The following is a 56,646-nucleotide window of genomic DNA, read 5'->3' as shown; positions in this document are numbered from 1 at the left end:
TCCAGCTCCCCCTGCCGGAGCAGATCGACACCGACGCGATCCTCGAGCGGATCGATCCTGCCAAGGACGCCGACGGTCTGCATCCCATGAACCTCGGCCGCCTGGTGCTGAACGCCTACACCCCGATCCACACCCCGCTGCCCTGCACCCCGCGGGCCGTCATCGAGCTCGTCGAGCACTACGGCATCGATCTGCGCGGCAAGGACGTGGTCGTCGTCGGCCGCGGCGTCACCGTCGGCCGCTCGATCGGCGCGCTGCTGACCCGCCGCCAGTACAACGCGACCGTGACCCTGTGCCACACCGGCACCCAGGATCTCTCCGCTCACCTGCGGCGGGCCGACGTGATCGTCGCCGCCGCCGGTTCCGCCCATCTCGTCGGCCCCGAGGACATCAAGCACGATGCCGTGGTGCTCGACGTCGGCGTCTCGAGGCGCGAGGACCCGGCAGGTGGGAAGGCGAAGCTGGTCGGCGACGTCGACCCGGCCGCGGCCGAGGTCGCCGGCTGGCTCAGCCCCAATCCCGGCGGCGTCGGCCCCATGACCCGTGCGCTGCTGCTGAAGAACGTCGTCGAGGCGGCTGAGCGAGCCGCCGGGATCGAGGAGACCGCATGAGCCTGACCATCGCCACCGTCAACGTCAACGGTCTGCGCGCCGCGGCGCGCAAGGGCATGACGGACTGGCTGGCCGCCACCACGGCCGACGTCATCACCCTGCAGGAGGTGCGCGCTCCCGGCGAGCTGCTGGCAGGCCTGGTGGGGGAGGACTGGAGCGTGATCGGGGAGGCCTCGGAGCTCAAGGGCCGCGCCGGCGTCGCCATCGCAGCTCGCACCTCGTTGTCGACGATCGATCTCGAGGCCGTCCGTCCGGGCCTGCCCGGGCTCACCGAGCCGACGCACACGGGGCGCTGGCTCGAGGCCGACCTCGAGGACCCCCTGGGCGACGGCAAGGACCTCACGGTCATCTCCTGCTACATGCACTCGGGCAACGTCGAGAAGCCGCAGACGATGGCCGACAAGTACGCCTTCCTCGACGTGATGATGGAGCGCCTGGCCGCGCTGCGGGCCGACGGCCGCCACGTCGTGCTCACCGGGGACATCAACATCGCCCACACCGAGTGGGACATCAAGAACTGGAAGGGCAATCTCAAGTCCGCCGGGTTCCTGCCCGAGGAGCGCGCCTACCTCGACCGGCTCACCACGGAGCTGGACTGGGTCGATGTGCACCGCCGGGTCCACGGCGATGGCCCGGGGCCGTACACCTGGTGGTCGCAGCGCGGGAAGGCGTTCGACAACGACGCCGGCTGGAGGATCGACTACCAGCTGGCCACGCCCGACCTCGCCGCGCGCGCCACCTCCGCGCAGGTCGACCGCGCTCCGAGCTACGACACCCGCTGGAGCGACCACGCGCCCTTGGTGATCTCCTACTCCTGAGTCCGCCCCTGACGGCCGAAAAGCGCCCCACCGGGAGATCTCCCCCGGGTGGGGCGCTTCGGCGTGGCGCGGCGAGGTCGCCGCGGAGGCGACCGGGAGCCGACGGCTCAGACGCGGCCGCGGATCACGGCCTGCTTCACCTCGGCGATCGCCTTGGTCACCTGGATGCCGCGCGGGCACGCCTCCGAGCAGTTGAAGGTGGTGCGGCAGCGCCACACGCCCTCCTTGGAGTTGAGGATCTCCAGGCGCTGCTCGCCGGCGTCGTCGCGGGAGTCGAAGATGAACCGGTGGGCGTTGACGATCGCGGCCGGGCCGAAGTACTGCCCGTCCGTCCAGAACACCGGGCACGAGGACGTGCACGCCGCGCACAGGATGCACTTGGTGGTGTCGTCGAAGCGCTCCCGCTGCTCGGCGGACTGCAGCCGCTCGCGGCTGGGCTCCTGGCCACCGGCGACCAGGAACGGCATGACCTCCTTGTAGGAGTCGAAGAACGGCTCCATGTCCACGATGAGGTCCTTCTCCACCGGCAGCCCCTTGATGGGCTCGACGGTGACGGGCTTGTTCAGATCGAGGTCCTTCAGCAGCGTCTTGCACGCCAGGCGGTTGCGGCCGTTGATCCGCATCGCGTCGGACCCGCACACACCATGCGCGCAGGAACGGCGGAAGCTCAGGGAGCCGTCCACATGCCACTTGATCTCGTGCAGGGCGTCCAGGACGCGGTCCGTGCCCTGCATGGTGACGGTGAAGTTCTCCCAGTGCTCGCCCTTGTCGTCCTCCGGGGTGTAGCGCGCGATGCGCAGGGTCACCTCGAACGTCGGGATCTCCTCGGCCTGAGGCTTCTCGGCGACAGCAGTCATCAGAACGTGCGCTCCTTCGGCTCGTAACGGGTGATCACGACGGGTTTGGTGCCCAGGCGCACCGTGCTGCCCTCGGACCCCTCCTCACCCGGCAGGGTGCGGTAGGCCATCGTGTGCTCGAGGAAGTTGACGTCGTCGCGGGTGTCGTGGTCCTCGCGGAAGTGGCCCCCGCGGGACTCCTTGCGGTGCAGGGCGCCCAGGGCCACGACCTCCGCGAGATCCAGCAGGTACCCCAGCTCGACGGCTTCCATGAGGTCCAGGTTGTAGCGCTTGCCCTTGTCCTGGATGGCCACGGTCTCGTAGCGCTTCTTCAGGGCGGCGATGTCCGCGAGCGCCTTCCGGCAGGTCTCGTCGGTGCGGAAGACCTGGACATTGGCGTCCATGGTCTCCTGCAGCTCCCGGCGGATGTCGGCGACGCGGTCCTCCGTGGCCGGCCGGTCGCGCAGGCGCTGGATCAGCTCGAGGGTGGGCTCCTCGGCGTCCGGGGCCAGCTCCGGGAGATCCACCGTGCCGGCGTGCTCCGCGGCGGCGATCCCGGCACGGCGGCCGAAGACGATGATGTCCAGCAGCGAGTTGGTGCCCAGGCGGTTGCCGCCGTGGACAGAGACGCAGGCCGTCTCGCCCGCGGCGTACAGGCCGGGGACCACGTCGGTCGCGTTGCGCAGCACCTCGCCGCGGATGTTCGTGGGGATCCCGCCCATCCCGTAGTGCGCGGTGGGGAAGACCGGCACCGGATCCGTGTACGGCTCCACACCCAGGTAGGTGCGGGCGAACTCGGTGATGTCGGGGAGCTTCGCGTCGATGTGCGAGGGCTCGAGGTGGGTGAGGTCGAGGTAGACGTAGTCCTTGTTGGGACCGGCGCCGCGGCCCTCGCGCACCTCGTTGGCCATCGCCCGTGCCACCACGTCGCGCGGGGCGAGGTCCTTCAGAGTCGGGGCGTAGCGCTCCATGAAGCGCTCCATCTCGCTGTTGCGCAGGATGCCGCCCTCGCCGCGGGCGGCCTCGGAGAGCAGGATGCCCAGGCCCGCCAGACCCGTCGGGTGGAACTGGAAGAACTCCATGTCCTCCAGCGGGATGCCGCGGCGCAGGGCCATCGCGGGCCCGTCGCCGGTGAGCGTGTGGGCGTTCGAGGTCGTCTTGAAGACCTTGCCGAAGCCGCCGGAGGCGAACACGACCGACTTGGCGCGGAAGACGTGGACCTCGCCGGTGGCCAGCTCGTAGGTGACCACGCCGGAGGCGCGCACGCCCTCGTCGGTGCGGGGGTCGCCCGTCATCAGCACGTCCAGGACGTAGTACTCGTTGAAGAACTCCACCTGCTGCTTCACGCAGTTCTGGTAGAGGGTCTGGAGGATCATGTGGCCGGTGCGGTCCGCGGCGTAGCAGGAGCGGCGCACCGGGGCCTCGCCGTGCTCGCGGGTGTGGCCGCCGAAGCGGCGCTGGTCGATCTTCCCCTCGGGGGTGCGGTTGAACGGCAGCCCCATCTTCTCCAGGTCCAGCACCGCGTCGATGGCCTCCTTGGCCATGACCTCGGCGGCGTCCTGGTCGACGAGGTAGTCCCCACCCTTGACGGTGTCGTAGGTGTGCCACTCCCAGTTGTCCTCCTCGACGTTGGCGAGGGCGGCGCACATGCCGCCCTGGGCCGCGCCGGTGTGGGAACGCGTGGGGTAGAGCTTGGTGACGACGGCGGTGCGGGCGCTCTTGGAGGCTTCCAGGGCGGCGCGCATGCCGGCGCCGCCGGCACCGACGATCACCACGTCGTAGTTATGGGTCTGCATGTCGGGTGACTGCTCCGTTTCGGGGTCGACCGGGTGGGACGTTCTGTGACGGGGGCGGCGAAGGAGAAGGGTGGCGCGGCCGGGGGCCGGTCAGCTGCCGGCGGGCGCGGGCTCAGCCCTCGCAGATGGCGGGCAGCAGGCTCGGCTCAGCACCGGCGGGGCACGGATCGAAGGTGAAGATCACCAGCGTGCCCAGGATCAGCGTGACGACGACCGCGAAGTACAGCAGCCCCTTCAGGGTCAGCCGCAGCGTCGAGCTGCGCGCGTAGTCGCTGATGATGGTGCGCACGCCGTTGCCGCCGTGGAGCAGGCCCAGCCACAGCATCAGCAGGTCCCAGACCTGCCAGAACGGGTTGGTCCACTTGCCGGCGACGAACGCGAAGTCGATGCCCTTGACGCCGAGACCGAGCCAGAGGTTCACGAACAGGTGGCCGAAGATGAGGATGACCAGCAGCACGCCGGAGACGCGCATGAACAGCCACCACATCATCTCGGAGTTGATGCCGCGCTGACCGGTGCGCTGGTAGCGGGTGCTGGGATCCGGGATGGCGGTCGCGGAGGACGCGGGAGGAGTGGTCATGATCAGCCTCCGAACATGTGCATGAGGTGACGGGGGACGAAGCCGGCCATGAGCACGACCCAGAGGACCACGACGGCCCAGAACATGCCGCGCTGGTGAGCGGTGCCCTTCGCCCAGAAGTCCACGAGGATGATCCGCAGACCGTTGAGCGCGTGGAAGACGATCGCGCCGACCAGCCCCACCTCGCCGAGGCCGAACACGACGGTCTTGTAGTGACCGATCACCTCGTTGTACGCCTCGGGGGACACCCTGACCAGGGCGGTGTCCAGGACGTGCACGAGCAGGAACAGGAAGATGAGCATTCCCGAGATGCGGTGTGCGACCCAGGACCACATGCCCTCGCGACCGCGATAGAGCGTCCCGGATTGGGCGGATGCCACGGAGATCCTCCAGAAGCGTCGGACGGCGCCGGGAGGCGGGATGCATGGCCGCGGAGGTGCGGCGCGTGGGCGGCGGGGAACGGATCCCGGGCCGCCTGCGCGGAGTTCGGTGCGCCCGCGAGGGCGACCGTTTCACGACACGGCGACATCATCATCGCCCCCGACAGGGGCGTGGCCAGCCTAGCACTATGACGTGCACTTTCTGTGCACCGCAGGGGTGCCCGACGGCGTCGCGGGCCGCTCGCCCGGGCGCGATGCGGACCGCTATACGCTGGCCGTATGCGCCAGGCTCCCTTCGTTCCCGTGGTCCCGGCCGGCGGAGCCGGAACGCGACTGTGGCCGCTCTCACGTCACGCGCGCCCCAAGTTCCTGCTCGACCTGACCGGCAGCGGCGACTCGCTGCTGCAGCAGACCCTGCGGCGGCTCGCGCCGCTGGCCGATCGCGCCCCGATCGTCGTGACCGGGGCGGACCACGCGACCGAGGTGGCGCGCCAGATCGAGCAGCTCGGGCGGAGCGCGCCGGCCGCGGGCGGCGCGCGCGTGGTCGCCGAACCCGATCCGCGGAACTCCATGCCCGCGATCGCTCTGGCGGCGGCGCTCGTGGAGCGGGAGCAGCCCGATGCCGTGCTCGGCTCCTTCGCCGCGGATCACCTCATCACCGACCAGGACGCCTTCGCCCGCACGGTCGCCGCCGCGCGCCGCGCCGCCGAGCTCGGATACCTGGTCACCCTCGGCATCGAGCCCACCCGCCCGGCGACCGGGTTCGGGTACATCGAGCAGGGGCCGGCGACCGACCCCGCCCTGCAGGCGGCCGGAGCACACCCGGTCTCCCGCTTCGTGGAGAAGCCCGACGGGGCCCGGGCCGAGCAGTTCCTGGCCGCCGGCGGCTTCTTCTGGAACGCCGGCATGTTCGTCGTGCGTGCCCGGGTGCTGCTGGACGAGCTGGCCGCGCAGATCCCCGGTCTCGCCCGCGGTGCCCGGGAGATCGCCGCCGCCGACGGGACGGGGGAGTTCGACAAGGTCCTCGCCGACGTGTGGCCCCGCATGACCAGCATCGCGATCGACCACGCCCTGGCCGAGCCGCTCGCCGCCGCCGGGAAGGTCGCCGTGGTCCCGGCACCGTTCGACTGGGACGACGTCGGCGACTTCGCGGCCCTGGCCCGGCAGCTGCGTCACGACGGGCCCGGGGAGGGCCCGGCCGGGGAGGGAGACCCGGCCGGCGACGCCTCCGATGTCCGGGTGCTGGGAGCAGCGAGCGTGGACGCGATCTCCTCCACGGCGACCGTGTACGGTTCGACAGATCGCCACATCGCCTTGGTCGGGCTCAAGGGCGTCAGCATCGTCGACACCGAGGATGCCCTGCTGGTACTCGCGGACGAGCAGGCCCAGTCCGTCGCGCAGCTCGTGGGCCGGCTCGGCGAGAACGGCTTCGGGCACCTGCGGTGAGGCCGCGCTGACAGAACAGGGGAGTACAGGTGGAGCAGTCTGAACAGGCGGCGGGCACGGCCCGGCAGCCCTCGGTGCTGGGCCCGGACGGACTCATCGCCCGGACGATCCAGGAGCACGCCGACGACCTGCGCGACGTGCGCCGGCATCTCCACCGCCACCCCGAGCTGTCCCACCAGGAGTACGGGACCACCGATGTCGTCGTCCGGCGGCTGTCGGACCTGGGGCTGAGCCCGCAGCGCATGCGCGGCACCGGCGCGATCTGCGACATCCCCGGCAGCGATCCCGATCTCCCGCTCGTCGCGCTGCGCGCGGACATGGACGCCCTCGGCATCCCGGAGCTGTCCACCGTCTCCTACCGCTCCACCGTCGAGGGCGTCTCCCACGCCTGCGGCCACGACGTCCACGTCAGCGCCGTCCTCGGCGCCGCCACCGCCCTGGTGCGGGTCGCCGAGGCGGGCGCTCTGCGCCGCGGGGTGCGGCTGATCTTCCAGCCCTCGGAGGAGCGCCATCCCTGCGGAGCGCTCGAGCTGATCGGTCAGGGCGTCCTGGAGGGGGTCGACTCGATCTTCGCGCTGCACTGCGACCCCGGGGTCGACGTCGGCCACATCGGCCTGAAGCCCGGCCCGATCACCTCGGCCACCGACCCGGTCACGATCCACGTGCGCGGCGCCGGCGGCCACACCTCCCGGCCGCACCTCACCCAGGATCTGGTCTACGCGCTCGGCTCGATCGCCACCCAGCTGCCGGCCGCTCTGACCCGCCGCATGGATCCCCGCTCGGGGGTGAACCTCACCTGGGGCAGCATCCACGCCGGCTCCGCCTTCAACGCGATCCCCAGCCACGGCACCCTCGAGGGGACGCTGCGCTGCCTGGACCACGACGCCTGGGACCGGGCCGAGGAGCTGCTGGAGACGGTGCTCGCCGACCTGGTGCGACCCTGGGGCGTCGAGGCGCGCGTGACCCATGACCGCGGCGTGCCGCCGGTCTCCAACTCCGCCTCCAGCGTGATGGTGCTCGGCGCGGCCGTGGCCGACGTGCTGGGCCGCGAGAACCTCGATCCCACCGCCCAGTCCCTGGGCGGGGAGGACTTCGCCTGGTACCTCGAGAAGGTCCCGGGGGCGCTCGCCCGGCTGGGCACGCGGACCCCCGGCGGGCGCACCTATGACCTCCACATGGGCGACCTGATGATCGACGAGCGCGCCATCGGCATCGGTGCCTCCGTGCTCGCCGGCGCGTGTGTGCGGCGGGACCTCGTCGGCGGGCCCTGACCCGCGGCCAGGCCGGAGAGTTTCCCGCCGATTCACCTCGAGGTCACACCGGCGTCATCCGCGTCGATTTCATAACGGTTGATGCACGGACCCCGCCCGGACCGCCCGCGCGGTCACGGCACGGCTAGGGTCCGAACCGGACCGCGACAGCGCTGTCGCCCGAGACCCGTGCCGGACCTGCCCGGCCCGACCCTGCATCCCCACCGGAGGAATCCATGAAGAGCATCACGCGTGCGCTCGCCCTGACCGGCGCCGGCGTCCTGACCCTCGCCGCGTGCGGCACCGCGCCCGAGGAGAGCGCCGGTGGCAGCGGCGGCAGCGACGGCGGAGGGGCCGCCAGCGACTACAAGGCCTGCATGGTCTCCGACTCCGGCGGCTGGGACGACAAGTCGTTCAACGAGTCCAGCTACAACGGCCTGCTGGCGGCCGAGGAGGACCTCGGCATCGAGAAGGCGACCGCGGAGTCGACCAGCGATGCGGACTTCGTGCCCAACATCAACAACATGGTCACCGAGGGCTGCGACCTCATCATCACGGTCGGGTTCCTGCTGGCCCCGGCCACCGGCGCCGCCGCCCAGGAGCACGAGGACATCAACTTCGCCACCGTCGACTCCACCGCCCAGGACGCCGACGGCAACCCGATCGAGCTGGAGAACGTCAAGCCGCTCGAGTTCAACACCGCCGAGGCCGCGTTCCTGGCCGGCTACCTCGCCGCCGGCACCACCGAGACCGGCAAGGTCGCCACCTACGGCGGCGTGGACCTGCCGACGGTCACCATCTTCATGGACGGCTTCGTCGACGGGGTCGCCCACTACAACGAGACCCACGACGCCGAGGTCGAGGCGCTGGGCTGGAACAAGGAGACCCAGGAGGGCTCCATCGTGGGCACCTTCGAGGACCAGTCCAAGGGCAAGGCCGTCTCCGACGAGTTCTACAGCGCCGGGGCGGACATCATCATGCCGGTCGCCGGGCCCGTGGGCGCCGGCACCCTCGCCTCCGCCAAGGAGGGTGAGGGCCGCAAGGTGATCTGGGTCGACAGCGACGGCTACGAGACCAACTCCTCCGATCCCGAGGCCCAGTCGCGCATCCTCACCTCCGTCATGAAGGAGATGACCACCGCGACCGAGGACGTCATCACCGGCGCCGCCGAGGGGAGCTTCGACTCCACCCCGTACGTGGGCACCCTGGAGAACGGCGGCGTGGGCCTGGCGCCGTACCACGACTTCGAGGACGAGGTCCCCGAGGAGCTGACCAGCGAGATCGAGGCCCTCACGCAGGACATCATCGACGGCACCGTGGTGGTCGAGTCCGCGGCGACGCCCGAGGGCGCCTGACCCGCTGATCCTCACGTGACCAGCCCGACGCAGGCGGTCCCCGCACCGGTGGGCGGGGACCGCCTGTGATGCCCCTTGATCTCCCGGCCGATCTCCACGGCCGGCGCCGACGGAAGCGAATGCTGTGAAGCTCGAACTGCGCGGGATCACGAAGACCTTCGGGTCGCTCGTGGCCAACGACGCCATCGACCTGGTCGTCGAACCGGGGGAGATCCACTCCCTGCTCGGCGAGAACGGGGCCGGCAAGTCGACCCTGATGAACGTGCTGTACGGGCTCTATCGCCCCGACGGCGGGCAGATCCTCGTGGACGGGTCCCCGGTGAGCTTCTCCGACCCCGGGGACGCCATGGCCGCGGGCATCGGGATGGTCCACCAGCACTTCATGCTGGTCCCCGTCTTCACCGTCGCCGAGAACGTCGTCCTCGGCCACGAACCCACCTCGGGCGGTCTGCTCGACCTCGCCGCCGCGCGGCAGCTGGTGCGCGAGATCTCCGCCCGCTTCGACTTCGACCTCGATCCCGACGCGCTGGTCGAGGACCTCCCCGTCGGAGCCCAGCAGCGCGTGGAGATCATCAAGGCCCTCAGCCGGCGCGCCGAGGTGCTCGTGCTGGACGAGCCCACCGCCGTGCTCACCCCGCAGGAGACCGACGAGCTGATGGGGATCATGCGCCAGCTGAGCGAGGAGGGCACCTCGATCGTCTTCATCACCCACAAACTGCGCGAGGTCAAAGCCGTCTCCGACCGCATCACGGTCATCCGCCGCGGCGCGGTCGTCGGCGAAGCCGACCCGTCGGCCGACCAGGCGCAGCTCGCCTCGCTGATGGTGGGCCGCCAGGTCTCCCTCGCCCAGGACAAGACCGAGGCCGCGGCCGGGGAGGTCGCCCTGGCGGTGAGGAACCTGCGAGTCAGCGACGCAGCCGGCAACCGGACCCTGGACGGGGTCTCCTTCGACGTCCGCCACGGCGAGGTGCTCGCGATCGCCGGCGTCCAGGGCAACGGGCAGACGGAGCTGACCGAGGCGCTGCTCGGCCTGCAGCAGAGCGTGCACGGATCCGCGCGGCTCGAGGGGCGGGAGCTCGTCGGCCGCAGCACCAAGCAGGTCCTCGACGCGGGCGTCGGCTTCGTCCCGGAGGACCGCACCCACGACGCCCTGGTGCCGGACTTCTCCGTCGCCGAGAACCTCGTGCTGGACCAGCACGACCGCGCCCCGTTCGGCTCGGCGCTGGCGATGTCCCCGAAGGCCGTGCGCGCGAACGCGGAGTCGCTGATCCCCGAGTTCGACGTGCGCACCGAATCGGCCGATTCCGCGGTCTCCACGCTCTCCGGCGGCAACCAGCAGAAGGTCGTGATGGCCCGCGCCCTCCACCGTGAGCTCGCGCTGCTGATCGCCTCCCAGCCCACCCGCGGGGTCGACGTCGGCTCCATCGAGTTCCTCCACCGTCGGATCCTCGACGAGCGCGACAAGGGCACGCCCGTGGTGATCGTCTCGACCGAGCTCGACGAGGTCGTCCAGCTCGCCGACCGCATCGCGGTCATGTACCGCGGCTCGATCCCCGGGATCGTCGCCGGCGACGAGGACCGCGACGTGCTCGGCCTGATGATGGCCGGCTACACCGTCGAGGCCGCCCGCGAAGCCGTCGCCGCCGGGGCCCGCACCACCGACTCGGAGCTCGCCGACGAAGGAGAGATCGTATGAGCACCCTCGCCCCCGAGGGCACCGCACCGGGCGTCGGCTCCGGCGGCGAGCCCACTCCTCCGCCGCCCGAGCAGGAGGCCGAGGCCCGCTGGACCAGGCTGGTCCAGTCCATCGCCCGCGGCGACACGCTCGTGGTGGTGATGAGCTTCGTCCTCGCCTTCCTCGTCGGTTCAGTGTTCATCGTCATCGCCGACCAGGAGGTGCGCGCCACCCTGGGGTACTTCGTCGACCGGCCCTCCGACGCCCTCATCGCCATCTGGCAGTCCGTCACCCAGGCCTACGGGGCGATGTTCCGCGGCGCCGTGTTCGACGGCCCCAGGTTCGCCGACGTCGCCTCGGACCTGCGCGAGGCCGGCGGCACCGGCACGTACGTCCTGTTCCCGGCGCTGGCCGCGGGTCTGCGTCCGCTGACGGAGACCCTGACCGTGGCGACCCCGCTCATCATCGCCGCCGCCGGCATGGCCGTCAGCTTCCGCGCGGGACTGTTCAACATCGGCGGCACCGGACAGCTCATCGTGGGCGCCATGGCCGCCGGCTACATCGGCTTCACGTGGGACCTGCCGATCGTGATCCACCTGCTGGTGGCGCTGCTGGCCGGCGTTCTCGCCGGAGCCCTGTGGGGCGGTATCGCCGGTTTCCTCAAGGCCCGCTTCGGCGCCAACGAGGTCATCAGCACCATCATGCTGAACTGGATCGCCACGTATCTGCTGGCCTACGCCATGAAGACGGCCGCGTTCACCGGAGCCAACCAGGCGCAGCCCACCTCGCCGTCGATCGCGGATTCGGCGCAGCTGCCGTCCCTGCTGGGTTCGGCGTTCCGTCTCCATGCCGGCCTGTTCCTGGCCGCCGGGGCGGCGGTCGCCCTGTGGTGGCTGATGAGCCGCTCGACCCTCGGGTTCCGGTTCCGCGCCGTGGGGTCGAACCCGCGCGCCGCCCAGGTCGCCGGCATCTCCCCGGCCCGCACCTCGTTCCTGGTGCTGGCTGTCGCCGGTGCTCTGGTCGGACTGGCCGGTGCCGTGCACGTGCTGGGCACCGAGAAGCGGCTGTCCGAGGGGGTCGCCGGCAACATCGGGTTCGATGCCATCACCGTGGCGCTGCTGGGTCGCTCGGGCCCGGTGGGGATCGTCCTGGCCGGGCTGCTGTTCGCCGGGCTGTCCACGGGGGGCCAGTTCATGGACAGCAACCAGAACGTGCCGCAGGAGCTCGTGCAGGTGATCCAGGTGCTCGTGGTGCTGTTCATCGCGGCGCCGCCGCTGGTGCGCACCCTGATCGGCCTGCGGGGCGTGGACGATCCTTCGGCGGGCTCCCGCCGGCGCCGGCGCGCTCGTACTGCCCCCACCGACCCGCCCGGCGCAGCGCCGGCGGCGGCATCGCCCGCGCCCCCGCCCGGGGCCGACCCGCCCCGCGAGCACGGACCCGGCCATCGAGACGACGCGCAGGGAGAGGAACGATGACCGCTGCACCCGCCGTCGTGCCCGACGGGACCGAGACCACCGCGGAGGCCGACGACCGTCGCCCCGACAACTGGTGGCACCTGCCGGCCGCCACCACCGTCCTGGGACTGATCGCCCTGGTCGTGTTCGGGCTGCGCGGGATCCCCGGTGCCGAGTCGACCTTCGCCCTCGCCCGTGAGGGCGACCTGAACCCGCTGGGCATCGTGCCCGAGCGCGTCACCGTTCCCTCTATGCCGGCCGCCATCGGGCTGTCCGTGGTCGCACTGCTCGCCTCGGCCGCCCTGTGGTCGCTGCACGCCCGCAGCGCCCGGCCGTCGGCCCGGGTGCGCGGCGGGCTGGTGGCCGTCTTCGCGCTCGCCTGGGTTCTCGCCTTCCTGACCTGGGTGATCTCGCAGCGGCTGCTGGATGTGACCTCCCTGCTGCAGGGCACCCTGATCCTGGCCGTGCCGCTCGCCTTCGGCGCCTTCTCCGGGGTGCTGTCCGAGCGTTCCGGCGTCATCAATATCGCGATCGAGGGACAGCTGCTCTTCGGCGCGTTCGGGGCCGTCCTGGTCGGCTCGCTCGCCGGGAACGTCTGGGTGGGCCTGGCAGCGGCCCCGATCATGGCGCTGCTGATGGGAGCCCTGCTGGCACTGTTCGCCGTCGGCTACCGGGTCCAGCAGATCATCGTCGGCGTGGTCCTGAACGTCCTGGCCATCGGCCTGACCTCGTTCTTCGCCGGCACCGTCATGGACCAGAACCCCGGCCGGTTCAACTCGCCGCTGAAGCTGCCCACGCTGCGGATCCCCTTGCTGGCGGACATCCCCGTCGTCGGCCGGGTCCTGTTCGAGCAGAACGTGCTGGTCTACCTGATGTGGATCATCGTGGCAGGTCTGACCGTGGCCCTGTTCCGCACCCGCTGGGGCCTGCGCGTGCGAGCGGTCGGCGAGCACCCGCGCGCCGCCGACACCGTCGGCATCCCCGTCAACCGCACCCGGTGGTCCAATGTGCTGCTCGGCTCCGCCGTCGCGGGTCTGGGCGGCGCCACACTGACGATCGGCACCGGTGTCGCCTTCGGCGAGGAGATGTCCGACGGGAAGGGGTACATCGCCCTAGCCGCGATGATCCTCGGCCGCTACCACCCCGTCGGCGCCCTGCTCGCGGCACTGACCTTCGCCTTCGCCGACTCCCTGCAGCTGCGGCTGGGCACCCTCGCGGCCGCGGAGGGCGGGGTCTCCATCCCCGGCGACTTCCTGCTCATGCTTCCGTACGTGGTCACCCTGTTCGCCGTCGCCGGCATCGTCGGCAGAGTGCGCGTGCCCGCCGCCAACGGCACCCCGTACGTCAAGCAATGAGACTGCCGGCGCTGTGACAGGCTGGGGCCCTGATCGGCACATCGGCAAGGAGGAACGATGACGGGGTCTGCTGTCCGGGTCGATGCACCCGGAGCGCCATTCACGCAGCTGCTCGAGGTGGCGCGGGACATAGCCTCACGCGCCTACGCGCCGTACTCGGGCTACCACGTGGGAGCCGCCGCGCTGGTCGACGACGGGCGCACGGTCTCCGGCTGCAACGTGGAGAACGCCGGGTACGGCGTCACCCTGTGCGCCGAATGCGGCCTGGTCGGTGACCTCATCGCCGGAGGGGGCGGCAAGCTGGTCGCCTTCACGTGCGTCAACGGCGCCGGCGAGGTGATCATGCCGTGCGGCCGCTGCCGCCAGCTGCTGTCCGAGCACGCCGCGGCGAGCATGGAGATCCTCACCCCGCAGGGCGTGCTCGGCATGGACGCCGTGCTGCCGCAGGCCTTCGGCCCCCACGACCTCGAGGAGACACGAGCACATGACTGATCGCGCCGACCGCGACGAGAAGACCGGCGTCGAGCCCTTCGACGTCGTCGACATCATCCGCACCAAACGCGACGGCGGGGTGCTGGAGGACGAGCGCATCGACTGGGTCATCGACGCCTACACCCGCGGCGTCGTCGCCGAGGAACAGATGTCGGCCCTGGCCATGGCGATCTTCGTGCGCGGGATGGAGCGGGGCGAGATCGCCCGGTGGACCCGCGCGATGATCGCCAGCGGTGAGCGGATGGACTTCCAGGCGCTGTCCAAGCCCACCACCGACAAGCACTCCACCGGCGGCGTGGGGGACAAGATCACGCTGCCCCTGGCCCCGCTGGTCGCGTCCTACGGGGTGGCGGTGCCGCAGCTGTCCGGTCGCGGGCTGGGCCACACCGGAGGCACGCTCGACAAGATCGAAGCCATCCCCGGATGGCGCGCGGACCTCACGGCTGGGGAGATGATGTCGCAGCTGGAGAGCGCCGGCGCCGTCATCTGCGCCGCCGGCTCCGGGCTGGCCCCGGCGGACAAGAAGCTCTACGCGCTCCGCGACGTCACCGGCACCGTCGAGTCGATCCCGCTGATCGCCAGCTCCATCATGTCCAAGAAGATCGCCGAGGGCACCGCTGCGCTCACGCTCGACGTCAAGACCGGGGCCGGCGCCTTCATGCGCGAGGAGTCCGACGCCCGCGAGCTCGCCCGCACCATGGTCGAGCTCGGCACCGACGCCGGCGTGCACACGGTCGCCCTGCTGACCGACATGTCCGCGCCGCTGGGCCGGACCGCGGGCAACGCTCTGGAGGTGCGTGAGTCCCTCGACGTTCTCGCCGGCGGGGGACCGGCCGACGTGGTCGAGCTGACCTGCGCCCTCGCCCGCGAGATGCTCGCCGCCGCCGGGGTCCACGACGCCGACGTCGAGGCCGCGCTCGCCGACGGACGCGCCATGGACTCGTGGCGAGCGATGATCTCCGCCCAGGGCGGCGACGTCGACGCACCGCTGCCGGAGGCGAAGCACGTCGAGGAGTTCCGGGCTCGCGAGGACGGCGTGGTGACGGGCCTGGACGCGATGGGCGTGGGCGTCGCGGCGTGGCGTCTGGGAGCGGGGCGCTCGCGTCCGGGGGAGGCCGTCCAGGCCGCCGCGGGAGTGGAGATCACCGCCCACATCGGGGACAGGGTGCAGGCCGGGGACGTCCTGGCGCGCCTGCACACCGACACCCCGGAACGTGTCGCCCGGGCCGTCGAGGCGATCGACGGGTCCTGGACGCTGGACCCCTCCGGGGAGGCGGTGCCGTCGCGCAGCATCGTCAAGGACCGCATCGCCTGAGCGAGCCGTACAACCACAACCACGCGGGTCAGCGCGCTCGAGGTGGGAGCTTTCGCAGCGCAGGCAGGATGTGATCGGTCATCAGCGGCGCCAGCCGAGTACCGGTTCCCGGCTCGTCGACCCCGAACCAGCGGTGCCCGTCGATCTCGGCGCGCACGGTCAGCGGCTCCGGCAGAGGCGTGCGGGCGACGAACACCGTCGAGTGCACGATGGTGTTCGGCTCGTTCGCGGCGACGGCCTCGAACTCGCCGAGCAGCTCGAGATCGGCCGGATCCAGGCGGACGTCGAGCTCCTCCTCGACCTCCCGCGCAGCTGCTTCGAGTGCCGATTCGCCCGGCTCCAGCTTGCCTCCGACCTGCATGTACGAACCGGTGCCGCGCTTGCGCACCGCCAGCACCTCGGTGCCGCGGGAGCCCTCGCGCAGGAAGCTCACGGCGGTGATGCGCAGGAGGTCGGTCGGCTGGCCGAGGCGTCGCTGGCTGATCTCCGCGGTGGCCATCTCCGTCAGCCGATGCAGGTGGCGCGTGCCTGCCCGCAGATCTTCCGGGCGCATGCCCGCGCGGATCCACCCCTGCACCTGGCCGGGCTGCTCGCGCGCCAGTGCCCAGCCCCGGCGCAGCAGCGTCGCGGGCGGCTTGCGGTTCTCCCGCAGATCCCGGACCAGTCGCAGCGTGAACACGAGCGGCACGGGGCGGTGCAGCACGATCGCATCGGCGAGCAGCCCGGCGGCGGCGAGCGGTGCGATCAGCTCGGCGGCGAAGATCCCTTCCGCGATGATCAGGGGTGCGTCACCCGCGTCGACCCGTCCGGTCCCCACCCGCCGAGACTCGGAGATCGAATAGACGGGCACCTCCGCGGTGCCGTCGTGGGCGAGCGCCGCGAGGGCATCGAGGGCCGCGCCGGCATCCCACGAGGCGGGGTCGTCCCAGTCCACGATCCCGAATCGATGCGGCAGACCGGGGGCGTCGGCCTCGCAGTAGAAGTCGTCCAGGCTCAGCACCGGCAACCCGGAGCGACGGGACATCTCGCCCTTCCCGCTGCCGGAGGGACCGGCGAGCAGCACGATGCGTCGCGGCGGGCGAGGGCGGGAGGCGGGTTCGGTCACGGGCGACGAGTCTAGGCGCTCGAGGGGCCGGATCCGGGGCCGACGGGCGGTTCGGGCGGTGGTGAGGCGAACCGCTCACGTGCGCTCGGCGAGGGGTCAGCTCAGTCCGCGATCCAGCAGCATGTTGTAGGCGGCCTTGGCGGAGCCGGACTCGGTCATCACCCCGAAAGTCTCCTCGCTCTCGTCCCGGGCGGAGCGGTCCCGCAGCTGGTAGAAGAAGACGTCGGTCAGTTCATCGCCGGCACCTCCGAGCACGTCGAGGAAGGTCGCGTAATGCTCCGCCTGCTCCTGCTGGGTGCTGCAGATGGAGCACGTGGGATCTCCGAGCTCACCGATGGCGACGGGTTTGCCGTATGTGCTGTGCAGCCTTGCGATCCGGTCGACGAGGCCGCCCAGAGTCTCGGCCCCGGTATCGGCCCAATCGATGTAGGCGTCCACGGTGAGCAGATCCAGGGTCGGAGCGAGGACGGTGAGCACCTGGTGCCATCGGTCCTCGATGTCGTCGCCCACCGGCCAGCCGTAGAGATTCGTGGTGATCTGCACGTCCCGGGAGTGGGCGCGGAAGATCCGGCCGGCCTCTGTGATGCGAGACGCCAGCTCCCTGAGGTACGCGGCGGGGGGACGGTCGCCCACCGCCTCGTAGCGCCGGTAATGCAGCGCGTCGGCCTCGTTGAAGACCTGGATCTGCTGGACCTGTGCTGCGAAGCGCACGGCCAAGCCTTCCCACCAGGCGGTGGTCTTCGACAGCCAGCGATCCTCGCCCGCGTCGGGGACGTCGTAGTGGTTGATCACCATGAGGCACACGCGGAGCCCGGCGTCCGCGGCGGCGGCCAGGATCCGGTGCATCTCGGCGACGGCGCTCTCGTTCCAGACGAGGTCGTCATCGGGGCCGTCGAAGGTCTCCAGGAGGGTCCCGCTCCCGGCGTTGAGCCGGACGCCGGATCCGCCCAGAGTCGCCACCTCCGCGACGTCCTCGAGCACCCGCTCCACCGACGACCCCTCGCCCTCGGGTCCGAGGGAGCCGATCGTGAAGCCGAAGCGACCCGCGGACGATGACGGCTCGCCGCCGGCGGTGATGGACGACGTCGCGGCGAGGGTACCGAGGGCCGCCACGCCGGTGACGCCGAGCGCTGCGGAGGTGAGGACGGTTCGACGACGGGGGACGCTCATGGTCGGAAGCTCTCGAGAGGCCAGTTCGGCGTCGTGCTGGGGCCGTCGCGACGAGTACCGGCTGCCGTTCGCAGGCCCACTGGGAATGTACACCGGCCTGGGTCACGCTGCGAGGGTGACGACGTTCTGGCACAACGCATCGACGCATTCCGACAAGCTGAACCCCTGCCCGCCGGTCCGCGCCGCGATCCGGCGCGGATCTGCAGAGCCTGGTGGCGGAGTGTCGTGACCGTCGTCCTTCCCGGCTTCGGCGGCCTCGCCGGCCCCATCGCCCTGGACGCCGGGCGATGGCCTGGTCCGGACTCTCTCGAGCATGGCGGGCCAGCGTGCCTGTACCGGTCGGTCTTCCGCGTCTACCACCGTGAAGCGCGAGAGGCCGGCAGCTGATGCCGGAAGCGGCTGGAGGCGGAGCCCGCCTTCGTGGACGATGACGTGGTGGCGCCGGCACAGCAGCGCGAGTCCTTCTATATCGGTGCGGCCGCCCTCGGACCAGGGCGTCACGTGGTGAGCGTCCAGATGCCTGCTCTGGTGGCAGCCGGGGAACACGCAGGTCTCGTCCCGCAGCCTCAGGGCACGACGTTGGGCGCGGGAGGCGAGTCGGCGCGACCGGCCCAGATGGAGGACCTCGCCGGTCGTGTCGGTGATGGCGACGGAGACCTTGCCGGTGCAGGCAAGACGCTCCGCGGTGCGGGTCTCGAGCGGACCGCCGCCGGTCGTGCTGCACCGCTGGGACGTTCCCGCGGGAACGTCACGGCTCAGGGCGTCGGCGCTGACCTGGACCACCACCACATGTCGGTCCTCCCCGGAGCGGTCGTCGGGCGCCGCGGCGAGATAACCCCGCGCCACGTCGAGCAGCGCAACGGCGCGGCGCTGTTCGAGAGTGGCCGTGGTGGTCACCTCCGCATCGGCACGGTCGATGCTGGTCGGCTCGCCGGAGGCCTGACCCGCAGCAGTCGGCGGGACATTCCGTGCGTCCGGCGTCACCGTCGTGGCGGCCGGCGCGTCGTCGTGCCCGTCCCGGGCCATGGCCAGCTCCAGGGCGGTGGTCACCTCGGCGCCGACCTCTGCCGGCAGCACGGCCCGCAGCTCGACCATGCCATCGTCCCGGGTCCGCCAGCGCGCCTCGCGGATCATCTCCTGGTCCAGTCGGCTCCCATCATCCGCTCGGAAGGAGGAGATGGCGCGGGCGAGCTGAGAGGCCGTGGAGTCGCGGGCGAGCTCGACCAAGGCGTCCTCGTCGATGCGCCCGGCGACGCGGGTCATCTCGCGCACCTTGGAGAACGAGAGCCGTCCGGCACGGAACTCCCCAAGAGTTCGCGGCATCGTGGGCAGAACCCGCGCGATCCGCACGTGCTCGCGGGCGGTCCCGGCCGACATCGAACATGCCCACGCCAACCAGTGCGCCGTCGACTTCAGGCCGACGAACCAGCTCAGCCCGCCGCGGGCGTCGAACTCACCGACCATGAGCAGCAGCTCGCAGGTGGCCTCGGCGATGCGGGCCGCCTGGTCCTGGATACGGGACCCGAGACGTTCGGCATCGGTGCGGGACAGCGGGTCGTCCGGTACGGAGGGCGGGCCCGGTGCTGCGTGCTCGGCGGATGGCGCGGCCGCCCTCTCTGCGCTGAGGCGGTCCGGCGGGGTGGACGGCGGGGCGAGGGACATCGTGACCTCCCGGTCGGGGAACGGGTGTTCGACCAGCCGACCAGGATCCGGTGCCGCGCACCAGGCGCCGCGGCGACATGTGGACACCAGCGCGTTGTGGAGGAATGGGTGCGGGTGCCCGTGGATGCGCGGGGACCGGCCGGTCTGCCAAGATCAGCGCATGACGAATCTCGACCGCGACCAGCTCGCCGCACTCATCGATCACACCCTGCTGAAGCCCGAGGCCACGCCGGCCGATGTCACCGCACTGCTGCGCGAGGCCGAGGACCTCGGCACGTACTCGGTGTGCATCTCGCCGTCGATGCTGCCGGTGCGGACCACCGTGAAGGTGGCGACCGTGTGCGGGTTCCCCTCCGGTCAGCATGCCCCCTCGATCAAGGCGGCCGAAGCGGCCGACTCCGTCGAGAAGGGAGCCGACGAGGTCGACATGGTCCTCAACGTCGGACTCGCCCGTGCCGGGGAGTTCGCCGCCGTCGAGGACGAGATCCGCCAGGTCCGCGCCGCCGCGCCGCAGCCCGTCGTGCTGAAGGTGATCATCGAATCGGCAGCGCTCACCGACGAGCAGATCGTCGCGGTGTGCGAGGCCGCCGAGCGGGCCGGCGCCGATTTCGTGAAGACCTCGACCGGGTTCCACCCCGCCGGTGGGGCCAGCGAGGAAGCCGTCGCCCTGATGCGGCGCACCGTCGGCGACCGGCTCGGAGTCAAGGCCTCCGGCGGGATCCGCACCCGCGAGGCCGCCGAGGCGATGGTCGCCGCGGGCGCGAGCCGGCTGGGACTGTCCTCGTCACGCGCAGTGCTCGAGGGCGGCACCGGCACCGGCTACTGAGCCGGGGCGCGAGGTGACGACCGGCTGGGCTCAGGCCTGGCCCAGAGCCTCCCTCAGCTCGTCCTGCAGGGCCCCGAGCCGATCGGCGGCGCGACTCCGGATCGCGCCCAGCTGGTCCGGGGACGTTCCCGCGGGAACGCTTTCTGCGACCTCGAGGTAGCACTTCAGCTTCGGCTCGGTGCCCGAGGGACGCACGACCACCCGGGTGTCGTCCTCGCTGAGAAGCAGCATGCCCTCCGTCGGCGGCAGGCCGGTCGTCTCGACGGATCCCGCGGAGAGATCCTGGGTCTCGACCACGGACGACCCGAGCAGCTGAGCCGGCGGCGCGGTGCGCAGCTGCTGCATCATCACGGAGATCTCGGTGAGGTCCTCGACGCGGATCGAGAGCTGCGCGGTGGAGTACAGGCCGTGCCGCTGCGCGAGCTCATCGAGCCGGCCCACCAGCGTGGTGCCCTCCGCGCGGGCCAGCGCCGCCATCTCCGCGACCATCAGCGCCGTGGAGAGCCCGTCCTTGTCGCGCACCACGTCCGGCAGCACGCAGTACCCGATGGCCTCCTCGTAGCCGAAGACGATGCCCGGCGCGCGGGAGATCCACTTGAAACCGGTCAGCGTGGTGGCCGGCTCGAGCACGGAATCTGCGTCCTGCCCATCGCGGCCCGCCGCGGCGGCCGCCTGCACCACGCGATCCAGCCAGCGGCTCGAGACGATCGATCTGGCGAAGACGCCGCGGTACTCGTGCCGGCGGATCAGGTGGTCACCGAGCAGCACGCCCAGCTCGTCGCCGGTGAGCATCCGCCAGGCGTCCAGATGCGGATCGAGCACCGCGGCGGCGCAGCGGTCCGCATCGGGGTCATTGGCGATCACCACGTCGGCCTCGACGGATCGGGCCAGCTCCAGGGCCAGATCGATCGCGCCGGGCTCCTCGGGATTGGGGAAGGCCACGGTGGGGAAGTCCGGATCGGGATCGGCCTGCTCGGCGACGGTGTGGACCTCCGCGAACCCGCTGCGGTGCAGGGCGGCGAGCGCGGTCTCCGTACCCACGCCGTGCATCGCGGTGTGCACGATGCGCACCTCTCGTGGTCCCTCCAGATCGGGCAGGGTGCAGATCGCCGCGAGGTAGTCCTCACGCAGCTGCTCACCCAGCAGCTCCCAGCCGGACCCGGCGACGGGGACCTCACGGACGGGGCCGACGGCAGCGATGCGGGCGGCGATCTGCTCGTCCGACGGCGGCACGATCTGGACGCCCCGACCGCCTGCCGCCGCGGCGCGGCCGCCGAGGTAGACCTTGTAGCCGTTGTCCGCAGGCGGATTGTGGGAGGCGGTGACGACGATGCCGGCGTCGGCCTCCAGGTGGCGGACGGCGAAGGCGACCAGCGGGGTGGGGCCGAAGCGGTCCAGCAGCTGGACGCGGGCGCCGGCAGCGGTGAGGATCGCCGCCGAGCGGTGGGCGAAGTCCTGGGAGTTGTAGCGCGCGTCATAGCCGATCACCACCAGCGGCCGGTCGAGACCGAGGTCGCCGATGAGGTGGTCGGCCAGGCCGCGGGCGGCCCGCGAGACGACGGCGAGGTTCATGCGGTTCGGGCCGGGGCCCATGCGGCCGCGCAGGCCGGCGGTGCCGAACTGGAGATCCCCGGCGAAGGCGTCGGTCAGCTCGTCGAGGACCGAGCCCGCGGCGGCCTCGTCGCCGGCCACCGCCTCGTCATCACCCGACACCTGCTCGAGCAGGGAGGTGAGGGCGGCTCGGGTGGCCGGGTCCGGGTCGTCCGCGATCCAGTCCTCGATGCGCGAGCGCAGCGCGGGGTCGAGGCGGGGAGTCATCGCGCCGTCGCCCCGTCGTCGCCCCCGGCTGATGCACCGGTGAGGCGGCGGACGGTCTCGGCCAGCAGCCGGGAGATCCGGGGACCCGCGTCACGGCCGGCCTCGAGGACCTCCTCGTGGCTGAGCGCCTCCGGACTGATCCCGGCAGCGAGGTTGGTGACCAGGGAGATGCCGAGCACATCCATCCCGGCCTCGCGGGCGGCGATGGCCTCGAGGGCGGTGGACATGCCGACCAGGCTCGCGCCGATGACCTTGGCCATCTGCACTTCGGCCGGGGTCTCGTACGTCGGTCCCGGGAACTGCATGTAGACGCCCTCGTCGAGAGTGGGGTCGACCTCCCGGGCGATCTCGCGCAGGGCGGGCGTGTACAGGTCGGTGAGGTCGAGGAAGTTGGCGCCCTCAAGCGGCGTGGTGCCGGTGAAGTTGATCTGATCCGAGATCAGCACCGGGGTGCCGGGGGACCAGTCCGGATTGATGCCGCCGCAGCCGTTGGTCAGGACCATGGTGCGGGCACCGGTGGCGGCGGCGGTGCGCACGCCGTGGACGACCGCGTCCACGCCGGCGCCCTCGTAGAAGTGGGTGCGGGCGCCGAGCACGAGGGCACGAGCGCCGCTGCCCTCGACCCTGATCGAGCGCAGGGTGCCGATGTGGCCGGCCACAGCGGGGGGCCGGAAGCCGGGAACGGTGGTGGCGTCGGCCTGCCACACCGTCTCGCCGAGCAGGTCCGCGGCGCCGGCCCACCCGGAGCCCAGCACCAGGGCGAGGTCGTGGGAGGGGACACCGCTGGCCTCGGCGATCGCAGCAGCGGCGTCGCGGGCGAGCAGATACGGGTCAGGGGCGGATTCCGTCATGGATCGAAGGTAACGCAGGCGCTCGCTCATCCGCGCCCGATCGTGCCCCGCAGAAGGCGTCGTGCCCCACAATGGAGAGGTGAGCGATCCCAGCACCGCCCTCCCGTCGGACCCCCACCGTCTGCCCAGCGCCGGGGACCGCCCGCGCGTGGTGATCATCGGCGGCGGCCCCGGCGGGTACGAGGCGGCCCTGGCGGCCGCTCGGCGCGGCGTGGAGACGGTGCTCATCGAGGAGCGCGGCCTCGGCGGCGCCGCCGTCCTGACCGACGTGGTGCCCTCCAAGACCCTCATCGCCACGGCCGACGTGCTGGACGTGGTCGCCGGCTCACACGGCCTCGGGATCCGCGACGCCGACACCGGCTCCGCCCCCACCGCACAGACCCTCAACGTCGACCTCGCCGCCGTCAACGCCCGGGTCAAGCGGCTCGCCGCCGCACAGTCCGCCGACATCCGCTCCAGCCTGAGCGAGGCCGGCGCCCGGATCCTCGAGGGCCGCGGACGCCTGGCCGGCCCCGAGACGGTCGAGGTCCTCGACGGCGACGGGGACGTGAGCGCGAGCCTGCACGCCGACGTGGTGCTGCTGGCCGTCGGCGCCCGCCCTCGCGAGCTCGACGCGGATCCGTGCGACGGCGAGCGGGTGCTGAACTGGACGCAGCTGTACGAGCTCGAGCACCTGCCCGAGCACCTGATCGTGGTCGGCTCCGGCGTCACCGGCGCCGAGTTCGCCAGCGCGTACCGGGCGCTCGGCAGCGAGGTCACCCTGGTCTCCTCCCGCGAGAAGGTGCTGCCGGGGACGGACCCCGACGCCGCCGACGTGCTCGAGGACGCCTTCGCCCGTCGCGGGGTGAGCGTGCGCTCCCGGTCGCGGGCGGCCTCCGCCTGCCGTCGGGGCGACGGGGTGGTGGTGACGCTGACCTCCGGCGAGGAGATCGCCGGCAGCCACGCGCTGATGGCCCTCGGCGGGATCCCCCGCACCGGCGACCTCGGGCTGGAGCAGGCGGGCGTGCGCATCACCGAGCGCGGTCACATCGAGACCGACCGGGTCTCCCGCACCTCGGTGCGCGGGGTGTACGCGGCGGGGGACTGCACCGGCGTGTACCCGTTGGCCTCGGTCGCGGCCATGCAGGGACGGATCGCGATGCACCACGCGCTCGGCGAGGCGGTCTCACCGCTGATCGCCGCCCAGGTGTCCTCGGCCGTGTTCACCAGCCCCGAGATCGCCACCGTCGGCGTCAGCGAGCAGGACGTGGCCGACGGGGTGATCTCCGGGGAGGTGCTAGTGCTGGGGCTGGACACCAACCCGCGCGCGAAGATGCAGGGCATCTCCGAGGGGTTCGTGAAGCTGATCGTGCGCCCCGGCTCGCACACCGTGATCGGCGCCGTCGTGGTCGCCCCGCGCGCCAGCGAGCTGATCCTTCCCTACACGCTCGCCGTCGCCCATCGGCTCACCGCCGAGCAGGTCGCGGGGACGTTCACCGTCTACCCCTCGCTGGCCGGGTCGCTGGCCGAGGTGGCGCGGCGGCTCGACGGCGCGGACGACTGACGCGCAGCGGCGTCGAGCCGGCCGGGTCTCAGTCCTCGATCGAGCAGAGCACCGCGCCGGCGGAGACCGTCGCCCCGATCTCGGCGCTGAGCCCCGTGACCACCCCGGAGCGGTGGGCGGTGATCGGCTGCTCCATCTTCATGGCCTCGAGCACCAGCAGCAGGTCGCCGTCGGCGACGGTCTGCCCCTCCTCGGCGACGAGCTTGACGATGGTGCCCTGCATCGGCGCGGTCACCGAATGGCCGCCCGCGGCGCCCTCGCCGACACCCCGGTGCTGCCGCTTGCGGCGCGAGCGCACCGCGGCCTGAGGCGCCCGCAGCGAGGCGGGGAGGCTGATCTCCACGCGCCGGCCATCGACCTCGACCACCACGGCCTCGCGATCCTCCGGCTCCTCGGGCTGGGCCGGCAGCGCGGCCGGAGGGATCTCGTTGGAGAACTCGGTCTCGATCCAGCGGGTATGGACCGTGAACGGCTGCTCGGGGTCCGCGGGGGCGAACGCCGGGTCCTCGACCACCGTGCGATGGAAGGGCAGCACCGTGGGCACACCCTCGATGTGGAACTCGGCCAGCGCGCGGCGGGAGCGCTCGAGGGCCTCCTGGCGGGTGGCGCCGGTGATCACGAGCTTGGCCAGCATGGAGTCGAAGGCACCGGAGACCTCATCGCCGGCGCGCACGCCCGACTCCATGCGCACGCCCGGGCCCGAGGGCACGTCGTAGCGCTGGATGCGGCCGGGGGCGGGCATGAAGCCGCGACCCGGGTCCTCGCCGTTGATGCGGAACTCGAAGGAGTGGCCACGGGCGATGGGGTCCGTTCCCGAGATCGTCTCCCCGGCGGCGATGCGCAGCTGCTCGCGCACCAGGTCGACGCCGGCGACCTCCTCGGTCACCGGGTGCTCGACCTGCAGGCGGGTGTTGACCTCGAGGAAGGAGATGGTGCCGTCGGCCCCGACGAGGAATTCGCAGGTGCCGGCGCCGACGTAGCCGGCCTCGCGCAGGATCGCCTTGGAGGAGGAGACCAGCTGGGCCTCCTGCTGGGAGGTGAGGAACGGCGCCGGAGCCTCCTCGACGAGCTTCTGATGGCGGCGCTGCAGCGAGCAGTCGCGGGTGGAGACCACCTGGACGTTGCCGTGCATGTCCGCCAGGCACTGGGTCTCGACGTGGCGAGGTGCATCGAGGTAGCGCTCCACGAAGCACTCGCCGCGGCCGAAGGCGGCAGTGGCCTCGCGCACGGCCGAGTCGAACAGCTCGCGCACCTCGGATTCCTCGCGGGCGACCTTCAGACCGCGGCCACCGCCGCCGAAGGCTGCCTTGATCGCGATCGGCAGGCCGTTGGCGCGGGCGAAGTCGACGACCTCGTCCGAGTTGGCGACCGGGTCCTTGGTGCCGGCGACCAGGGGAGCGCCGGCCTTCTGGGCGATGTGACGGGCCGAGACCTTGTCGCCGAGCTTCTCGATCGCCTCGGGCGAGGGGCCGATCCAGGTCAGCCCGGCGTCCATCACGGCCTGGGCGAAATCGGAGCGCTCGGAGAGGAACCCGTAGCCGGGGTGAATCGCGTCGGCCCCGGAGCGCTGGGCGATGTCGAGGATCTTGTCGACCACCAGGTAGGAGGAGGCGGCGGTGGTGCCGCCGAGCGCGTAGGCCTCGTCGGCGATCTGCGTGTGCAGGGCGTCACGATCGGGATCGGCGTAGACGGCGACGGAGCGGAGCCCGGCGTCCCGGCAGGCCCGTGCGATCCGCACCGCGATCTCTCCACGGTTGGCGATGAGCACCGTGGACAGGGGGCGGGGCTTGACGGAGCGTGCGGCCATGGGGCGGGGGTTTCCTTCCGGGAGTCAGCAGAGGTCGAGTGTAGTACCGCGGCGGGTCACATCGTCGCAGGGCCCGGGCGGGTCTCAGCGGCATCGGCGAGAGCCTCGCCACCTTGGGGCTCGCTCTCCCACAGCTCGTGGACGGCGAGCCCGATTTCGCCGAGCAGGCGGCGCAGCAGCGGCAGCGAGAGACCGACGACGGCATGCGGATCACCCTCCACGCCCTCGACGAACGGGCCCGCCCGCCCGTCGATCGTGAAGCCGCCGGCCACGCCGAGCGGTTCGCCGGTGGCGACGTAGGCCTCGATCTCCTCGTCGGTGACCTCGGCGAAGGTGACACGGCAGCTCGCCGTCGCGCCGAAGGTGCCGCCGGTCCCGCCGTCGGCCTCGTCGCGGTCGTCGATCAGCCAGTGCCCGGAGTGCAGGATCCCGGCGCGGCCGCGCATCGCCCGCCAGCGCTCCGCGGCCCGCTCGGCGGTGTGCGGTTTACCGATGACCTCGCCGTCCAGCTCGAGCATCGAATCGCAGCCCAGGACCACGTAGCCGCCCTCGCTGCGGGACGTCGCGGCCTGCGCCTTCTCGCGTGCCAGCAGCAGCACCTCATCGGCGGGGACGAGGAGGTCCTCGGGATCGCCGGAGGCGGCGGCGCGCTCGCGGGCGGCTGCGAGAATCCCCTCCTCGTCCAGATCGACCGGGAGGGTGCGGTGCTCGATGCGGGCGGCGCGCAGAGTGGCGCGGCGCCCGGCGGAGGCGGAGGCCAGCAGCAGCAAGGGGTCGTGATCGGTGGTCATCACAGGGCTCCTTCGAGGACGGACAGCGGCAGGCTTCCCAGTTCGAGGGCGCGGCGGTGGAAATCCCGGAGGTCGGTGGTGCGCGCGGCCAGCTGCTCCCAGACCCGCTGCCCGATCTTGTACGAGGGAGCCTGGCCTGGCCAGCCCAGGTACCGGTTCAGCTCGAAGCGCTGCTCGGCCTCGCTCACGCCCCAGTGGGCGGACATGAAGTCCCATGCCTTCTCGTACGTCCAGGCGCCGCCGGCCGAGCCGGCGATGCCCTCGGGCATGGGCAGGCCGACGTGGAAGCCGATGTCGAGGACCACGCGGCCGGCACGCAGGCGCTGCGCGTCGAGCATGCCCAGGCGGTCCCCGTCGTCGAGGTATCCCAGCTGATCCATCAGGCGTTCGGCGTACAGCGCCCAGCCCTCACCGTGACCGGAGACCCAGCACATCAGGGCGCGCCACCGGTTCAGAGAGCCGGCCTGCAGGGTCTGCGTGCCGACCTGCAGGTGATGGCCCGGCACCCCCTCGTGGTAGACGGTGGTCGTCTCCAGCCAGGTGTGGAACCGGGACGTTCCCGCGGGAACGTCCCACCACATGCGGCCGGGCCGGGTGAGGTCCTCGCTGGGGCCGGTGTAGTAGATGCCGCCGGAACCGGTCTGCGCGATGCGGCACTCGAGACGGTGCAGCGGCTGGGGGATGTCGAAATGGGTGCCGGCCAGGTCCGCGATCGCGCGGTCGCTGAGCTGCTGCATCCAGGCCCGCAGCTCCTCGGTGCCATGCAGCACCCGCGCGGGATCGGAGCGCAGGGCGTCCTTGGCGGCCGCGACGGAACGCCCGCCACCGGTGCCGTGGCGCTCGTTGATCCGGGCGGCGACCTCCTCCTGCTCGGCGACGATCGCGCGCAGCTCGTCGATGCCCCAGGCGTAGGTCTCATCCAGATCCACCTCCGTGCCCAGGAAGGTGCGGGAGGCCAGGCGATAGGCGTCCCGGCCGATGGCGTCCGCGGCCGGTGCCCGCTCGGCGAGCGAGTCCAGGAAGTCCGCGAGCTCGAGATAGCCCTCGGCGGCGGCGCGGGAAGCGCGGGCGACCCGCTCCCGCTGGGTCCCGTCGCCCACGGCCGAGGCGGCGAACGTCTCGAAGAAGCCGTTCTCCGCGGCGTAGCCGCGGGCCTGCTCGGCGCCCAGGACGAGCTGCCGCCGGGCCGAGATCACGCCGTGGTCCGCGGCCTCGCGCAGCGACTCGGCCCAGGTGGCCAGCGAGCCCGGCATCGCCGCCATACGCTCGGCGATGACCTCCCAGTCCTCGGCGGTCTCCGCCGGCATCTGGTCCAGCACATCGCGGGACTGCAGGGGCGAGGCGAGGTTGTTCACCCCGGCGACGTCCAGCCGGAGCTCGGAGCGCTCGATCTCCAGTCCCAGCCGCTCCGTCAGAGCGGCCCGCGTGACGGAGTCGGTCTCGTCCTGATCCGGCACCTCGCCGATGGACGCCAGCAGGGCACGGGCGGCGTCGGTGCGTTCGGCGACCGCTGCCGGGGAGAAGTCGGTGACCTCGCTGTCGTGACCGGCGATCCCGAGCTCGGTGGCGAGATACGGATCCAGCCGGGCGACGGAGTCGACGTACCCGTCGGCGAGCCGGTCCAGGGCCGACGGCGTGCGGGTCGCCGCGGGACGGCCGGGCGCGGGGGAGGGGAGGGCAGGCATGCGGCGCAGTCTATGCGGCCAGAGCCGGGCTCAGCGGTCGGAGAACTGCCAGGCGGTGGGCGAGGGATGCGAGCGCAGACCGTGGGCGCGCGGATGGGTGTGGACCGGGTCGCTCCAGGCGCTGGGGTCCCCGGTGCGGCCCTCGGCCAGGTCGCGCTCCTCGGCTTCCAGACGGCTGGTCACGCTCATGGCGGAGACGACCACGGCGATCGCCGCGAGCTCGTCGCTGGCCAGCTGCCCGCGCACCAGGCGCACGTCGGCGCGCGGCTGCTCGGACGGTGTCTCCTGGTTCACAGCGGGATGTTCCCGTGCTTCTTGGTCGGCAGCGAGTCGCGCTTGGTGCGCAGCGCCCGCAGCGCATGGGCGATCTCGACGCGGGTCTGCGAGGGCTGGATCACGCCGTCGATCCAGCCGCGCTCGGCGGCGGTGTACGGCGTGGCGAACTTCTCCTCGTACTCGGTCTCCAGCCGCGTGCGCGTGGCCTCGACGTCGCCACCGGCCTCCTGGACCGAGCGCAGCTCCTGGCGGTGGAGGATGTTCACCGCGCCCTGCGAGCCCATCACCGCGATCTGCGCCGTCGGCCAGGCGAGGTTGAGATCCGCGCCGAGCTCCTTGGAGCCCATCACGATGTAGGCACCGCCGTAGGCCTTGCGGGTGATCACGGTGACCAGCGGCACGGTGGCCTCGGCGTAGGCGTACAGCAGCTTGGCGCCGCGGCGGATGATGCCGCCGAACTCCTGATCGGTGCCGGGCAGGAAGCCGGGCACGTCCACGAACGTCAGCACCGGGATGTTGTAGGAGTCGCACAGGCGCACGAAGCGCGCCGCCTTCTCCGAGGCGTCGATGTCCAGCGTGCCCGCGAGATGCGAGGGCTGATTGGCGATGATGCCGACGCTGTAGCCCTCGACCCGTCCGAAGCCGACCAGGATGTTGCGGGCGAACAGCGGCTGGACCTCGAGGAACTCCTCGTCGTCGAGCACCGCGCGCAGCACCTCGAGCATGTCGTAGGGCTGGTTCGGGGAGTCGGGGATCAGCGTGTCCAGCGCGGTGTCCTGCGGCGTGAGGGCCTCGTCGAAGCGCACCGGGAACGAGGGCGCCGGGCTCAGCGTGTTCGCCGGCAGATAGCTCAGCAGGTCCTTGACGTACTCGATCGCCTCGCCCTCGTCGGGCGCCATGTAGTGGGCCACACCGGAGCGGGAGGAGTGGGTACGCGCACCGCCGAGCTCCTCGAAGCCGACGTCCTCCCCGGTGACCGTGCGGATCACGTCGGGGCCGGTGATGAACATGTGCGAGGTCTTCTCGACCATCACCACGATGTCCGTCAGCGCGGGGGAGTAGACGGCCCCGCCCGCGGCCGGCCCCATGATCAGCGAGATCTGCGGGATCACGCCCGAGGCGCGGGTGTTGCGGCGGAAGATGCCGGCGAACATCGCCAGCGAGGCGACGCCCTCCTGGATCCGGGCGCCGCCGCCGTCGAGGATGCCGATGATCGGCACCCCGGTGCGCAGTGCGAGGTCCTGGACCTTCTGGATCTTGCGGCCGTGGGCCTCGCCGAGGGAGCCGCCGAAGACGGTGAAGTCCTGGGAGTACACGCACACCTGGCGGCCGTCGATCGTGCCGTACCCGGTGACGATGCCGTCTCCGTCGGGGCGCTTCGCCTCGATCCCGAAGTTGCGGGCCTGGTGCCGCACGAAACGGTCGGTCTCGACGAACGAGCCGTCGTCCAGCAGATCCGTGATGCGCTCGCGGGCGGTCTTCTTCCCTCGCGCGTGCTGCTTCTGGACCGCCACCTCGTCGGCCGCGGAGACCGTGGCGGCGTCACGCTCGCGCAGGTCCTCGAGTCGCTGGGCGGTGGTGAGCGGCCGCGGGGCGTCGGTCACGGGGCCTCCTGCTGCGGCCTGCGCGGCCGCCATGAATCCTTCGGTGATGAACACGGGGATACTACGCTACCGCTGGCCGGGAACGGCTGGTCCGCGGCGAGGACGGGCACGGGCACCGGTGAGGCAGCAGTGACGGGACGAGGCATGGGACGAGGCACGGCACGGGGTCGGAGCGACGGCGAGCAGGCCGGCGCGGCGATCCATTCGATGGGAATCCTCACGTCCACGCAGGATGAGGCCCGGCGCCGCCTGGAGGCCGGCGAGCAGGCTCCCTTCGCGGTCAGCGCGCGCGAGCAGACGGCCGGCCGGGGGCGGCTCGGGCGGGCCTTCGCCAGCCCCGACGGAGCCAGCCTGTCGTTGACCTACGCCCACCGCTCCGCCCTCGGACCGGACGGTCGCGGGTGGATCCCGCTGGCAGCGGGGCTGGCGGCGATCGACGCCCTGGCCGCCGCCGTCGGGACCGACGGGGCCGCGCTGGGACTGAAGTGGCCCAACGACATCCACACCGCCGACGGCCGCAAGCTCGGGGGCATCCTCGTCGAGGGACACGGAGCCCGTGACGTGCTGATCGGCATCGGCCTGAATCTGCGCGGGCCGGTGCGTGCGGTCGACGGCTCCCTCGTGCCCGGTACCGCCTGGCTGCTCGGCGCGGACGGGATCCGGCCCGGAGCGGACGACCGGACGGGTGCTGCCGATGCCGCCTCGCTCCGTGAGGCGATCGCGGGCCACCTGGTCACCGCCCTCGCCAGCGAGCTCGACGCGCTCGAGTCCAGTGGGGGAGACGGGGATGGTGCGGGTACTCGTCGGCGGTACACTATGACGTGCCTCACAATCGGGCGTAAGGTGCGGGTCGAGCCCGTGGGAGACGTCGCCGGCGCCCTGCACGGCATCGCGCGGACGATCGAGGCCGGCGGCAGGCTGGTCGTGGACCTCGAGGCCGGCGGCGAGGCCACCGTGGATATCGGCGACGTGAGACATCTGAGGCCGGGCGGGCCGGAATGGCCCGCGACGGACGCCGGCGACGGCGTCGAGAAGGAGGAGCACGGCAGGTGACGGGCGGAATGGAAGACCTGGAGCGCGACGGCGCGGAGCGCTCTGCGCCCTCGGACGGGACCCGTCCGCCCGGCGAGCCGTCGCTCTCGCCGGAGGACTCTCCCGATCTCGACGCGACCCCGCTGGGGGACCAGGAGATCCTGGACCTCAATCGCCGCTTCGCCGCCGTGCGCCGCAGCGTGGGAGCGCTGGAGAAGGTGCTGCTGCAGGGGTCGCGCAAGTACTCGCGCCGTGACCTCGCCCAGCAGCACGACATCCCCGAGCGCCTCACCTCCGTGTACTGGCGCTCGCTGGGCTTCACCCCGGTGGACGAGGACACCGTCGTGTTCACCGAGGAGGACGCCTACTCGATCGGCGACCTCGCCGCCATCGTCGAGGACGGCGTGCTCTCCGAACGGGCCTTCGCCAGCATCACGCGCGGGCTGGGCTTCCACATGGGCCGGCTGGCCATGTGGATCACCGAGGCGCTGGTCGATGAGGCCAAGCACGCCGACGGCACGGACGACGCCGAGGCCCGCCAGCAGATGCTCGACACCATCCCCGAGCTGCTCGAGACCCTCGAGTCCCAGGTGATGTTCGCCTTCCGTCGCCAGCTCGCCGCCTACGCCGCCCGCGCGGGCTCCGAGGTCCTCCACCGCGACACCGACGAGCTGTTCCCGCTGCAGCGGGCCGTCGGCTTCGCCGACCTGGTCCAGTTCACCCGTCTGGCCCAGGACCTCACCGGCGCCGAGCTGGCCGACGTCGTCGGCCGCTTCGAGGCGGTCGGCCGCGACGTCATCTCCGTCGGCGGCGGCCGCGTGGTCAAGACCGTGGGCGACGAGATCATGTTCCTCGCCGACACGCCGGAGGACGGCGCCCAGATCGCCGTCAGCCTCGCCGAGATCATCACCGCCGACCAGGGCCTGCCGCCGGTGCGCGTGGGCCTGTCCTGGGGGTCGATGTTCTCCCGCTACGGCGACGTGTTCGGGCCCAAGGTCAACCTGGCCGCGCGCATGGAGTCGGTGGCCCGTCCCGGCACCGTGGTGGTCGACGACGAGACCGCCGCCGCGGTCGAGCGGGCGCTGCCGGGCGGATTCGCCACCGCCGACGGCGAGGACGTCGAGCTGCACGGCATCGGCACGGTGCACGTGATGGAGATGCGCCGTGACCGCTCGGCGCCGCTGGACCTGAGGTACTGACCTGGGCATCGGAGCAGGCAACACCCCGGTTCAGGGCACGACCAGCCCGCTGTGAGGGCGGCGACGTACGATGGAGCGCGTGACACGACTGCTACTCGTCGAGGACGACTCGGCCATCGCTGAACCGCTCTCCCGCGCACTCGACCGCGAGGGGTACACCGTCGCGCGCGCATCGCGGGGCATGGACGCGCTCGCCATCGCCGCCGGAGGGGACCCGATCGACGTCGTGATCCTGGATCTCGGCCTGCCCGATGTCGACGGGCTCGAGGTGGCCCGGCGACTGCGCAAGGGCGGCCTCGAATCGCCGATCCTGATCCTGACCGCACGGGCCGACGAGGTCGACGCCGTGGTCGGCCTGGACGCCGGGGCCGACGACTACGTCACCAAGCCCTTCCGCCTCGGGGAGCTGCAGGCCCGGATCCGCGCCCTCATGCGGCGGTCCCAGGCCATGGAGGAATCCGGCGACGCCTACGACGTCAACGGCGTGACCCTCGAGGTCTCCGCCCGCCGCGCCTACGCCGACGGGCACGAGCTGAGCCTGTCGGCCAAGGAGTACGACCTGCTGACCGTGCTGGTGCGCGAGGCCGGGAGCGTCGTCACCCGTGACGACCTGATGCGCGAGGTGTGGGGCGCCGAATGGTGGGGCTCGACCAAGACCCTGGACATGCACGTCTCGTGGCTGCGCCGCAAGCTCGGTGACGACGCCACGGACCCGCGCCGGATCACCACGGTGAGGGGTGTCGGTTTCCGGTTCGAGACCGGCGCGGAGAGCTGACACGTGTGGCAGCGCGTGCTGCAGGCCACCATCATCACGGTGGTCCTCTCGGTGCTCCTGCTGGGTATCCCGCTGGGGTACTCCTGGCTGAAGCTGAACGAGCAGTCCCTCTCGAGCACGGCGAACCAGATCCTCGACGACGTGCGCGTGGACACCGAGGAGAGGCTGTCCGAGGGCCGTCCTCTCGATGAGGCGATGCTGCAGCGGCGGGTCGACGAGCAGGCCGACCTCGACGTGGCGATCACCGTCGTCCACGACGGTCAGACCCTGCAGGCCGGGGAGCCGCCCGGCAAGAACCCCGTGGAGGTCTCCACCTTCGGCACCGACGGCCAGGAGATCACCGTGGCCATCCCGGAGTCCGACGTGGCCGCCCACACCGCGAGCGCGTGGGTGCTCATCATCGTCGCCGGGCTCTCGGCCGTCTCCATCGGCGTCTCCGTCGCGCTGTGGCAGGCCCAGCGGATCTCGATGCCCCTGGCCCGGCTCAGCCGGCGCGCGGAGGAGATGGGCAGCGGCCGCGCCCGCGGGCCGTGGACGCCCTCGGGGATCGCCGAGATCGATGACGTCGCCGAGGAGCTCACCCGCTCCGGTGCGATGCTCACCGAGCGCCTCGAGGCGGAGAGCCAGCTCGCCTCGGACGCCTCCCACCAGCTGCGCACGCCGCTGACCGCCCTGTCGATGCGGCTCGACGAGATCCTGGCGACCAGCTCCGAGGAGTGGGTGCGCGACGAGGCCCGCATCTCGCTGGAGCAGATCGACCGACTCACCGAGGTGGTCCACGACCTCATCAACGCCCCGCGCTCGTCCCAGCGCCGCACCCCCGGCGTGGTCGAGCTGCGCACGGTGCTCACCCAGCAGAGCGAGGAGTGGTCGCCCGCCTACCGCCGCGCCCAGCGCGAGCTGCGGATCCAGGTGCCGCGCAGCGCCGCCGTGTGGGGATCGCCGGGGCCGCTGACGCAGGTGCTGGCCACCCTCATCGAGAACGCCCTGATGCACGGCGACGGTCGGACCACCGTCAAGGTGCGCCGCAACGAGCACTCGACCGTCATCGAGGTCATGGACGAGGGGGGCGGCATCGACCCGGCGCTCGGCTCGAGGATCTTCGAGCGCTCCGTCTCCGGCCGCAGCTCCTCCGGCACCGGCGTGGGTCTGGCCCTGGCCCGCACCCTGGTCGAGGACGACGGCGGCCGGCTCGAGCTGCTGACCGAGCGGCCCGCGACCTTCGGCGTGTTCCTCATCTCCGCCCCGGGGGAGGACGACGTGCCGCCCCCGGAGGGCACCGACGCCGAAGCCGACGGCGAGGGCGAGGACCTCCCCGCCCCCGACGAGCTTGAGGAGCTGCCGCAGGGGTCCGTCGTCCGGCGCCGCCCGCGGTCGCGCGCCTGACCTCGTACACTGACCGCCGTGTCCGAGACCCCGCAGCCCTCAGAACATCGTGCGCCATCGCCCCATGCCGCTGCCGTCGGCATCGTCGGCGGCGGGCAGCTGGCCCGGATGATGCTGGGCCCGGCCATCGAGCTCGGCCTGGCCACCACCGTGCTGGCCACGGCCCCCGAGGAGAGCGCCGCCGCCGTCGCCGGCCGGGTGCGCCTGGGCCGCCACGACGACGAGCAGGCCGTGCGGGGCCTCGCGGGGGAGGTCGACGCGATCACCTTCGACCACGAGCACGTGCCCACCGCGATCCTCGAACGCCTCGAGGCCGACGGCGCCGCCGTGCGCCCCGGCCCGGCCGCCCTCGTCCACGCCCAGGACAAGCTCGTCATGCGCGAGCGCCTGACCGCGCTCGGGCATCCCTGCCCGCGCTGGTGGCGGATCGGCTCCCGCGAGGATCTCGCCGAGACGCTCGCCGAGACCGGCGGCCGGGTCGTGGTCAAGACCCCGCGCGGCGGGTACGACGCGCACGGGGTGCGCATCGTCGAGGCGGACGACCAGGCCGACGACTGGCTCGCCGCGCACGGCGAGCTGCTGGCCGAGGAGCTGGTGCCCTTCACCCGTGAGCTCTCCGCGCAGGTGGCCCGGCGTCCCGGGGGAGAGGTCGTCGCCTATCCCGTCGTCCAGTCGGTCCAGAAGGACGGGGTCTGCTACGAGGTGGTCGCACCTGCTCCGGGGCTCGACGTCGCGGCCCAGCGCCGCATCCAGCGCCTCGCTCAGGACATCGCGGAGGACCTCGGCGTCGTCGGCATGCTCGCCGTCGAGCTCTTCGAGACCGAGGACGGCGAGGTGAGCGTCAACGAACTGGCCATGCGCCCCCACAACACCGGGCACTGGTCCATGGACGGCGCGGTGACCGGGCAGTTCGAGCAGCATCTGCGCGCGGTCGCCGATCTGCCGCTGGGCTCGACCGATCCTGTCGCGCCGGTGGCCGTCATGGTCAATCTGCTCGGAGGCGGCGCGGAGGACCTCGCCCCCGGCGCCTGCGCCGCGCTGGCGGCCGACCCGCAGCTGAAGCTCCACCTGTACGGCAAATCCGTCCGGCCGGGGCGCAAGCTCGGTCACGTCACGCTGATCGGGGACGACGCGGAGGATCTGCTGGAGCGTGCCCACCGCGCCGAGAAGCTCATCATCGACGGCCCCGAGAAGGAGATCCGATGACCGCGACCGAGACCCGCCCCCGGGTGGGCATCGTGATGGGATCCGACTCCGACCACCCGGTGATGGAGGCCGCCGAGGCGGCGCTCGCCGAGTTCGGGATCGCGGCCGAGGTCGACGTGGTCTCGGCCCACCGGATGCCCGAGGACATGGTCGCGTGGGGCCGGTCCGCCGCCGACCGCGGCCTGCGCGTGGTGATCGCCGGCGCGGGCGGCGCCGCGCACCTGCCCGGTATGCTCGCCGCCCTCACCCCGCTGCCCGTGATCGGCGTGCCCGTGGCGCTGAAGCACCTCGACGGCATGGACTCCCTGCTCTCGATCGTGCAGATGCCCGCCGGTGTGCCGGTGGCGACCGTCTCCATCGGTGGGGCCCGCAACGCCGGTCTGCTGGCGGCGCGCATCCTCGCGGCCGGCGGGGACGAGGAGGCCGCTCGGCTGCGTGAGCGCATGGTCGCCTTCCAGGAGGAGCTCCGCGAGATCGCGGTGGGCAAGGGCGAGGCGCTGCGGGCCTCTCGGTGAGCGAGCACGCTCCGGCGACGTCGCAGGGCCGGGTCGCCTGGCTGGACCTGGCACGGGCGGTCTCGATCATCCTTGTCGTCCTCTACCACGTGGCCGTCTCCGGGGGAGCGGACCTGCTGGGCGACGGGCGGGCCGCGGCCTGGTGGGCGAGCGCGAATCTCGCCCTGATCCCGCTGCGGATGCCCCTGTTCTTCCTGGTGGCCGGACTGCTCGCGGCAGGCGCCCTCCACCGGTCGTGGCCCCGGGTGCTGCGACCGCGCGTGCTCGACATGCTCTGGCCCTACGTGCTGTGGAGCCTCCTGTTCGCCGCCACCGGGTGGCCGCGCTACGCGCCCGAGGACCCGCTCGGCTTCGTCCGCGGGGAGATCGCCGGGCTGTTCGTGGTGGGCTCGCCCTACTGGTTCATCGCTGCGCTGCCGGTGTTCTTCGTGCTCTCGCGGCTGCTGCGTGCTCATAAGGGCGTTCTGCTCGCAGTGACCCTGGTCCTGTACGCGGCCGCACCGGTGATCCAGGAGTCGATGGAGCGCGCCGAGATGTGGGGTGATCTCGTCTACGGCGTCTTCCAGCTCACCGACAACGCGCTGTGGTACGCGGCCGGATTCGCCCTGCGGTCGACGATCCTGGCAGTCGGGGAGCGTCCGCGACCGGTCCTGGGACTCGGGCTGACCGCCGTGTTCTGCCCGCTGGCCCTGATCGTGCTGCGCGCAGAACTGCCGCTGCCCCTGTCCCGCGGGCTGGAGCTGGTGGCATCGATGAGTGGGATCGGGGCCTGCATCGCCCTGCTGCCACTGCTGGCCCGCCTGGGGTCCGTGGCTCGCGCCGGGTCCTTCGTGGGCAGCCGCACGCTGGTGATCTACCTGGTCCATCCGATCGTGCTGAACCTGGTGGTGGTCGCGTGGCGCCGCGCCGACGGGCTCTCGCTGACCGCCGGACCGGCCGGGGAGCTGCTGGTGGTCCCGGCAGTGGCGGTCATGGCCCTCCTGGCCGCCGTCGGGATGCAGGCCGTGATCGACCGCTGGGGTCCGCGCTGGCTGATCGAACTGCCCCGTGTGCGCGAGATGCGCAACAGCTCCGCGCGGACGGCAGGTCATCCCCGACCGCGGTGAGCGCTCGCGGTATCGTCGGGCCCATGAGTGAAACCCCTGCCTACCGGGCAGCCCCGGGGTCCGACATCTCGGACGATGCCACCATCGGCGACGGCAGCTCCATCTGGCATCTCGCACAGGTGCGCGAGGGCGCGAGGCTCGGCACCGGCTGCGTCATCGGTCGCGGCGCCTACATCGGCTCCGGCGTGCGGATGGGCGACGGCTGCAAGGTCCAGAACTACGCGCTGGTCTACGAGCCCGCGGTGCTCGCCGACGGCGTCTTCGTCGGCCCCGCCGCCGTGTTCACCAACGACCACTTCCCCCGCGCGGTGAACCCGGACCTGTCGCCGAAGTCGACGTCGGACTGGGAGCCCGTCGGGGTCACCTGCGAGACGGGATCGTCCATCGGCGCCCGCGCCGTGTGCGTCGCCCCGGTGACGATCGGCGCCTGGGCGATGGTCGCCGCCGGTGCCACCGTCGTCAAGGACGTGCCCCCGCACGCCCTGGTTGCCGGCGTCCCCGCCAAGCGCCTCGCCTGGGTGGGCCGCTCCGGGGAGAAGCTGATCCCCTCCACCGACGGCACCGACGCCTGGGTGTGCCCCACCACCGGCGAGTGGTACATCCACGACGAGAAGTCCGGCGGGCTCCAGCTCGCCTCCTCCCCTCAGGCCGGGGCCCCGCGCCCGGCCGCGCTCGACGACTCCGACGAACAGGACGGACCCACCGCATGAACACGGAACCGACGATGATCCCGCCGGCGAAGCCGATCATCGGGCAGGAGGAGCGCGACGCGGTCGATCGCGTGCTGGCCTCCGCGATGCTGGCGCAGGGCCCGGAGGTCGCGGCCTTCGAGCAGGAGTTCTCCGCCGAGCTGGCCGGTGGCCGCGAGGTCGTGGCCGTCAACTCCGGCACCTCGGGTCAGCACCTGGGGATGCTCGCCCTCGGTCTGCGGCCCGGCGACGAGGTCATCGTGCCCTCGTTCACCTTCGCGGCGACCGCGAACACGGTCGCCGTCTCCGGGGGTGTCCCGGTGTTCGTCGACGTCGACCCGGAGACCTTCACGGTGGACCCGGCCGCGATCGAGGCCGCGATCACCGAGCGCACCGTCGGGATCCAGCCCGTCCACCTCTACGGCCACCCCGCGCCGATGGGCGAGATCACCAGGATCGCCCGTGAGCACGGGCTGTGGGTGTTCGAGGATGCCGCGCAGGCGCACGGGGCCACGTGGGACGGATCGCTCGTGGGAACCCTCGGCGACGGCGCGATGTACTCGCTGTACCCGACCAAGAACATGACCTCCGGCGAGGGCGGCATGGTCGCCTGCGCCGATGCGGAGACCGCCCGCCAGGTGCGGCTGCTGCGCAACCAGGGCATGGAGCGGCAGTACGCCAACGAGGTCGTCGGCTACAACAACCGCATGACCGACGTCCACGCCGCGATCGGCCGGGTGCAGCTGACCAAGCTCGCCGGGTGGACCGCGCAGCGTCAGCAGCTGGCCGCCCACTTCGACGCCCACCTCGAGGGTGTCACGACGCCTGTCGTGCGTGAGCAGGCCACGCACGTCTACCACCAGTACACGATCCGCCTCGAGGGCGCCTCCGCCGCCGAGCGCGACGCCTTCGCGACCGCGCTGCGCGAGGAGCACAAGGTCGGCTGCGGGGTGTACTACCCCACGCCCGTGCATCGCCTGGCGACGTTCGCCTCGTCCGCAGCGGACGCTGCGGACGCGGACCTGCCGGTCACCGACATGCTGGCGCGGGAGGTGCTGTCGCTGCCGGTCCACCCGAGCGTCAGCGACGAGGACCGGGATCGGATCGTCGAGGCCGTGAACGCGGTCGCGAAGGCAGGAGCGTGACCATGAGTGCGAGCACGAAGCGACTGCGGGCCGGGCTGATCGGCCTGGGCATGATGGGCCGCCACCATGCGCGCAACCTCCAGGCCCTGGACGGTGTGGATCTCGTCGCCGTCGCCGATGCCCACGGCGACCCGCACGGTGCCGCCCCGGGGTACGACATCCTGCCCGACGTGCAGTCCCTGATCGCCGCCGGCATCGACTACGCCGTCGTCGCCGTGCCCACCCAGTTCCACCGCGATGTGGCCCTGACCCTCGCCGAGGCCGGGGTGCACACACTGGTCGAGAAGCCGCTCGCCTTCGACATCGGCGAGGCCGAGGAGATCACCGCGGCCTACGAGAACGCCGGCCTGGTCGGCGCGGTCGGCTACATCGAGCGGTACAACCCCGCGCTGCAGGAGATGCGCAAGCGCATCGCCGACGGGCAACTCGGCGAGATCTACCAGATCGTCACCCGCCGCCAGGGCGCGTTCCCAGCGCGCATCGCCGACGTCGGCGTGGTCAAGGACCTCGCCACGCACGACCTCGACCTGACCGCGTGGGTCGCGCAGTCGCGGTACGCGCACGTCGCGGCCACCTCCACCCGCCGCTCCGGGCGCCGCGACGAGGACATGGTCTCGATCGCCGGCGGCCTCGCCGACGGCACCATCACCAACCACCTGGTGAACTGGCTGACACCGTTCAAAGAGCGCGTCACCGTCGTGACCGGCGAGAACGGCGCCCTGGTCGGTGACACCATCAACGCCGACCTCACCTTCCACGCCAACGGCGAGAAGGCCACCAACCTGTGGGAGTCCATGGCCTCCTTCCGCGGCGTCAGCGAGGGCGACTCCATCCGCTACTCGCTGCAGCGCAAGGAGCCCCTGGCCACCGAGCACGAAGCTTTCCGCGACGCCATCGGCGGAGACACCTCCAACATCGTCACCATGCGCGAGGGCCTGCACACCGTGCGCACCGTCGAGGCCGTCCTGGAATCGGCTCGCGCGGGGGAGGTCGTTCGGCTCGACGGGGACACCGACGGTGCCTGACCTCGCACCGCTTCGCGCCCGTGCCCTCCGTGCGGCCACCGGGGCCGCCCGTCGGCTCCCCGGCCGCGCAGGGGGGATGGGCGTCTATTTCTCCGCGCAGCAGCGACTCGCGGCCGACCCGCGGTACGGCCGATGGCGCCAAGATGTCGCGACGTTGCTGGGTCTCGCCGACCGATGCCTGGAGCGAGGGCGCGTCGACGCCGCCCTGCGCTGGTTCGACAAGGCGTTGCGTGTCTCCTACGACCCGTCCCTGCACCAGGCGGGCCGCTCGCCTCTCGCCGCCGACCCCGCCGAATTCCTCCTGCCCCTTCGGGAATCGGCGACCGGCACGCTCATGCTCGGCCGGACGGTGCCGTTCTCGAGCGCTCCGTCGCGACCGGCCCCGCGGGACCGCCGCGGTGGCGAACCTCTGCGCCTGCTCGTCATCGCGCAGGAGAACTGGACGTTCGTGCGGCCGCTCATCGATGCACTGCGTGCCACCGGGCGGTTCGAGGTCCGGGAGCTGGACGTCGAGGACCTGCCCGAGGGTGGGTTCCCCGATCGCGACCGGATCATCCGCGGCCGGTACGACCTGGTCACCTCCGGTCGCCGGATGCCGACGCCGCCTGCCCTGGCCGAGAGCTACGACTGGGCCGACGTCGCCCTCGTCGAGTGGAGCCATCACGTCCTGACCTGGATTACCCTGCTGGATCGGGCACCGCGAGCCCTGATGTCCCGGGTCCATCGCTTCGAGGCCTTCACCCCCTTCACGCTGCTGCACGATCACGCCCGGATCGACCGGATGCTGTACGTCTCGCCCCCGGTGTGGAACATGCTGACCGTCATCGCTCCCGACTTCGCCGATATCCAGGCCGAGCACGTGGGCAATCTCCTGGCGCGCGGTCTGGAGACCCCGCCCCGTGAGGACCACGATCCGCGGCTGCTGGTGCAGGTGGGTTGGGTCAGGGAGGTCAAGGACGTCCTGTTCACGATCGAGGTCCTCGAGCGCCTGCGCCGGCACGACGATGCTTACAGGCTGAGGCTGGTCGGGCCGCGCCTGCCCGACTCGGCGTCCCGGGACACGCCGTATCAGCGGTTGGTGCGCGAACGACTCGAGCAGCTCGGCCCGGGCCCGGTCGAACAGCTCGGTGCGCGCGCCGATGTCCCGGCGTTGCTGGCGGAATCAGGGATGATCGTCTCCTCCTCCCGGCACGAGGGCACGCACGAGTCCGTCATGGAGGCTCTCGCGGTCGGGTGCCCGGCGGTCATCCGCGACTGGCCCGACACCGTGCCCTACGGAGGAGCGGCGAGCCTCTACGATCCGGACTGGGTCGTCCCCGACGTCGACGGGGCCGTCCAGCGCATCCTCGAGCTCCGCGACCCCGAGGTCTACGCGGCGGCCTCCCGCCTCTCGCGAGAATTCGCCTTCGCGCAACGCGATCCGTCCGTGGTGACGGCGGGGTATGAGCGTGCCCTGCAACCTCCGCCCAGGATCTCATGAGCTGCTGCGCATGACCGAGTTGCTTCCGGTGCTGGCCGCGTGGGCGCTGCTCGCCGTTCCCGGCCACCTGCTGCTGATCGCGCTTGCATCCCGTGTTCCCGTGCGGTGGGGCTGGGCCCCGGTGGTCACCGTGCTGCTCACGGTGGTGCTCACTGCGCTCTACCGTCTGCTGGGGATCCCCTGGACCATCCTCAGCGCCGTGATCGGATACCTCGCCCTGGTGGGCCTTGCCCTGCTCGCTCGGCTGCTGATCGCTCGCCGTCTCGCGCACCCCCCGCCGGGGGACCCGGCGTCGTCCGCGGCCCCCTGGACCCTGCGCAGCGTGTCGCTGGTGACGGGAGTCGCGGTTCTGTCGGGCGTGCTGGTCGTGGCCTCCAGCAGCCAGCGCATGGGCGGTATCGGGACGCTCAACGGCAGCTACGACTCCTTTTTCCATCTCTCCGCGATTGCCTTCATCCGCGACGGGGGCGATGCCTTCCTCACGACGGCGCTGACGGAGATCTACGGAGCCCCGACGTACTACCCGGTGATGTTCGACGCTCTCGCGGCGCTGTTGCCGTTCGACACGGTCACGGCGGCGAACGCGATGATGCTCTCGCTGCTGGCGGCACTGCCGTCCTCGGTGGCGGCGCTCGCCGCGTCGGTCGCGGCCGGTCGTCGCGAGGCCCCCGTGGGTGCGGCGCTTGCCGCGGCCGCATCGACTCTCTTCCTCAGCGTCGCCGCGACGGCTCTGGTGATGGGACTGTGGCCGACGGTGCTGGGGGTGGTGTGTCTGCCCGTGGCGATCGCCTCCGCCCTGCGCCTGCTGGAGCACCGGCATGGCGTGCGCGGGCTCCGCCGGCTCGGCGGGCTCACCGGTCATGCCGCGGTCCTGGTCGGCACAGCAGTCGCGCACCCGTCGATGCTGTTCTCGGTCGCCGTCGTGGCCGGTCTGTACGTCCTGGTCGGGGGGATCGGTCATCTTCGCGCCGGCCGCGGACGTCGCGGCTGGTGGCAGGTGGGGGGCGCGCTCGCCGCAGCGGGTGGTTTCCTCGTGGTCTCGAGCACCATGCTCAGCGGGATGAACCTGACCAAGCCGAGCGCCGACGGAGTGGGCTCCGTGGCCTGGAAGATTCTCACCGACACCCCGCGGATCCCGGTGGTCGAGACGGCGGCATGGCCCCTGCTGCCGGTGTGGATCCTCGCCGCGATCGGTGCCGTCGCAGCGGTGCGTCGCTGGGAGGTCGTGGGCACGAGCTCGGCGGTGGCGGTCGTCGCCTCCGTGCTGCTGGGTCTGGCCACGGAGATCGAGTCCCCGGCGGCCGCCGCGCTGGTGAACCCGTGGTACGGGGCGCGGGAGCGGATCGCCCCGCTGATGATGTGCATGCTCATGGTGCTCCTGGTGCGCGGTCTGGACGCGGTCGTGGACGTCGACCGGATCCGAGGTCGTCCCGTATTCGGGACGGTCGCCGCGGTCGGTGTGCTCGCGATCGTGCTCGTTGCCGTCGTCGTGCCGCCGCGGCTGCCGCTGCTGGGATCGCTCGCCTACACCGCCTACGGTCTCCAGCTGGAGCCGTACGTCACTCCGCAGGAGCGCGCCTTCATCGAGCGCACGGCCGCAGCCCTGCCGGACAGCGCCGTGGTCCTCGCCGATCCACTGGATGGAGCGCCCCTGTACTGGTCGATCGGCGGAACCCGGACCGTCTACCCCACGATGGCGCGCCCCCTGACTCGGGACCAGACCCTGGTCGCCAACTACGCCGGGAATCCGGACATCTACGGCGAGGTGTGCTCGGCCCTGACACGACTGGGCCCGACCCACCTGTACCGTGATGTCTCCGCCGCATCCGGCGCCGCCATCAATCCTGAGGCCTCGAGACGTTGGAGTGGGGTCCACGACATCCCGCCCTCGCGACTGACTCTCGTGGCCGAGGAGGGCCCGTACGCTCTGTACGAGCTGGAGCCCGTGTGCTGAACGAGCGGCGCACCGGGTGCCACGCCGTGGACCGGCGCCCGCCCGTCCCGAGCGAAGAGGAGAACCCCAGGTGAAGCAGACCATCAGGATCGTCCGACGCACCCTGTCGGTGCTGCCGCCGGACTCACGGCGATTCCTGGTGACCTTCGGCGTGGTCATGAGCGTCCTGGCCCTGCTGGACGTGGTGGCGCTGGGAGCGATCGCCGTCGTCATCCCCGGTCTGATGGAACCGGGCACCGCCGTCACGGTCCCCGTGCTGGGATGGCAGCTGCGCACATTCGAGGAGATGCTGGTCCTCGTCGCGGCGTTCGTCGGCCTGATCATCATCAAGAGCTTCCTGAACCTGCTGACGATCCGGATCGCCACCCAGCGTTTCGCGCAGCATGAGGTCGCGATCGGCCAGACCCTCTTCCGCTCCTACATGTCAGCCTCCTGGGTGGACCGCGCCTCCAAGTCGACGCAGGAGATCATCCGCATGGTCGACTCCGGCGTGGCGGCCGTGGTCGCAAACGTGCTGATGCCGTCGATGACCGTCGTCGCGGAGTTCGCCACGATCACGGTCATCAGCATCGGCCTGATCGTCCTGGACTGGCAGATCGCGCTGGCGACCTTCGTGTATCTGGGGTTCATCGCGCTGATCCTCTCCCGCGTGATCACCCCGAAGGCCGTCGCCAATGGCGCGAGCAACCGCGACAACTCCATCCGTGTGGTCCGCCTGCTGGGAGAGGTCCTCGCCGCCCTGAAGGAGCTGACGCTGAAGGGCAACGAGGGCGAGGTGGCCGACATCGTCGCCGAGCGTCGCGCCACGGCCTCCCGCACCCGGGCCTTCGCCCAGTACTACAACCAGATGCCCCGGTTCGTGCTGGACGCCGGCATGGTCGGCGGGTTCGCCGTCATCGGCGGGGTCGGGTACCTCTCCGGGGGACCCACTGGGGCGATGACCTCGGTGGCGGTCTTCGCCGTGGCCGGATTCCGTCTCGTGCCGTCACTGACCCGATTCCAGTCCACGCAGAACCGCATCCTGACCAATGCGGCCTTCGCCGACTACATCATCGACGACATCGAGTTCGCTCGTGAGGCGGTCGCGCGCAAGGAGCAGCCGGACTCGGGCACCCTGGAACGGGGGCTGCATGACATCGTGCTGGAGGACGTGAGCTTCACCTATCCCGGCCGTGAGGAGCCCGCGGTGCACAACGTCTCGCTGCGGATCCCCGCCGGCTCGTCGGTGGCCTTCGTCGGCAGCTCCGGCGCCGGCAAGTCCACGCTGGTCGACCTGTTGCTCGGACTTCTCACACCCAGCAGCGGCCGGATCCTCGTCGACGACGTCGACATCACCACGGTGCTGCGCCAGTGGCGCTCCTCCGTGGGATACGTCCCGCAGGAGGTCTCTCTGTTCGATGTGTCCGTGGGCGAGAACGTCGCACTGACGTGGAATCCGGAGGAGGTCGACGAGGACCGGGTGCGCACGGCGCTGCGCCGGGCGCAGATGCTTGAGGTGATCGAGGATCGCCCGGACGGGATCGAGGGCAGGCTGGGGGAGCGTGGCATGACGCTCTCGGGAGGGCAGCGACAGCGCATGGGCATTGCCCGCGGCCTGTACACGGAGCCGTCCGTCCTGGTCATGGACGAGGCCACCAGTGCCCTGGACACCAAGACCGAGGCCGCGGTCACCGATGCGATCCGCGGTCTGGGCGACGAGGTCACCACCATCACCATCGCGCATCGCCTGGCGACCATCCAGCACTCCGACATCGTGTTCTACATGTCCGAGGGCACGGTCGCCGCGGCCGGCTCCTTCGACGAGGTCGTCGCCGCCGTGCCCGCCTTCGCCGAGCAGGCCGCGCTCGCCGGCCTGACCCGCTCCGCGGATGCCCCGATCGATCAGGAGCAGGAACGATGACCTCAGTGCTGATCCTGTCGTTCTCCGAGCTCGTGCGGGACCCGCGGGTCCAGCGCCAGATCGGACTGCTCGCCCGTCGTTACGAGGTCACGACCGTCGGATTCGGGCCCACGCCGCACCCCGACGTGACCCACCGTGAGCTGCCCGCGAGCACCCGTGCCTGGCCCAGCAACAAGCGATATCTGCTCTCGAGGCGGTACCGGCACGTGTACTGGGACATGAGCGCGGTGCGGGCCGCACGGCAGCGACTGGCGGACCTCGCCGGCGCCGTCGACGTCGTCCTCGCCAACGACGTCAACACCCTCCCGCTGGCCCTCTGGCTCGCCCCGCGCCGGGGGATCCACGCCGACCTGCACGAGTACGCGCCGCGCGAGAAGGAGCATGTCCGCTCCTGGCGCTGGTTCGTCGCGCCCTATCAGCGGTGGATCTGCCGTACCTGTCTGCCGCGGGTCGATGCGATCACGACCGTGTCCCCGGGGCTGGCCGGTGAGTACGCGATCCGATTCGGCGTCGACGTCGAGGTCGTGACCAATGCCGCAGCTTACGAGCAGCGCTCTCCGCGGCCCACCGGCGAGACGATACGGCTGCTGCACACCGGGGTGGCCCGAGCCAACCGTCGCCTGGAATCGATGATCGACGCCATGCGCGGTGCTCCCGAGAACTTGACGCTGGACCTCATGCTGGTGCCGAGCGAACCGGGGTACATCGAGACGCTCAGGGATCGAGCGGCGGACCTGCCGTCGGTGTCCTTCCGCGATCCGGTGCCGTACACGGACCTGGTGGAGGCCGTGGCGGGGTACGACCTCTCGATCGTGGTCTTCCCGGACAGCACCTTCAACCTCCAGCACAGCCTGCCCAACAAGCTGTTCGAAGCCGTCCAGGCCAGGACCGGCGTCCTCGTGGGGCCGTCACCCGACATGGCCGCTCTCGTGCGGGAGCACGGGATCGGTCGCGTCCTCGACGGGGCTGACGCCGATTCCCTGCGCGCAGCGCTGTCGACGACCACCAAGGAGGATGTCGATCGCTTCAAGCAGGCCGCGAACGCGTCGGCGCGTGAGCTCTCGGCCGAGCGGCAGATCGAGGGCTGGCAGAGCTCCATCGCCCGGATCGCCGGGGACGCCTGAGACCCTCGGCTCCGGTCAGCCGCGGATAAGCCCCACCAGGCGCGGAAGGTGCCGGACGGCCAGGGACGCGGCCATGAACCGCACCGGAGCCTCGCGGTCCAGGGCGTGTCGCCACCGCCGGGGCAGCAGCGTCGCCGGGCGGCCATGGCGTCGACGCGCCTTCGCCGCACGCACCAGGTCCTCGGCCGGGATGGTGGGGTCCAGACAGGCGTCGACCACGTCGCGGTCGGCTCGGGACAGCGGCCCCAGGCACCCCGGGCACTCGACGATCACACCGGCCGTGATCTCCGCGAGATCCGTGCGCTCGGCCTCGGTCCAGATCGAGACGTCGCTGCGATAGAAGACCGCCCCGAAGACGTGGATGCGCAGGAGCTTGACGCCGATCGCCCGTCGAGCGCCCCGCGGCAGCGCCCGGAACCAGCCCGCGGTCAGCACGTCGGGGAAGAAGCCGAGCTGCTCGCGGATCGGACGGACCACGTAGGTGACCCGGTCGCCGGCATCCTCGCCGATCACATAGGGCGGGCCGAAGCGGTCGTAGGCCGTGGGGCGTGTCGCCATGAGCTGCGTGACCATCCCGACGTCACCGCCGACTCCGGCCCCTTCGACGAGCCACGCGCCGGTCGCGGCCAGCATCTCGCGGCGCATCAGTCCCAGTGGTGCGGAGCGGTAGCTCAGCCGGTCGGCCACGAGGTCGACGAGACCGGCACGATGCATGCGGACGGCCGGCGTGGGGACGCCGGATCCGGCGGTGCCCAGGGCGAGACGGGTGACCACGAAGTCCGCGCCGGTGCGTTCCTGGACCGTGAGCCAGGAGGCGACCGCGCCGGGCGCCAGCATGTCGTCGGAGCCCATGATCGCCACGAACGGCGTGGTCGCGGCGCGCATTCCGGCATTGAACGGGCCCGAGGCGGATCGATGCCGGTCCCTGTGCTCGAGGAACGTGACTCGCGCACGATGGGCGGGGTCGATCGCCGAGGCGATATCGCCGGCGTCACGGTTGTGGCACACCACGGTGACGTGGGCGTGATCGGCATTGCCCTCCAGGATCGAGGCCACTGCTCGGCCGACGGGACGTTCCGGCGTGTGACAGGCGATCACGACGGTGACCGGCTTCTCCGCCCCGGTGCCGCTCATCGGCGGCTTCCCGGTCGGCCGGGCAGCAGCTCGTACTGTGCGGCGTAGCCGTGCCCGACGGCCGCGGCGGAGAACCGGTCCCCGATCGTGCCCGCGATCTCGTCGGCGGTGAGGTCGCGGGTGCGCTCGTCGACCTCGAGGATCGCCGTCGCATAGGCGGCGACGTGCTGTGCGGGGACCAGGGCGCCGACTGACGGCTCGACGTACTCGCCCTGGCCGCCCGTCGCCCCGAGCACCACCGGACGTCCGGCGACGATCGCCTCCGCGGCGGAGACGAAGAAGTTGTCCGCACGGGTGGGGCCGAAGAACAGGTCGGCGCGGCCGAGGGCCTCGCGGACCCCCGTGCCGTTGACCGTGCCGGGCAGCGCGAGCTGCCCGGTGACACCGAGCTCCTCGGCGCGGCGCAGGGTGTCCTCTCGCAGCGGCCCGTCACCGAGCCATTCCAGATGGGCATCCACGCCGCGCTCTCGCAGGTCGGCGAGCACCTCGACCGCCAGCAGGGGGTCCTTGCGGGGGATCAGTCCGCCCGTCGAGACCATGCGCAGGGCGCCGTCGGATCGATCGCGGCGCGGCACGAGGGGTCCCGGCTCGACGATGCACGGCACGACGGCGGTCGGGCGGTCGGCGCGGACGGCCCGAATCGGGCGGGCAAGGAACTCGCACACGGCGGTGACCCGGTCCGGCCGCGCCAGCAGACGACTCAGCAGCGGCAATCCGGCGCGGGCCGGCGCGGGGAGCGTCGACGGAGTGGTCAGCGCGGACCAGTGCTCGGTGTGGATCCACGGCACCCGCGGCCGTCGCAGCGTCATCGGCAGCAACGCGGAGAACGCCATCGAATGGACCACATCAGTGCCCTCGAGCGCCACGGCGAGCACGCGGGCCGCGGCCAGGATCTGGTCCGGCCGACGCGGGTCCATCGGCACCCGCAGCACATCGATGCCCTCGTGGACGAGCCTCCTCGTGCCGTCGTCGTCGGCCGGCGGCACCAGGTGGATCAGGCGCACGTCGTGGTGCCGGGCGATGGCGAGGGTGTCGCGGACGACGAACGAGCCGCGCGAGGGGGACGTCCCGGTCGGGAACCAGGTGGTGACGACCGTGATGCGCATCAGCTGAGCCTCCCGGTCTCGCTCATCACGCGGCGGTACAGCGCGAGCATGCTCTCCGTCTCCCGTTCCCAGGTCAGGTCGTCGGCCACCTGGCGGGCACGCTCTCGGTAGGTGTCCGGATCGTCCAGGATCGCCCGCAGCGCCTCGGCGAGATCCTGCGGACTGGAGCCCTGGAAGACCTCGCCGACGCCGAGCTCCTCGACCACACGTCGCATGTCCGGCAGGTCGGCGGCGGCGATGGGCAGTCCGGCGCGGATCGATTCGAAGAGCTTGTTGGGGAGGGCGAACCGGTAGGAGAGGCAGATGGGGCGCACGTGGACGACGGCGACGTCGCCGTCGGCCAGGGAGCGCGAGACGGCGTCGGGCTCGACGGCTCCCACAAGATGGACGCGCTCGGCGACGCCGTGGTGCGCGGCCTCGGCACGGACCTGCTCGAGCGCGGCCTGCTCCCCGTACCCCAGGAGCACGAAGTGGACATCGGCCGGCAGATGGGGGAGCGCGGCGATGGTCTCCTCGATGCCGCGGGCGGTGGTGATGCGCCCCCCGTATGCGATGACCCGGTCCTCGGCGCCGAGCCCGGCGCGAGCGCGGAGCACTCCGCTGGCGGGGTCCGGCAGGTCGTCGGCGACCGGGACGTTCCGCACCAGCGCCGGTCGCCGCGGCAGACGGTAGGTGCGCTCGAGCCAGTCCGCGATGGAGGGCGAGACGGTGATGACCCCGTCGACCCGGCGGATGCCGACCGCTTCGATGAGGGCCTCGACATGAGGGGCCAGGAGACGGCCAGGGCGGACGTTGCGGTGACGCCACAGCTCGTGCGAGTCGTAGACGATCCCGATGCGGCCGCGGCTCGCGGCACGGATCGCCAGTGCGGGGACCAGCGTGTTGGCGTCGTTGGCGTGGATCACGTCCGGTCGCACGCGCAGCCCTGCCTGTGTGACGTTCTTCCAGTACGTGCCCAGGGCGACGGTGCGGTAGGCGCGTTCGCCGAGCCCGCGCAGGGCACGCAGGGCGTGGGACCTGATACCGGCCAGCGCGGCCCGCGGCTGTGTCGGCGGCGCCAGGGGGGCCGGGGGCGGAGGCGCAGAGACCCGGGAGGCGGGCTCGAGGTCCTGGCTGATCAGCCCGCGCCACACCGGCGCCAGCGCCGGCACGATCCGCTCGAAGGCGAACTCCGGGACACGTTCCAGCGTCAGGCGCTCGCCGAGGCGGCTGACGGCCGCGGGCCGGTCCAGCTCGCGGCGTTCGACCGCGAGGATCCGGACGTCATAGCCCTCGTCACGCAACGACGCGGACTCCTTGAGCACCCGGGAATCGTTGGCGGCGTCGTTGTAGACGAGCACAGCGACACGAGGCTCCGGCGTGCCCTGGCCTGACGTCATGCATCTTCCGTTCCCGAGCGGGGCACGCGCGCGGCGCGCTGTCCCTCGATGGTGTCGTGGTGTGCCGCACGGCCTCGGCCGTTGGCTATGGTGGGGCACGCTTACTGTACCTGCGACCCGGGCCGCGTCGCCTGTGACCTGCCGGGGCCGAGAGGAAGAGATCCGTCCATGAAGATCCTGTCCGTCGTGGGCGCGCGCCCGCAGTTCGTCAAGCTCGCCGCGATCGCCGATGCAGCCGCGCAGCGGGACGACGTCGAGCACGTCATCGTCCACACCGGGCAGCACTACGACGCCGCCATGAGCGACGTGTTCTTCGCGGATCTGCGGATCCCCGCCCCGGACGTGAACCTCTCCGTCGGCTCCGGGTCGCACGGGCGTCAGACCGGTGCGATGCTGGCCGGCATGGACGAGGTGCTCGAGGAGCACCAGCCGGACTGGACCCTGGTCTACGGAGACACCAACTCCACCCTCGCCGGCACCCTCTCCGCCGTGAAGATGCACCTGAAGGTCGCCCATCTGGAGGCCGGGCTGCGCTCGTTCAACCGCCGCATGCCCGAGGAGCACAACCGCGTGGTCACCGACCACGCGGCGGATCTGCTGCTGGCTCCCACCGAGGTCGCGCGCGGCCACCTCGCCGCCGAGGGACTCGCCGAGCGCACGCTGGTGACCGGCGATGTGATGACCGACGTGTGCCTGCGGGTCGCGGCCGCCGTCGAGGGCACTCCGCTGGCCCTGCCCGAGGGCATCGACCCCGCCGGAGAGTTCGCCGTGGCCACGATCCACCGCGCCGACAACACCGACGACCCTGAGCGGCTGCGGGCGATCATCGAGGCCCTGCAGGCTCTCGAGATCCCCCTGGCGCTGTTCGCCCATCCGCGTCTGATGGCGAAGGCGAAGGAGGCCGGCATCGAGCTGGCCGGTGGCGCCGTCCGCGTCGGCGAGCCCGTCGCCTACCCGGACCTGGTGGGCGCGGTGCATGCCGCGAGCGCCGTGGTCACCGACTCCGGTGGTCTGCAGAAGGAGGCGTACCTGCTGGGGACCCCGTGCTCGACGGTGCGCACCGAGACCGAGTGGGTCGAGACGCTGGAGAACGGCTGGAACCAGCTGGTCTCGGACCCGGCCGAGCTGACCGCCGCGGTGGCACGGCCTCGGCCCACCGCCGAGCGCCCCGCCCACTACGGCGACGGCAGGGCGGCCGAACGGAGCGTCGACGCCCTCCGGGAGCGCGCCTGATGGCGAGGTCGCGCACCGCACGACGCCCCGGGCCGAACCGCCCCGCGCACGTGGTCGTCGCCACCCGCGTCTACACCCCTGAACCCGTGGCCGCCGCCTTCCGCCAGGAGGCGCTGGTCATCGCCCTGGAGCGGGCCGGCGCGGAGGTCACCGTGCTGACCACCTCCGCGCCCGGGGCGGGTGGGGTCCGGTCCCGGGCCCGCCGCGTCTCCCGCTGGCCCGTCAAGCGTGATCACCAGGGCCAGGTCCGCGGGTACGTCTCCTATCTCAGCTTCGATCTGCCGCTCGCGCTGCGACTGCTCCTCCAGCGCCCGATGGACGCCCTGGTGCTCGAGCCGCCGCCGACGACCGGGATGGTGGGGATGGTCGCCGCCATGATCCGCCGGGTGCCGTACACCTTCTACGCGGCCGACGTCTGGTCCGACGCGACCGAGAGCGTCGAAGGTGTGCCGACCTTCGTGCGCTCCGTGGTGCGCTGGGCGGAGAAGACCGTGTGGAAGCGTGCCTCGCGCGTGCTGACCATCTCCCCGGGTGTGCAGCATCGGGTCCGGGAACTGATCGGGCCACGGCCCAGCATCGTCATGGTGGGCAACGGGATCGACACCGAGACCTTCACACCCGAGGGCTCGGATGCCGGCGAGGCCGGACCGTACTTCGTCTACGCCGGGACCGTCTCCGAGTGGCAGGGCGCCGCTGTGTTCATCGACGCCTTCGCCCGAGTCCGCCAGCAGCATCCGCAGGCGCGGCTGCTGTTCTTCTCCGAGGGGTCCGGGCGCGACGAGCTCGAGGCCCGGGTGGCCGAGGAGGGCATCGCGGGCATCGAGTTCCGCGACAAGATCCCGCCGGCCCAGGTCGCCGCGCATCTGCGGGGCGCGGTCGCCGGGCTGTCCTCGATCACCCCGGGGCAGGGCTACGAGTTCGCCCTGCCCACCAAGATCTATGCCGCCACCGCGACCGGGACCCCCGTGATCCACGCCGGGGAGGGCGCCGCCCACGACCGGATCCGTGACAACTCCCTGGGCTGGGCCTGCGACTACGACGCCGCCCAGGTCGCCGAGGCGATGCGGGCGGCGCTGGAGGGCGAAGGCGCTCCGGAGCGGGAGCACCTGCGCCGGTGGACGCTCGAGAACGCCTCCCTGGCCGGCTGCGCCACGAAGGGCGCCGAACAGGTCCTGGCGGAGATCCGGCGCTGAGCGTCAGAGGATCGCGCGCAGCCCCGGGACCTTCTTGCCCAGCAGCGAGACTGCGAAGGCGAGGACGGTGACCACGACGATCAGGGCGAGCACCGTCAGCAGCGAGCCCTCGGGGAAGCCCAGCTCGCGCAGCGGCACGAGGATCGCGAAGTGCACGAGGAACACGCCGAAGGTGGCGTCACCGATCGTCCGCAGGAGGTTCTCGGCGCGCGCCGAGACCGTCCACGCACCTCCCAGGCTCAGCAGGGCGATCACCAGGGCGAGCGAGAGCAGCATCACCGTCGGCGCCACATAGGTCGGCAGCAGGAACTGCCCTGGCGGGGTGTCGGTGACGCGGGAGAGATACGCCCACACGGTCGCCACGGTCAGCACCGGCGTGGCCACGAGCAGCAGGAGCAGCGCCCGGCTGCGGCTGACCGGCAGGGCCCACGCTGCCCGTCCCAGGATGTAGTAGCCCAGGAACGGCAGGAAATAGGTCAGGGTGCCCATCTGCAGCGGGACCACCGCTTCGCCGAGCAGCCCTTGGCTGAGCGGTGGGACGGCCATCACCACCAGCGCCCACCCTGTGGCGACGCCGCCGGTGATCCAGGCCCGTCGCGGACTGTCGCCGATGTAGACGGCGATCACCGGAGTGACGACGGTCAGTCCCAGGATCAGCGGCAGGAAGTACAGATGCGGGTACGAGGAGGCTGTCAGCAGGTCCAGGATCTCCTGGCGCCAGTCCAGCGGCTCGTCCGTGAACAGGGTCCCCATGATCAGGGCATAGAAGGCGGTCCACACCACTGTCGCCGGCAGCAGTCGGCGCAGTCTCCGGCCGAGGAACCGGCCGGAGCCGTGGCGCATGGCCGCCGGCGCCAGGTTCAGGGCGCCGGAGATCATGATGAAGGCGGGCACCGTCGTGGCCAGCAGCGCTCGGACCACGTGGATCGCCACCCGCCCCTCACCGTCGAGGTGATCGGCGATCACGTGCACGCAGATCACGCCGATCACCGCGACGATCCGGATCACGTCCAGCAGCGGCGAATACCGGCGGGCGGCACCTGTGACCGGCGGGGCGGTGGCTGTGGGCGGGTCAGGCCGGGTCATAGCTGCCGTCCCCGGGGTCGCAGTCGATCTCGATCATGGTCGAGTGCTCGGTCGTGAACAGCACGGCGCCGAGGTCCATCCCCGCATAGTTGACCGAGTCGGAGGTCTTGTGCCGGTTGTAGGGCAGGCGCTCCTGATAGACGTACGTGATGCCGTTCTCCTCGAGCAGCCGGCAGTCGGCCGGGTCCGTGGCGGCGTTCTCCGTCGCGTAGATGAGATCCCGGTCCAGGTCCGTGTATGCCATGCCGGCCACGGGCAGGCGGACGTCCTGGCCGAACATGGCGTACAGGTGGGCGGCGCCGGAGAACGGACTGGCCAGCACCGTGCCGTCCTGGTCCATCTCCGGGACATGCTGCTCGAACAGGGCGCGCTCGTCGGGCTGCAGGAAGCGGCCGCGGCCGGGATAGTCCGCGGCCAGGTTCTTGGCGGCGTTGTCGCTGCGGGCCGGGATCGAGGCGAGTGCTGCGATGACCGCGGCGACGATCAGCACGAGGGCCACGGGCCGGGACGCCCCGGGCTGCCGGCGTCGATCGGCGGAGGGAGCCAGCAGGCGCGCCCATGCCTGCAGCCCCGGGACCACCAGGACGGCCGAGAGCATGGCCAGCGGCATGGAGATGCGGTCCTGGCCGCGGTAGTACAGCGCAGAGAGGTTCAGCGGGGAATCCAGTGCCGCGTCGAGATAGATCACCGCGACGACGATCCAGGCGACGGCGAGCCAGCGGTGCGGCCGGGAGCGCAGTGAGACGACCAGGCCGGGCCACCACAGCACCGCGAGCGCGGCGCCCAGGGCCATCGGCCACACGGTCAGCAGACCCAGCAGGATCTCGCCCAGCGCCCTCCACCACACCACCGCGAGGCCGCCGTTGAATCCGGTCACGTGCGAGCCCAGCGGGGTGTAGGAGAGCAGCACCACCGGCAGCAGGGCGAGCACGGGCACGGCGATCAGTGCCGGACGGGCTCTCCACGAGGGCAGGCCGGTCACGGTGGTCAGCACCGCGAGCAGGATCAGCGCCGTGACCGCGACATTGGGGTGCATGATCCCCAGTCCGGCGCCCGCGAGGCCGACGGCGAGGAGCGAGGCCAGTACGGGGCGGAGGGCAGGGCGTTCCAGCAGCGCACCCCACAGCGCGGCAGCGGCCGCCAGCGCTCCCGGCAGGGCGGCGAATCCCGCGAGGTTCGGGATGGGGGAGAGGTGGATCCACAGGTCCAGCGGGGTGGCCGGGATCAGCGCCGCCGCCATCGCCGCGGCGAACGGGGCCCACGGTGTGCTCGGGAACAGGGAGCGAGCGAGCAGCGCGATGCCCAAGATCCAGGGAGCAACCGCGAGCGCGAGCACGGTGGCGTTCAGCAGCGTGGGGGTTCCCACGCCGGGCACCAGGGCGGCGAGGGCGTGGAAGGCCGCCGGGTAGAACGTCGGATCGCCGGTCGTGTTCGAGACCGCGCCGACGTGGAGGCTGGAGGCATCGCCCGTCTCGCGGATCCGCTGCAGGGCCGAGAGATGGTAGAGCGTGTCCCACCGCTCGAGGATCGCGTCGGGCCGTCCCGCCTGGCGCGCGATCGGCACCACCGCGACGGCGACGGCGCCGGTCAGCCAGGCGGCCCCGCCGGGCACCGCGCGGCGGGGGGACAGCCGGCCGTCCAGGACCGTCGCTGGCAACCGGACATCGAGCCGGCGCAGGCCGTAGGCCGCGGCGGCGAGGACGAGGGCGCCGAGCAGGAAGGGCAGCAGTGACCAGCGCAGCCCGACCAGGGACGCGGCGACGGCGCTGACGCCGGCGATCGCGGCGGCCAGGGCAGGCGCGAGGGCGAGGGCGATCAGGCGGGAGCCGTCGAGCATCCGGACGGCGGCGTACCCCGGCAGGTACGCCGCCGCCAGGACGACGAGGATCGCAGCGATGAGGGCGAGCACGGACAGCAGACCGGTCACCCCTCGGGCCGGTGCAGGGCTCTCTCGCGGTACTCCGCCGCCGGCTCGGCCTCGTCGATCGCGAGGCGCCGGGCGAGGTAGGTGGTGCGCTTCTCCGCCGCCTTGGTGCGGGCCTCCTGGAGGGCGAGGAAGCCGAGCAGGACGACGACGGTCGCATAGAGCAGCAGATCCGCCCCGCGGCCGACCCCCACCAGATTCGCAGCCCGGCTCAGCATGCCCGGGAACAGGACGGTGAGCACCGCGAAGATCGCGAAGGCGATGATCAGCAGGCGCCGCACCGCGAGCTGTTTCGCGCCGCGCTTCATGAACAGCCAGGCGACGATCACCACGATGCCCAGCACCAGCAGGAGCTGGATGATGAAGGTGCGGCTGCCGACCCCGAGCGAGGGGCCGAGGGCGAGGATCAGCTCATGCTCACCCATCGGGTCAGGAGTCCTGGTCCTGCTGGTGGGTGGAGGCGGAGCCGTCGCCGAGGACGAGGCGGGGGGTGCCGGCCCAGTTCTCGGCCGTGGTGATGTTGCGTCCGTCGATGATCAGCTTGATGCCGGGCA

Annotated in this window: 48 protein-coding genes (1 of these 48 only partly in view); 28 read left to right on the top strand and 20 right to left on the bottom strand. The window is 71.8% G+C overall.

Going from position 1 to position 56,646, the window contains the following annotated elements; translation table 11 throughout:
• Together ACFQS2_RS05080 and ACFQS2_RS05075 are read left to right on the top strand one after the other, a co-directional pair.
• Nucleotides 1-611 carry the 3' portion of a bifunctional methylenetetrahydrofolate dehydrogenase/methenyltetrahydrofolate cyclohydrolase gene (locus ACFQS2_RS05080; RefSeq protein ID WP_377792922.1) on the top strand. 289 nt of this gene lie to the left of the window's left edge, so 611 of the gene's 900 nt are visible here — the last part of the coding sequence; its start codon lies off the left edge, out of view; the stop codon is at nt 609-611.
• Nucleotides 608-1,429 carry an exodeoxyribonuclease III gene (locus ACFQS2_RS05075; RefSeq protein WP_377792921.1) on the top strand — a complete coding sequence of 274 codons (822 nt, stop codon included), beginning with the start codon at nt 608-610 and terminating at the stop codon, nt 1,427-1,429. The genes ACFQS2_RS05080 and ACFQS2_RS05075 overlap by 4 nt, the downstream gene beginning before the upstream one ends.
• Before the next feature lie 107 nt (nt 1,430-1,536).
• Here ACFQS2_RS05075 and ACFQS2_RS05070 read toward each other — a convergent pair whose 3' ends face one another.
• The 4 genes from ACFQS2_RS05070 to sdhC all read right to left on the bottom strand — a co-directional run bounded on the left by ACFQS2_RS05070 (nt 1,537) and on the right by sdhC (nt 5,021).
• Nucleotides 1,537-2,286 (bottom strand): succinate dehydrogenase iron-sulfur subunit, encoded by a 750-nt coding sequence (locus ACFQS2_RS05070; protein ID WP_377792920.1) that lies wholly within the window; start codon nt 2,284-2,286, stop codon nt 1,537-1,539.
• A complete protein-coding gene (gene sdhA / locus ACFQS2_RS05065; protein ID WP_377792919.1) occupies nt 2,286-4,061 on the bottom strand; it encodes a succinate dehydrogenase flavoprotein subunit in 1,776 nt (591 codons plus the stop codon). The genes ACFQS2_RS05070 and sdhA overlap by 1 nt, the downstream gene beginning before the upstream one ends.
• Before the next feature lie 112 nt (nt 4,062-4,173).
• Nucleotides 4,174-4,641: a succinate dehydrogenase, hydrophobic membrane anchor protein gene (gene sdhD, locus ACFQS2_RS05060; protein WP_377019870.1), complete on the bottom strand. Its 468-nt coding sequence runs from the start codon at nt 4,639-4,641 to the stop codon at nt 4,174-4,176.
• A gap of 2 nt (nt 4,642-4,643) precedes the next feature.
• Nucleotides 4,644-5,021, bottom strand: coding sequence for a succinate dehydrogenase, cytochrome b556 subunit (gene sdhC, locus ACFQS2_RS05055; RefSeq protein ID WP_377019869.1), 378 nt, complete (start codon nt 5,019-5,021; stop codon nt 4,644-4,646).
• Between the two features lie 279 nt (nt 5,022-5,300).
• Here sdhC and ACFQS2_RS05050 point away from each other — a divergent pair, with 279 nt between their 5' ends.
• From ACFQS2_RS05050 to ACFQS2_RS05015, 8 genes are all read left to right on the top strand, one after another.
• A complete protein-coding gene (locus tag ACFQS2_RS05050) occupies nt 5,301-6,467 on the top strand; it encodes a mannose-1-phosphate guanylyltransferase (RefSeq protein ID WP_377792918.1) in 1,167 nt (388 codons plus the stop codon).
• Nucleotides 6,468-6,496: 29 nt separating this feature from the next.
• Nucleotides 6,497-7,738: a M20 family metallopeptidase gene (locus tag ACFQS2_RS05045; RefSeq protein WP_377792917.1), complete on the top strand. Its 1,242-nt coding sequence runs from the start codon at nt 6,497-6,499 to the stop codon at nt 7,736-7,738.
• Nucleotides 7,739-7,953: 215 nt separating this feature from the next.
• Nucleotides 7,954-9,072, top strand: a complete 1,119-nt coding sequence (locus ACFQS2_RS05040; RefSeq protein ID WP_377792916.1) for a BMP family protein — start codon at nt 7,954-7,956, stop codon at nt 9,070-9,072.
• Nucleotides 9,073-9,196: 124 nt separating this feature from the next.
• Nucleotides 9,197-10,768 carry an ABC transporter ATP-binding protein gene (locus ACFQS2_RS05035; protein ID WP_377792915.1) on the top strand — a complete coding sequence of 524 codons (1,572 nt, stop codon included), beginning with the start codon at nt 9,197-9,199 and terminating at the stop codon, nt 10,766-10,768.
• Entirely contained in the window at nt 10,765-12,222 is a 1,458-nt protein-coding gene (locus ACFQS2_RS05030) for an ABC transporter permease (protein ID WP_377792914.1), read from the top strand. The genes ACFQS2_RS05035 and ACFQS2_RS05030 overlap by 4 nt, the downstream gene beginning before the upstream one ends.
• The gene (locus ACFQS2_RS05025) at nt 12,219-13,556 is read left to right on the top strand and encodes an ABC transporter permease (RefSeq protein ID WP_377792913.1); all 1,338 of its coding nucleotides are present in this window, start codon (nt 12,219-12,221) and stop codon (nt 13,554-13,556) included. Before ACFQS2_RS05030 ends, ACFQS2_RS05025 begins: the two co-directional genes overlap by 4 nt.
• Nucleotides 13,557-13,613: 57 nt before the next feature.
• Nucleotides 13,614-14,048 carry a cytidine deaminase gene (locus ACFQS2_RS05020; RefSeq protein WP_377019862.1) on the top strand — a complete coding sequence of 145 codons (435 nt, stop codon included), beginning with the start codon at nt 13,614-13,616 and terminating at the stop codon, nt 14,046-14,048.
• Complete coding sequence (locus ACFQS2_RS05015; protein WP_377792912.1) at nt 14,041-15,363, top strand: thymidine phosphorylase; 1,323 nt, start codon at nt 14,041-14,043, stop codon at nt 15,361-15,363. The genes ACFQS2_RS05020 and ACFQS2_RS05015 overlap by 8 nt, the downstream gene beginning before the upstream one ends.
• A 28-nt stretch (nt 15,364-15,391) precedes the next feature.
• Here ACFQS2_RS05015 and ACFQS2_RS05010 read toward each other — a convergent pair whose 3' ends face one another.
• From ACFQS2_RS05010 to ACFQS2_RS05000, 3 genes are all read right to left on the bottom strand, one after another.
• Nucleotides 15,392-16,468: an NUDIX domain-containing protein gene (locus ACFQS2_RS05010; protein WP_377792911.1), complete on the bottom strand. Its 1,077-nt coding sequence runs from the start codon at nt 16,466-16,468 to the stop codon at nt 15,392-15,394.
• A gap of 96 nt (nt 16,469-16,564) precedes the next feature.
• Entirely contained in the window at nt 16,565-17,638 is a 1,074-nt protein-coding gene (locus tag ACFQS2_RS05005) for a hypothetical protein (protein WP_377792909.1), read from the bottom strand.
• Between the two features lie 102 nt (nt 17,639-17,740).
• Nucleotides 17,741-19,300 carry a DUF222 domain-containing protein gene (locus tag ACFQS2_RS05000; protein WP_377792908.1) on the bottom strand — a complete coding sequence of 520 codons (1,560 nt, stop codon included), beginning with the start codon at nt 19,298-19,300 and terminating at the stop codon, nt 17,741-17,743.
• 160 nt (nt 19,301-19,460) lie between these two features.
• Here ACFQS2_RS05000 and deoC point away from each other — a divergent pair, with 160 nt between their 5' ends.
• Nucleotides 19,461-20,126 (top strand): deoxyribose-phosphate aldolase, encoded by a 666-nt coding sequence (gene deoC / locus ACFQS2_RS04995; protein ID WP_377792907.1) that lies wholly within the window; start codon nt 19,461-19,463, stop codon nt 20,124-20,126.
• Between the two features lie 30 nt (nt 20,127-20,156).
• Here deoC and ACFQS2_RS04990 read toward each other — a convergent pair whose 3' ends face one another.
• Together ACFQS2_RS04990 and ACFQS2_RS04985 are read right to left on the bottom strand one after the other, a co-directional pair.
• A complete protein-coding gene (locus ACFQS2_RS04990; RefSeq protein ID WP_377792906.1) occupies nt 20,157-21,944 on the bottom strand; it encodes a phospho-sugar mutase in 1,788 nt (595 codons plus the stop codon).
• Nucleotides 21,941-22,795, bottom strand: a complete 855-nt coding sequence (locus ACFQS2_RS04985) for a purine-nucleoside phosphorylase (protein ID WP_377792905.1) — start codon at nt 22,793-22,795, stop codon at nt 21,941-21,943. The genes ACFQS2_RS04990 and ACFQS2_RS04985 overlap by 4 nt, the downstream gene beginning before the upstream one ends.
• Before the next feature lie 79 nt (nt 22,796-22,874).
• On the opposite strand from ACFQS2_RS04985, the gene ACFQS2_RS04980 reads away from it, so the two are divergent.
• On the top strand, nt 22,875-24,338 hold the full coding sequence (locus ACFQS2_RS04980) for an NAD(P)H-quinone dehydrogenase (RefSeq protein ID WP_377792904.1): 1,464 nt from the start codon (nt 22,875-22,877) through the stop codon (nt 24,336-24,338).
• Between the two features lie 28 nt (nt 24,339-24,366).
• On the opposite strand, the gene ACFQS2_RS04975 is transcribed toward ACFQS2_RS04980, so the two are convergent.
• From ACFQS2_RS04975 to ACFQS2_RS04955, 5 genes are read right to left on the bottom strand one after another with little or no spacing between them, the layout of a single operon-like run.
• The gene (locus ACFQS2_RS04975; RefSeq protein ID WP_377792903.1) at nt 24,367-26,145 is read right to left on the bottom strand and encodes an acetyl/propionyl/methylcrotonyl-CoA carboxylase subunit alpha; all 1,779 of its coding nucleotides are present in this window, start codon (nt 26,143-26,145) and stop codon (nt 24,367-24,369) included.
• A 56-nt stretch (nt 26,146-26,201) separates the two neighbouring features.
• Nucleotides 26,202-26,936 (bottom strand): Maf family protein, encoded by a 735-nt coding sequence (locus tag ACFQS2_RS04970; RefSeq protein ID WP_377792902.1) that lies wholly within the window; start codon nt 26,934-26,936, stop codon nt 26,202-26,204.
• Nucleotides 26,936-28,621, bottom strand: coding sequence for a DUF885 domain-containing protein (locus ACFQS2_RS04965; protein WP_377019851.1), 1,686 nt, complete (start codon nt 28,619-28,621; stop codon nt 26,936-26,938). The genes ACFQS2_RS04970 and ACFQS2_RS04965 overlap by 1 nt, the downstream gene beginning before the upstream one ends.
• A gap of 30 nt (nt 28,622-28,651) precedes the next feature.
• Entirely contained in the window at nt 28,652-28,915 is a 264-nt protein-coding gene (locus tag ACFQS2_RS04960) for an acyl-CoA carboxylase subunit epsilon (RefSeq protein WP_377019850.1), read from the bottom strand.
• The gene (locus ACFQS2_RS04955) at nt 28,912-30,534 is read right to left on the bottom strand and encodes an acyl-CoA carboxylase subunit beta (RefSeq protein WP_377019904.1); all 1,623 of its coding nucleotides are present in this window, start codon (nt 30,532-30,534) and stop codon (nt 28,912-28,914) included. Before ACFQS2_RS04955 ends, ACFQS2_RS04960 begins: the two co-directional genes overlap by 4 nt.
• A gap of 174 nt (nt 30,535-30,708) precedes the next feature.
• Here ACFQS2_RS04955 and ACFQS2_RS04950 point away from each other — a divergent pair, with 174 nt between their 5' ends.
• The 14 genes from ACFQS2_RS04950 (at nt 30,709) to ACFQS2_RS04885 (ending at nt 47,037) form a co-directional block, all read left to right on the top strand.
• Complete coding sequence (locus tag ACFQS2_RS04950) at nt 30,709-31,554, top strand: biotin--[acetyl-CoA-carboxylase] ligase (protein WP_377019849.1); 846 nt, start codon at nt 30,709-30,711, stop codon at nt 31,552-31,554.
• Complete coding sequence (locus tag ACFQS2_RS04945) at nt 31,551-32,732, top strand: adenylate/guanylate cyclase domain-containing protein (protein ID WP_377792901.1); 1,182 nt, start codon at nt 31,551-31,553, stop codon at nt 32,730-32,732. The genes ACFQS2_RS04950 and ACFQS2_RS04945 overlap by 4 nt, the downstream gene beginning before the upstream one ends.
• 79 nt (nt 32,733-32,811) lie before the next feature.
• Nucleotides 32,812-33,507: a response regulator transcription factor gene (locus ACFQS2_RS04940; RefSeq protein ID WP_377019845.1), complete on the top strand. Its 696-nt coding sequence runs from the start codon at nt 32,812-32,814 to the stop codon at nt 33,505-33,507.
• A gap of 3 nt (nt 33,508-33,510) precedes the next feature.
• Nucleotides 33,511-34,893: an ATP-binding protein gene (locus ACFQS2_RS04935; RefSeq protein WP_377019844.1), complete on the top strand. Its 1,383-nt coding sequence runs from the start codon at nt 33,511-33,513 to the stop codon at nt 34,891-34,893.
• A gap of 18 nt (nt 34,894-34,911) precedes the next feature.
• On the top strand, nt 34,912-36,099 hold the full coding sequence (locus tag ACFQS2_RS04930) for a 5-(carboxyamino)imidazole ribonucleotide synthase (protein WP_377019843.1): 1,188 nt from the start codon (nt 34,912-34,914) through the stop codon (nt 36,097-36,099).
• The gene (gene purE, locus ACFQS2_RS04925) at nt 36,096-36,614 is read left to right on the top strand and encodes a 5-(carboxyamino)imidazole ribonucleotide mutase (RefSeq protein ID WP_377019842.1); all 519 of its coding nucleotides are present in this window, start codon (nt 36,096-36,098) and stop codon (nt 36,612-36,614) included. The genes ACFQS2_RS04930 and purE overlap by 4 nt, the downstream gene beginning before the upstream one ends.
• On the top strand, nt 36,611-37,720 hold the full coding sequence (locus ACFQS2_RS04920; protein ID WP_377019841.1) for an acyltransferase family protein: 1,110 nt from the start codon (nt 36,611-36,613) through the stop codon (nt 37,718-37,720). The genes purE and ACFQS2_RS04920 overlap by 4 nt, the downstream gene beginning before the upstream one ends.
• A gap of 23 nt (nt 37,721-37,743) precedes the next feature.
• Complete coding sequence (locus ACFQS2_RS04915) at nt 37,744-38,430, top strand: acyltransferase (RefSeq protein ID WP_377019840.1); 687 nt, start codon at nt 37,744-37,746, stop codon at nt 38,428-38,430.
• Nucleotides 38,427-39,554, top strand: coding sequence for a DegT/DnrJ/EryC1/StrS family aminotransferase (locus ACFQS2_RS04910; RefSeq protein ID WP_377019839.1), 1,128 nt, complete (start codon nt 38,427-38,429; stop codon nt 39,552-39,554). Before ACFQS2_RS04915 ends, ACFQS2_RS04910 begins: the two co-directional genes overlap by 4 nt.
• Before the next feature lie 2 nt (nt 39,555-39,556).
• Nucleotides 39,557-40,579, top strand: a complete 1,023-nt coding sequence (locus ACFQS2_RS04905; protein ID WP_377019838.1) for a Gfo/Idh/MocA family protein — start codon at nt 39,557-39,559, stop codon at nt 40,577-40,579.
• 76 nt (nt 40,580-40,655) lie between these two features.
• The gene (locus ACFQS2_RS04900; RefSeq protein WP_377792900.1) at nt 40,656-42,059 is read left to right on the top strand and encodes a glycosyltransferase; all 1,404 of its coding nucleotides are present in this window, start codon (nt 40,656-40,658) and stop codon (nt 42,057-42,059) included.
• Nucleotides 42,060-42,069: 10 nt separating this feature from the next.
• On the top strand, nt 42,070-44,013 hold the full coding sequence (locus ACFQS2_RS04895; protein WP_377792899.1) for a DUF6541 family protein: 1,944 nt from the start codon (nt 42,070-42,072) through the stop codon (nt 44,011-44,013).
• A gap of 70 nt (nt 44,014-44,083) precedes the next feature.
• Entirely contained in the window at nt 44,084-45,913 is a 1,830-nt protein-coding gene (locus ACFQS2_RS04890) for an ABC transporter ATP-binding protein (protein WP_377019834.1), read from the top strand.
• Nucleotides 45,910-47,037, top strand: a complete 1,128-nt coding sequence (locus tag ACFQS2_RS04885) for a glycosyltransferase (RefSeq protein WP_377019833.1) — start codon at nt 45,910-45,912, stop codon at nt 47,035-47,037. Before ACFQS2_RS04890 ends, ACFQS2_RS04885 begins: the two co-directional genes overlap by 4 nt.
• Before the next feature lie 15 nt (nt 47,038-47,052).
• Here ACFQS2_RS04885 and ACFQS2_RS04880 read toward each other — a convergent pair whose 3' ends face one another.
• The 3 genes from ACFQS2_RS04880 to ACFQS2_RS04870 are packed head-to-tail and all read right to left on the bottom strand — an operon-like array spanning nt 47,053 to nt 50,656.
• A complete protein-coding gene (locus tag ACFQS2_RS04880) occupies nt 47,053-48,171 on the bottom strand; it encodes a glycosyltransferase (RefSeq protein WP_377019832.1) in 1,119 nt (372 codons plus the stop codon).
• Nucleotides 48,168-49,277: a glycosyltransferase family 4 protein gene (locus tag ACFQS2_RS04875; RefSeq protein ID WP_377019831.1), complete on the bottom strand. Its 1,110-nt coding sequence runs from the start codon at nt 49,275-49,277 to the stop codon at nt 48,168-48,170. Before ACFQS2_RS04875 ends, ACFQS2_RS04880 begins: the two co-directional genes overlap by 4 nt.
• Nucleotides 49,277-50,656 carry a glycosyltransferase gene (locus ACFQS2_RS04870; protein WP_377019830.1) on the bottom strand — a complete coding sequence of 460 codons (1,380 nt, stop codon included), beginning with the start codon at nt 50,654-50,656 and terminating at the stop codon, nt 49,277-49,279. Before ACFQS2_RS04870 ends, ACFQS2_RS04875 begins: the two co-directional genes overlap by 1 nt.
• Nucleotides 50,657-50,824: 168 nt before the next feature.
• On the opposite strand from ACFQS2_RS04870, the gene wecB reads away from it, so the two are divergent.
• Together wecB and ACFQS2_RS04860 are read left to right on the top strand one after the other, a co-directional pair.
• The gene (wecB, locus tag ACFQS2_RS04865) at nt 50,825-51,889 is read left to right on the top strand and encodes a non-hydrolyzing UDP-N-acetylglucosamine 2-epimerase (protein ID WP_377019829.1); all 1,065 of its coding nucleotides are present in this window, start codon (nt 50,825-50,827) and stop codon (nt 51,887-51,889) included.
• A complete protein-coding gene (locus ACFQS2_RS04860; RefSeq protein WP_377019828.1) occupies nt 51,889-53,082 on the top strand; it encodes a glycosyltransferase in 1,194 nt (397 codons plus the stop codon). The genes wecB and ACFQS2_RS04860 overlap by 1 nt, the downstream gene beginning before the upstream one ends.
• A gap of 3 nt (nt 53,083-53,085) precedes the next feature.
• Here the strand turns inward: ACFQS2_RS04860 and ACFQS2_RS04855 are convergent, their stop codons facing one another.
• The 3 genes from ACFQS2_RS04855 to ACFQS2_RS04845 are packed head-to-tail and all read right to left on the bottom strand — an operon-like array spanning nt 53,086 to nt 56,517.
• Complete coding sequence (locus ACFQS2_RS04855) at nt 53,086-54,168, bottom strand: acyltransferase (protein WP_377019826.1); 1,083 nt, start codon at nt 54,166-54,168, stop codon at nt 53,086-53,088.
• Entirely contained in the window at nt 54,155-56,095 is a 1,941-nt protein-coding gene (locus ACFQS2_RS04850) for a DUF6541 family protein (RefSeq protein WP_377019825.1), read from the bottom strand. Before ACFQS2_RS04850 ends, ACFQS2_RS04855 begins: the two co-directional genes overlap by 14 nt.
• Nucleotides 56,092-56,517 carry a DUF2304 domain-containing protein gene (locus ACFQS2_RS04845; RefSeq protein ID WP_377019824.1) on the bottom strand — a complete coding sequence of 142 codons (426 nt, stop codon included), beginning with the start codon at nt 56,515-56,517 and terminating at the stop codon, nt 56,092-56,094. Before ACFQS2_RS04845 ends, ACFQS2_RS04850 begins: the two co-directional genes overlap by 4 nt.
• Between the last annotated feature and the right edge of the window lie 129 nt (nt 56,518-56,646).

Source organism: Brachybacterium sp. GCM10030267 (assembly GCF_042666875.1).
In the GTDB taxonomy this organism is placed as follows: domain Bacteria; phylum Actinomycetota; class Actinomycetes; order Actinomycetales; family Dermabacteraceae; genus Brachybacterium.
The sequence above is the reverse complement of the archived record's forward strand: the minus strand, read 5'-3'. Positions and strand labels throughout refer to the sequence as shown.

Bases quoted from the DNA above. Each gene is read 5' to 3' on its own strand.
- ACFQS2_RS05075 (WP_377792921.1), top strand. From the start codon at position 608: ATGAGCCTGACCATCGCCACCGTCAACGTCAACGGTCTGCGCGCCGCG.
- ACFQS2_RS05070 (WP_377792920.1), bottom strand. From the start codon at position 2,286: ATGACTGCTGTCGCCGAGAAGCCTCAGGCCGAGGAGATCCCGACGTTC.
- sdhA (WP_377792919.1), bottom strand. From the start codon at position 4,061: ATGCAGACCCATAACTACGACGTGGTGATCGTCGGTGCCGGCGGCGCC.
- sdhD (WP_377019870.1), bottom strand. From the start codon at position 4,641: ATGACCACTCCTCCCGCGTCCTCCGCGACCGCCATCCCGGATCCCAGC.
- ACFQS2_RS05050 (WP_377792918.1), top strand. From the start codon at position 5,301: ATGCGCCAGGCTCCCTTCGTTCCCGTGGTCCCGGCCGGCGGAGCCGGA.
- ACFQS2_RS05040 (WP_377792916.1), top strand. From the start codon at position 7,954: ATGAAGAGCATCACGCGTGCGCTCGCCCTGACCGGCGCCGGCGTCCTG.
- ACFQS2_RS05030 (WP_377792914.1), top strand. From the start codon at position 10,765: ATGAGCACCCTCGCCCCCGAGGGCACCGCACCGGGCGTCGGCTCCGGC.
- ACFQS2_RS05025 (WP_377792913.1), top strand. From the start codon at position 12,219: ATGACCGCTGCACCCGCCGTCGTGCCCGACGGGACCGAGACCACCGCG.
- ACFQS2_RS05020 (WP_377019862.1), top strand. From the start codon at position 13,614: ATGACGGGGTCTGCTGTCCGGGTCGATGCACCCGGAGCGCCATTCACG.
- ACFQS2_RS05015 (WP_377792912.1), top strand. From the start codon at position 14,041: ATGACTGATCGCGCCGACCGCGACGAGAAGACCGGCGTCGAGCCCTTC.
- ACFQS2_RS05005 (WP_377792909.1), bottom strand. From the start codon at position 17,638: ATGAGCGTCCCCCGTCGTCGAACCGTCCTCACCTCCGCAGCGCTCGGC.
- ACFQS2_RS05000 (WP_377792908.1), bottom strand. From the start codon at position 19,300: ATGTCCCTCGCCCCGCCGTCCACCCCGCCGGACCGCCTCAGCGCAGAG.
- deoC (WP_377792907.1), top strand. From the start codon at position 19,461: ATGACGAATCTCGACCGCGACCAGCTCGCCGCACTCATCGATCACACC.
- ACFQS2_RS04990 (WP_377792906.1), bottom strand. From the start codon at position 21,944: ATGACTCCCCGCCTCGACCCCGCGCTGCGCTCGCGCATCGAGGACTGG.
- ACFQS2_RS04985 (WP_377792905.1), bottom strand. From the start codon at position 22,795: ATGACGGAATCCGCCCCTGACCCGTATCTGCTCGCCCGCGACGCCGCT.
- ACFQS2_RS04975 (WP_377792903.1), bottom strand. From the start codon at position 26,145: ATGGCCGCACGCTCCGTCAAGCCCCGCCCCCTGTCCACGGTGCTCATC.
- ACFQS2_RS04970 (WP_377792902.1), bottom strand. From the start codon at position 26,936: ATGACCACCGATCACGACCCCTTGCTGCTGCTGGCCTCCGCCTCCGCC.
- ACFQS2_RS04965 (WP_377019851.1), bottom strand. From the start codon at position 28,621: ATGCCTGCCCTCCCCTCCCCCGCGCCCGGCCGTCCCGCGGCGACCCGC.
- ACFQS2_RS04955 (WP_377019904.1), bottom strand. From the start codon at position 30,534: ATGGCGGCCGCGCAGGCCGCAGCAGGAGGCCCCGTGACCGACGCCCCG.
- ACFQS2_RS04950 (WP_377019849.1), top strand. From the start codon at position 30,709: ATGGGAATCCTCACGTCCACGCAGGATGAGGCCCGGCGCCGCCTGGAG.
- purE (WP_377019842.1), top strand. From the start codon at position 36,096: ATGACCGCGACCGAGACCCGCCCCCGGGTGGGCATCGTGATGGGATCC.
- ACFQS2_RS04915 (WP_377019840.1), top strand. From the start codon at position 37,744: ATGAGTGAAACCCCTGCCTACCGGGCAGCCCCGGGGTCCGACATCTCG.
- ACFQS2_RS04910 (WP_377019839.1), top strand. From the start codon at position 38,427: ATGAACACGGAACCGACGATGATCCCGCCGGCGAAGCCGATCATCGGG.
- ACFQS2_RS04905 (WP_377019838.1), top strand. From the start codon at position 39,557: ATGAGTGCGAGCACGAAGCGACTGCGGGCCGGGCTGATCGGCCTGGGC.
- ACFQS2_RS04900 (WP_377792900.1), top strand. From the start codon at position 40,656: ATGGGCGTCTATTTCTCCGCGCAGCAGCGACTCGCGGCCGACCCGCGG.
- ACFQS2_RS04895 (WP_377792899.1), top strand. From the start codon at position 42,070: ATGACCGAGTTGCTTCCGGTGCTGGCCGCGTGGGCGCTGCTCGCCGTT.
- ACFQS2_RS04885 (WP_377019833.1), top strand. From the start codon at position 45,910: ATGACCTCAGTGCTGATCCTGTCGTTCTCCGAGCTCGTGCGGGACCCG.
- ACFQS2_RS04880 (WP_377019832.1), bottom strand. From the start codon at position 48,171: ATGAGCGGCACCGGGGCGGAGAAGCCGGTCACCGTCGTGATCGCCTGT.
- ACFQS2_RS04875 (WP_377019831.1), bottom strand. From the start codon at position 49,277: ATGCGCATCACGGTCGTCACCACCTGGTTCCCGACCGGGACGTCCCCC.
- ACFQS2_RS04870 (WP_377019830.1), bottom strand. From the start codon at position 50,656: ATGACGTCAGGCCAGGGCACGCCGGAGCCTCGTGTCGCTGTGCTCGTC.
- wecB (WP_377019829.1), top strand. From the start codon at position 50,825: ATGAAGATCCTGTCCGTCGTGGGCGCGCGCCCGCAGTTCGTCAAGCTC.
- ACFQS2_RS04860 (WP_377019828.1), top strand. From the start codon at position 51,889: ATGGCGAGGTCGCGCACCGCACGACGCCCCGGGCCGAACCGCCCCGCG.
- ACFQS2_RS04855 (WP_377019826.1), bottom strand. From the start codon at position 54,168: ATGACCCGGCCTGACCCGCCCACAGCCACCGCCCCGCCGGTCACAGGT.
- ACFQS2_RS04845 (WP_377019824.1), bottom strand. From the start codon at position 56,517: ATGGGTGAGCATGAGCTGATCCTCGCCCTCGGCCCCTCGCTCGGGGTC.